The organism is Hyphomonas sp. (genome assembly GCF_041689225.1).
Lineage (GTDB): Bacteria > Pseudomonadota > Alphaproteobacteria > Caulobacterales > Hyphomonadaceae > Hyphomonas.
This window is the reverse complement of sequence record NZ_JBDNGN010000160.1, coordinates 1-48,652: the sequence shown is the minus strand read 5'-3', so window position 1 is coordinate 48,652 and position 48,652 is coordinate 1. Positions and strand designations below refer to the sequence as shown.

Below are 48,652 nucleotides of genomic sequence, written 5' to 3'. Positions count from 1 at the left end.
TGTGCCGCCCTATTCCGTCGTCGTACCGGGCACGCTGCCGGACAAGAATGGCGGGCCAAGCCTAGCTTGCGCGGTGATTGTGAAAACCGTCGATGCGCAGACGCGGTCGAAGACCGGCGTCAACGAACTGCTGCGGGACTAGGTCGGGGCAGTCAGGCTGGGCGGTGTCAGCAAAGCCTGCAGGGCCTTTTTCAGCTGCCGGGGCAGGGTCGGCTTGCGGCAGATCGGGGCTGAGGCATAGCGGGCCCGCAGCGCGTGTTCGGCCGAATGACCGGTATTGAAGAGGAACGGGATACCCCGGGCTTCCAGGATGTCGGCGACCGGGAAGACAAGCTGCCCGGCGACATCGACGTCAAGAATGGCTGCGTCCGCTTCGATGGATTCGGCCATCTTCATGGCCGTCTGGATATTGTGTGCAGACGCAATCGCTTTGCCGCCCATTTCGGCGACCATGTCTTCGAGATCCATTGCGATCAGGATTTCATCTTCGACAATCAGGATTTGAGGCGCTTGTTTCATATCTAGAAAATGGCCTGGCACGTACTTCGTTCCCATTTTCAAGCAGTCACACGGACGTTGCCGCCATGCGAGGCGGCGGCGACATCGGTGTGACTGCCCGTTGTCGGACGATCAGTCAAATACGACAACCTGCCGGGCGACCGATCCCTTGTTGTCCTTCAGGTTCTGTAGCGCGCCGGTGAGGCCGTCGAGACCGATACGGTCGGAGACGAGATCGTCCAAATGCAGGCGGCCCTGCTGATAGAGGGTGACGAGGCGCGGGAAATCGATCCGGAACCGGTTGGAGCCCATGATGGCGCCCTGAAGGCGTTTTTCGGTCACCAGAAGCTCGATGCCGGGGATCTCGATATTCACGCCGGGCGGGATCATGCCGATCACCGTCATCAGGCCGCGTGGGCGCATCATCATATAGCCCTGCTCGGCCGTCAGCTTGAGGCCGACGCAATCGAAGGCATAGTGCACGCCGCCATTTGTCAGGTCCTTGACCTGTGCGACCGGGTCGCCGTTCTTCGGATTGACGAAATCGGTGGCGCCGAATTTCTTCGCCATGGCCAATTTCTCGTCCGAGAGATCGACCGCGATGATGCGCGAGGCGCCAGCTATCGCCGCGCCATTGATGGCCGACAGGCCGACCCCGCCGCAGCCGAGTATGGCCACGGTCGAGCCCGGCTCGACCTTTGCGGCATGGAAGACCGATCCGACGCCGGTAATCACGCCGCAGCCGATCAGGCAGGCGCGGTCCATTGGCATCTCCTTGTCGATCACGCAGAGCGTGTTCTCGTGCACGAGTATCTGTTCGGCAAAGGAGGAGAGATTGAGGAATTGCGAAACCTTTTCCTTGCCGATCGACAGGCGCGGGGCCTCCGTCGGCGCGCGCTTGAACTGTTCGCCATTCACGGTGTGACAAACCGACATGTGGCCGGTCAGGCAGAACTCGCAGTTGCCGCAGAAGGGCGACAGGATCGACACGACATGGTCGCCGGGCTTCACGGCGCTGACCATGGAGCCAACCTGTTCGACGATCCCGGCGCTTTCATGCCCGAGGATGACCGGCATCTCGGTCGGGAAGGCCCCGTCCCAGAAGTGCACGTCGGAATGGCAGACACCCACCGCTTTCAGGCGCACGAGGACTTCACGCGGGCCGGGCTTAGATATCGTGACCTCTTCGATCGAGAGCGGCGCATTGGGCGCGCGCATGACAGCAGCTTTCATGGGTGTTCCTCCGGGTGGGCCGCGCGCTCGTTCGCTGGCGCTGCGGTCTCAAACGTCATCATTGCGCAGAGACAGGACCTTGAACAGCCCGGCCCCAACGTAAGCCCGGCGGATCGGATCAATAAGGCGTGCCGTCCTCGTGGAGGTAAATGTTGTCGGGCCCGACTTTCATATCGATGCCAGGACAGACGCAGCCATCCTGGGAATCGCGGCTGCTGGCGACGAGGAAGACGAGTGGCTCGGTGCCCTCATTGCGCAGGTGGTGCGCTTCACCGTCGGCCGGGAACGCCGCCATGTCGCCCGGACCCAGCGTGTAGTCGCCGCAATCGGTCACGACCCGCGCTGTGCCAGACAGCACGATGACGAACTCGTCTTCATGCGTGTGGACGTGCATCTGGCTCGACCAGACGCCCGGCGGAATCGTGCAGAGATTGACGCCGAGCGCGGTCAGGAAGCCGGCATCGCCGATGCCCTGCCACTGGCGGTCCCTGACGGCAGCGGCGTGGGGATCGGGATAGTTGGTGCCAGTCCGGACCGGCACCTTGGCGAGATCGATTTTCGGCACGCGCGTCTACTCCGTGGCGACCAGACCGCTGGCGCGGCCCATGACATGAAAGATCTCGTTCTGCTCCATCACGCCGGACACGAGTTCCGAGCCGGGGCCGGTGGCGAAGATGGCGACATCGTCGCCGCCATGGGTTTCAGAGCCCAAGAAGACGAGCGAGGGCTGCTGGAAATCCGGGTCCGTCGTGTCGACATCGGAGAGGTCTTCGCGGGTGCAGTCGGGCTCACCGTCCTTCATGTGGCAGGCGGTCTGGCCGCTGGCATAGGACAGTGTCGTGTAGGGCTTGCCGTCCAAGCCTTTCAGCTCGCCGCCTTCAAGTCCGGCATTGACCTTGCCGAGGATCGGATTGCCGCGCATCGGGTAGCCGGAAATCGTCATCGTATGGGAATGGTCGGCCGTGACGATAATCAGCGTGTCCTCGGCATCGGTCATGTCGAGCGCAGCAGCGACGGCCTGGTCGAACGTGTCCGTCTCGTCCACAGCGCGGGCGGCGTTGACGCCATGATGGGCGTGGTCGATCCGGCCGCCTTCAACCATCAGGACAAAGCCGTCCGGATCTTGCGACAGGCGGGTGATCGCCGCCCGGGTCAGATCGATCAGGGATGGCTCTCCGGCCGTATCTGCGGCCCGGTCCATTTCAAATTCCAGGTGCGAGCCTTCGAACAGGCCGAGCACCCTGGCATCGGACGCAAAGTCGACGGCGTCGAATCCGGCCTTGTCGGTAATGTATATGTGGTCAGGCCCCTTGGCAGTCCATTCGGCGGCGAGGTCACGGCCATCCTTGCGGTTGCCAGTCTTGCCTTCGTCCTCGGGGTCGGCTTCGTCCGAGGTCAGGAATTCGGTCCGTCCGCCGCCCATGGCGACCTCGAACCCGTCGCCCTCGGGCCATTCGATCAACTGGCGGGCGATGTCCTTGCAGTCACCGGCTTCGCCGCCCTTGAGGTCGGCATCGGATTCCCAGTCGCGGTTGGGTGTTTCTGAATAGGTCGCGGCGGGCGTGGCATGGGTGATGCGGGCGGTGGAGACGATGCCGGTAGCGAGGCCTTCGCGCTCAGCGAGGTCGAACAGGGAATCGGTGCGGTTGCCCTCGGTGCTGGCGCAGTTGCTGCGGTTCGCGCCCTTCAACACGCCCACGGTGCCCGAGTTGACCTTGGCGCCGGTGACCATCGCGGTGGCCGTCGAAGCGGAGTCGGCGACCTGGAAGTCATGGCTATAGGTTTTCGACAGCGCCATGTGGGGCAGCGTGTCCATTGTCAGCATGTAGGATTCTCCGTCCACGCCGCGTTTCTGGCCGGCATAGATGCGGGCGGCAGTGATGGTCGGGATACTCATGCCGTCGCCGATGAAGAGGATCACGTTTTTCGCCGGTTTCACGCCGCGTTGGTCGATCCGCGCCTGCACGGCAGCGGCAGCAGACTGATAGTAGCTGTCGCCGGACTGTTGCGGCAGGAGGCCGGGGCGCAGCGGCGCGGGCGGCGTCTCCACGGTCAGCGATTCTGGCACGACGGGCGTGACTGCTTCGGTCGTGGTGCAGGCTGTGGAAACGAGGGCAAGGCCCGTCAGAAGGGCGGCGATGGATGTGCGCATGTCGTGGATTCCCGAACGATTCATTTGCCAGGATGATAGACGAGTTTTGTGGCAGTTTCGATGCAGTCGGTGAGAATTCAGTCGATGGGCACCGGTTTTCCGCGTTGGGACAGCCAGACAGCTGCGAGAATGGCGCCGGCGCCAGCGGCCTGGAGCGCGGTGAGAGGCTCGTCGAACAGGCTCCAGGAAATGGCTGCGGCAACAACCGGCTGCACGATCACCACGACGCCGGCAATCGCGGCGGGCGTACGCCCGAGACCGGTAATGATCAGTCCCTGTCCCATTACTTGCACGATCAGTGCGAGAAAGAGCGGCGCCCGGAATCCGCCGAGGTTTTCGGGCAGGAAGCTTTCGCCGGACAGGGCGACGATGAGGCTTGCGATACATATTTCGACAAGTGTCAGCCAGAAAATGGTCTCGAGGCCGCCAAGCGTTCGCCGGGCGAGTTTTGAACAGAGCATGTAGCCCGACACGAGCAAGGCGGCCGCCAGCGCCAGCATGTCGCCGCGTATATCGCCCTTGCCGCCGACCTCACCGCCGAGCGATAGTACGGCGGCGCCGAGTACGGCCAGCACGACGGCCACGAACCATTTGTTTGTCGGACGCTCCTTCAGGAACAGCCAGGCCATGAAGCCGACCGAGATGTTGCCGAGATTTACGATGAACGTGGCGTTCGACACGGTGGTCAAGGTCAGGCTCCAGTGCCACAGGGCCATGTCGAGCGTGAAGAACGTGCCAGCCATCAGGACGAAACGGTTGGGCGGGCGCGGTGCCCGTCGTTCGATCAGGACAACCAGCGCGAGCAGGACGGGGGCCGCGAACAGGTAGCGCCAGAAGGCAATCGCCTGTGGCCCGAGATCGTCCAGGCCCAGCCGCAATCCGATCGGCGCAAAGCCGATACACACGCCGCCGCCAAATACCATGAGCGGACCGATCCAGTGGCGCACGACGGGCGCGGCCGGGGGGACGACAAGGGGGGCGGGGGATTCCAGGGAGGACGTCATGCGGCGGCCGTCATGGCGCGAATATCGCCCGGTGTCATCCCTTCTTCTTTGTAGGCGCGGAGCCCCTTGTCGCCAGTCCGTTTTGACAGCTTTTTCCCGTCCGGTCCGAGCAGGAGCGGATGGAACCGGTAGATCGGCGTCGGCCAGTCCATCAGGGCCTGAAGCATGACATGCACGCTGGTCATCTCGCGAATGTCCTCGCCGCGAATGACATGGGTCACCCCCTGTAGGGCATCGTCATGACAGCAGGCCAGGTGATAACTCGCCGGCGTGTCCTTGCGGGCGAGGACGACATCGCCGAAGGCACATGGGTTCGCAGGCGCCATGCGGGCGCCGTTTGACGTTTCCTCGGTGAAGGCCATGGCCGTGTAGCGGGCCCCAAGCGCGTCTCGGGCGGCGCACAGCGACAGGCGCCAGGCAAAGGCATGGCCGCGCGCGAGGCGTTCGGATTCCGCGGCGGGCGGGACGGGCTTGCCGACATAGGGCGCCTCATCCGGGTCGGCGCCCGCCGGCAGGGCAGCGGCAATCTCCCGCCGTGTTTTGAAACAGCGATAGATCAGGCCGCGCGCTTTCAGGTTTTCGAGGACGAGTGCATAGTCGTCGAAATGCTCCGACTGCCGGCGCACGGGGCCGGTCCAGTCAAGGCCGAGCCATTCGAGGTCTGCCAGGATCGAGGCTTCGTATTCCGGACGGCAGCGCGTCTGGTCGATATCCTCGATACGCAACAGGACCTTGCCGCCTGCCGCACGTGCCGTATCCCAGACGTGAAAGGCTGATGCGGCGTGTCCAAGATGCAGGTGGCCGGTCGGTGACGGCGCAAACCGGGTGACAAAACCTGCCATGTCGCCTGCCCTCCTATGCCGACCGAAGGGCCGAGGCTAGCGCGGGATCACCCGTAATAACAGTCATTCCCTGTTGCCAGAGAAGTCCAAGGCTCGTATCGCCAAGACTTAAGAGAGGTCAATTGCCATGCTGGAAACAGGCTGGTTCACGACGGCAGAAGACTGGATCGAGACGAACGTGTTCAGCGCCCATGAATTCGCGACTTTTGGGTTCGCGATTGCGGCGCTGCTTTGCTTTGGCCTCCTGTTGCTTATCCTGTCCGGCGTCCGCGCACTGATGACCCGCCTGCGTAATGCAGCCGGCACACGGGCTTTCCGGCGCGCCAAGGAGCCGGGTTACCGTATCCTCCTCGCCCGGCCGACCGGACCGGGCGCTGGCCGCACGGGAAAATGGTTGATGTCGGCGCTGGGCGACCATCTGGCTGAATTCAATTTCGGCGCGCCTTTCCGCATCGCGGCGACTGGCCAGATCGCGGGCAATACTGACCAGAAAATCCTGGCGCAGGCGCGTCGCCGGCTCGCGGCGGCCGACGCCGACATGCTGGTCTGGGCCAGCCGCGTCGACAAGGGCGACAATGGCCTGGTCGTGCAGGGCCTGTCGCGCGGCGGCGGCCTCAGGCCCGACGAAGCGCGCGCGTTCAGCATCGGCCTGCCCGGACGGTCGTCTGGGCTGGAGGGGCAGGTGGCCCAGGTCGCGGCCTATCTCCTTGCCAAGAAGCTGCAGCCGGCGCTGGCCAATCCGCAGGCCTTCCGGCCGGAAAAGATGAAACTGCTCGCCGAGGCGCTCGATCGGATGCTGGCCGACAGCGAGACCGTGTCCCAGGTCGTGCGCAGCGAACTCGAAGCTGATTTCTGCGCCTCGGGCGTACATGTCGCTGAATCGACCGGAGACCTTGGCACGCTTGACCGCGTGATCTCGCTGCGCCGGGCTCATCTCGACGCGGTGACCAATACGTCTGACCCGATGCTTGTCTCGCAGGCGCGCATGGACCTTGGCCGGGCCCTGTTGGCGCGCGCTGAAAAGCAATTCGACCAGAAGATCGTCCAGGAAGCCATCTCGCACCTGTCGCAGGTCGTCGAGGCCCTGCGCGGCGATCCGTCGATCCAGAAGGCGCAAACGGCGTCCGACGCCATGTTCAAGGCCCAGACCATGATCGAGACCCGCAAGCGGTTCTCGATGAATTTCGGCTCCTAGTCCCTCAGACCGACAATCCGACCGGGCAGGACACGCCTGTGCCGCCAATGCTGCAATAGCCTGCCGGGTTCTTGGCGAGGTATTGCTGGTGATAGTCCTCGGCATAATAGAACGGTCCGAGCGGCGCGATTTCGGTGGTGATTGCGGCGTTGTGGCCGGCTTTGGCCAGCGCGCCCTGATAGGCTGCCGCCATGTCGCGGGCGGTCTCGGCCTGCGCATCGGAGGTGGTGTAAATCGCCGAACGGTATTGCGAACCGATATCATTTCCCTGGCGCATGCCCTGTGTCGGGTCGTGGCTTTCGAGGAACAGTTTCACGAGGTCGCCATAGCTGATTTTCGCCGGATCGAACACGACGCGCACGACCTCCGTATGGCCGGTGCCGCCGCTACAGACTTCTTCATAAGTCGGGTTCGGGGTCGGGCCGCCGGCATAGCCTACCGCCGTGATCCAGACGCCGTCCTGCTGCCAGAACTTGCGTTCGGCACCCCAGAAACAGCCAAGACCGAAAATGGCGGCCGCGAAATCGTCCGGCACCGGGCCCTGAATCTCGCGGTGGAACACGAAATGGTCGCGCGCTGTCGGAATGGCGTTCGCGCGGCCCGGCAGGGCATTGGCAGCATCCGGGATCGTGGCGGGCTTTTTCGAGAACAACATCTGGCAGTCTCCTTTGTCTGGACCGAATATGGGGCGACCTCCCCTTAACGGCAATCACAGTCTTGCGAGCGGGGTAGCGATCCGCTAAGTGCCTCGCTTCGCGCGAGCGATGGTGAGGTGGCCGAGTGGTCGATGGCGCACGCCTGGAAAGTGTGTAGGCTAGCAATAGTCTCCAGGGTTCGAATCCCTGTCTCACCGCCAGCCCGGCCGAGCGAAAGCCCGGATGTCGCCTAGCGCAGCTGGCTGTCCTTGCTGCCGCGGCGATTCATACCGGAATGGACGGTGCGTTTGTCGCGCTGGGACTGGCATGTCACGCAAGTGCGCACGCCCGGCAGCGCTTCCCTGCGCCGCGCGGGAATGGCTTCCTCACATTCGTCGCAATGGGTTGCGCTCTCGCCCACAGGCATGCGCGCCCGCGCGTTTTGCACAGCATCATTGATGCTGTCGTCGATCTGATGCTGAATGGCGCCATCTCGCGCCCAGCCACTGGCCATGTCGCTCACCTTTTTGAAATTCCGGTCCGGCAGGAAACATGGGGGCTGAATTCGCCTTCTCCAATGGTCTGGTCCCAGCTCGCCAGCGGCGGGATGCGTACATGCTGTCACGAGAGAACGCGCACGCGGGGGTCGTGGAAGGCGAATCCGGGTGACAATCCCGCACGATATTTGCACTCTCCGGGGCTGAACGAAATTCGGGGGACGTCATCTTGTCATTTTGGGACTTTGCGCAGCCGCGCCTCGCGTGCGCTGAGGGGCCTGTGCGCCGGTTTGGGCCGACCCTCCTGTTTGTGCTGGTGACACTAGTCGCACTCTCGGTCTTCCGGGACCAGATGCCGCGATTCTATCCACATTGGGTGCCCAACAGCGCGAAAATCTACCTGCCCCTGCTGGGTATGCTGGCCATCGCGATCGCCTTCTACCGGACGAAATATACCGCGTTCGTGCCGCTCCTCAGCGCGATCCTGCGCGCCTCGGCGGTCGGGCTGACCGTGTTGCTGCTGATCGAGCGCCCAGACTATACGCTGGCCGACCCGGAGACGGCGACGCGCGCGGCCCAATATGTCGCGCTCGGTTTCTACCTGGCCGTAGGCCTCTCTGTGCTCAGCTGGTTCCGGCCGGCCTTTATCCTGCCCGTCGTGATCTACCTGATGTCGACGCGCCTGCTGGTGGCCCAGATTTCGGGCGTGTGGATGTCGTATCTCGACACCCGCTACATGATGGACATGGCGTTCTACCTGATTGCCTTCGGCCTTATCGTGGTCAAGGCGGGCCCGAGAATCCATCCCTGGCTGGCGGCGCCCGAACGCCAGACCGAGATTGTCGGCGTCGTCTTCGGCCTGCACCTGGCAAACTATTTCTGGTCAGGTGTCGCGAAGCTGACGCTTGGCCCGACGCCCTGGCACTGGATGGTCGAGAATCCCACCATCAACCAGATCCCCTACACGCTCGAGAGCGGGATCTTGCCGATCGGGCACCTGCCCTGGCTCACGGACCTGGCCTATCAGGGCTTCCATCTGTCCTATATCCCCATGAATGCGGCGATCGTCTTTGCCCAGCTCTTTGCCCTTGTCTGCGTGTTGCGGGTGGGCTGGCTGAAGATCGCGTCCCTGATGTACGAAGCGCTGCATATCGGCATCTTCATCCTTGGCGGCCTGTTCTTCTGGCCCTGGATCTGGAGCAATCTCACTGTGTGGTGGGCGGCGCGCGCCGCCAAGGATGGCCTCAGTTGGAATACCAAGCTGGCCTGTATCGCCACCATTCTGCTTGGCGCGCCGGCGCTGCACATCAATCCCGCGACGGCGCTGGCATGGTTCGACCTGGCCGACTCCCGGCAGGTCTATATCGAGGCGGTCACTAAGGACGGTCGGCATGTGAAAGTGCCGTCCGCGTTCTTCAGCAGCCACTCCTATTCCATGTCGCACGCCTATCTCGGATCCCAGGCGATCGAGGGCCAGTACGACCACACGACGCTGGCGTCGAGCAAGTCACTCGAGCGACAGCAAAAGGACGGTCAGTGCGTTGCGCCGTCGACCCTTGCGCACGCGGTGCCGGAAACCGCCGAAGCGCGCAAGATGCGTGAGGTGCAGCTCAGCCGGTTCGTGATCGCCCACCACAAGAAAATGCTGGCGCGTGACCCCACGCAGGTACGGCATAGTTATTATTTCCGCTTCCATCACCATCCGAGCAATCCCTTCCTATATAAAGAGTTCAATGCGTTATCGCTCGAAGACGTTGTCGCTTACCAGCAGGTGATCGAGTCGGTCTGTCATTCGATGAATGACGGGCATGTCGAGAAGAAAGTGATAGCGCGAGATACGGAGTATGTGAGTGTTCTCTGATCCTGGCACCTTCATCGTCTATGATGGCGACTGCCCGTTCTGTTCCGAGTACGTGAAACTCCTCCGGCTGCGCGATGCGATTGGTCCGGTCAGCTTGGTCAATGCGCGCGAGGACCACCCGGCAGTGCATTACGCGGTGTCCAAAGGCGTCGATTTCGACCAAGAAATGGCGCTGATCATGAATGGCGAAATCCATTCCGGCGCCGATTGCATGAACCGGTTGGCGCTGATGAGCACCGGGGCAGGCCCGTTCAATGCCGTGATGGCGCGCGTGTTCGCATCGCCGCGTGTCTCGCGCGCCCTCTATCCCTTCCTGCGCACAGGCCGCAACCTGACGCTGCGCCTGATGGGCCGCCGCCGCATCGCCGAGGCGGCCAAACCGCAATAAACGCGTCTGAATCGTAGTCCAAAGAAAACGCCGGCCTCCTTTCGGAGACCGGCGCGATCATTTGGACGTCGGGTTCAGCCTAGGACTTGTAGCCGACCGCGATGGAGGCGGCGCCCGTGTCGGTGTCTTCGAAGTTGTAATAGCTATAGTCGCCGCGAAGATCCCACTTGTCGCTCAGGTCATAGCTGAGACCTGCACCAATGGCCGGACCATCAGCCGAGTCCTCAATCACACCCAGCGTCGTGCCGCCCGGTGTGACAACCATGGCGTCAACGTCGATGAAGGCGTAGCCGGCGCGCGCTGAGATATCGAGGCGCTCGGTGAGCGGCACAGTAGCGCGGCCGTACAGGCCGACAAGGTAGTTCAGGCCGAGATCGCCGGAGCCAGCGATCACGTCGTTGAGGTCGGTATCGTCATTGTCGTCGAGGTTGAACTCGTCTTCGTCGACATTGTAGTCGAACTCGCCGTCATCGATGCCGGTCGTGATGTCGGCTTACATCGAGAAAATCGGTGTGAACTGGTAACCGAGGCGGCCCGTTGTGGCATTGGTGTCGACGCCGGAATCGGCACCTTCAGGTTCGATGTTGAGGTAGGTGTAGCCGCCCTCGGCATAGAGGCCGGTGTCTTCATTGCCATAGGTCTGGGCCGCGGCAGGCGCGGCCAGACTGAGTGCAATGGCGATGGCGGAGGAGGAAACGATCATAAGCTTTTTCATGGGAGGATCCTTGGTGTTGCTCATCCCGATGTATTTGGGACATGCGGCGATAACGGGTCCCTCATGGCCTTGTTCGGGCCTTCACGTGCGCTGAAACCTGTTGTGGCAAAAGCGGCAAACTTTGTTACCGCGCCTTAACTCTACTTGACGACGCGCCTGCCTTCGATCACCTGCCATCCATGGTGGATGTGAAGATTTGCGGCCTGACCGATCCGGACCTTGTTGGCTTTGCGGCCCGCGAAGGCGCCGACTGGATCGGATTCAACTTTGCCTCGGGCAGCCCCCGACGGGTGACGCCGGAAGCGGCGGCGAGCCTGCTGATGCAGGCCGGCAAGGCCGTGCCCGTGGCGCTGCTGGTCGATGCGAGCGATGCTGAGATCGACGCGGTGACGGCCGTCGGCTTTCCCATCCTGCAATTGCACGGCGTCGAGACGCCTGAACGGTTGGCTGCGATCAAGGCCCGCACGGGGCTGGAAGTCTGGAAGGCGCTCGGCGTATCGACCCGCGTTCACCTTGAGAATGCCCGTGCCTACACGGCCGCCGACCGTTTGCTGATCGACGCCAGGCCGCCGGAAGGCGCCACCCGCACCGGCGGGCATGGCCAGACGTTCGACTGGGCGATCCTCGATGGCTGGCAGGCGCCGAAGCCCTGGATGCTGGCCGGCGGCTTGACGCCGGACAATGTCAGCACAGCTATTGCAGCGACAGGTGCGCCTGCCGTCGATGTCGCCTCTGGCGTCGAGCGGGTGCCGGGGTTAAAGAACAGGGAGCTGGTGCGGGCCTTCATCCGCGCCGCCAAAGAGGCATGAGTACCGCAATGGACCTTCGCAATACCTGGGACAAATGGCCGGACGCAAACGGTCGCTTCGGTGAATTCGGCGGGCGTTATGTCGCCGAAACGCTGATGCCGCTGATCCTGGAACTCGAGAAGGAATACCGTGCCACCAAGCTTGACCCCGCCTTCAAGGCGCAAATGGACGATATGTGGGCCCATTATGTCGGTCGCCCGTCGCCGCTCTATTTCGCCGAGCGCCTGACCGAACATTTCGGCGGTGCGAAAATCTATTTCAAGCGAGACGAGCTCAACCATACCGGCGCACACAAGATCAATAACTGCCTCGGGCAGGTCCTGCTCGCCATGCGCATGGGTAAGACGCGCATCATCGCCGAGACCGGCGCTGGCCAGCACGGCGTGGCGACGGCGACGATCTGCGCCCGCTTCGGCCTGAAATGCGTCGTCTTCATGGGCGAGACTGATGTCGAGCGCCAGAAGCCGAACGTGTTCCGCATGAAACTGCTCGGAGCCGAGATCGTGCCGGTCTCGTCCGGCACGGGCACGCTGAAGGATGCGATGAACGAAGCCCTGCGCGACTGGGTGACCAATGTCGATGACACGTTCTACTGCATTGGCACGGCGGCGGGCCCGCACCCCTATCCGGAAATGGTCCGCGACTTCCAGAGCATTATCGGCATCGAGGCCCGCGAACAGATCCTGAAGCGCGAAGGCCGCCTGCCGGACGCCGTCATGGCCTGTATCGGCGGTGGCTCGAACGCGATCGGCCTGTTCCATCCCTTCATTGACGACGAAGGCGTGCGCCTGATCGGGGTCGAGGCCGCTGGCCATGGCATCGAGACCGGCGAGCATGCGGCGGCCCTGAATGGCGGGCGCCCCGGCATCCTGCACGGCAACCGCACCTACCTGCTTCAGACCGATGACGGCCAGATTCTTGATGCCCATTCGATCAGCGCCGGGCTCGACTATCCGGGCATCGGACCGGAACACGCTTTCCTGCGCGACACGGGCCGCGCTGAGTATCTCTCCTGTACGGATGACGAGGCGCTGGCTGCATTCCAGTTGTGCACCCAGCTTGAGGGCATTATTCCGGCGCTGGAGCCCGCCCACGCCATCGCCCGCCTCGGTGACATCATCGAGGGCATGGACAAGGACGGCCTCCTGATCATGAATCTCTGCGGCCGCGGCGACAAGGATGTGTTCAGCGTGGCCAAGGCGCTGGGCGTGGAGATTTGACTATGACCAAATTCCTCCTTCTCCGCATCACCTGCCCGTCCCAACGCGTGGCGCAGGCCATTGCCGATGCCGCCATTGAGGGCCGCCTCGCGGCCTGCGCCAATGTCGAAGGCCCCATGATGTCGACCTATCGCTGGAAAGGCGTGATCGAGCAGGCTTGGGAATTTGTCCTCTGGCTAAAGGGGCCTGAAGCCAATTTCGCGAAACTGGAAGCGATCGTGGCCGAGCATCATCCCTATGACGCGCCCGCCATCGTCGCGATGCCCTGCACGCATGTCTCTGCGTCCTATGAGGCATGGATCAACGAAAATACGGACTCATAATGCCCACTTCCCGAATTACGGCGCGCTTTGACAAGGTTAAGGCCGAACACCGCGCGGCGCTTGTCGCCTACCTGATGGGCGGCGACCCGGACATGGAAACGAGTTTCCAGTGCATGTGCGCCCTGCGCGACAATGGCGCCGACATTATCGAACTCGGCGCGCCGTTTACCGACCCCATGGCTGATGGCCCGGCGATCCAGCGGGCAGGTCTCCGCTCGCTCGCCAACCATACTAAGCTCATTGATGTCCTCGGCCTCGCGGCCCGTTTCCGCGAAACAGACCAGAATACGCCGCTGATCCTCATGGGCTATGCCAACCCGGTCCATTCCCTCGGCTATGCGGCCTTTGCCGAAGCCGCCCATGCGGCCGGAATCGACGGCACCATTCTCGTCGACCTGCCGCCGGAAGAAGACCAGGTGCTGCGCGACGAATATGCCAAGCATGATATTTCTGTAATCCGCCTCGCAACGCCGACCACGCATGAGGCGCGCATGGCCAAGGTCGCCGATGGCGCCTCGGGGTTCATCTATTTCGTGGCTGTAACAGGCGTTACAGGTGCCGGCTCGGCCGACCCGCAGGCGATTGCCGGGAATGTCGAAATGGTGCGGCGTGTATCCGGATTGCCTGTATGTGTTGGATTCGGGGTGAAAAATGGTGCACAGGCTGTAAAAATGGCTAAGATAGCCGATGGGGTTGTCGTTGGCTCTGCTTTCGTGGAGCATGCTCAGTCAGCCCACGAATCGGGCGATTATTCTGAAGCGCCGCGGGGTATGGGCGCACTTGCAGGGGAATTGAGTGCGGCGATGGCTGCAGTCGCCAAAGCGTAGGGACTGTTACAGTCTTAAGGAGTTGAGGCATGAACTGGATTACCAAGGTCACCCCGCCGGGCCTGAAAACCATGCTCGCCAAGAAAGACACGCCCGACGACCTCTGGGTTAAATGTCCTGCGTCCGGTGAGCTCGTCTACAGGGCCGACCTGGAAGAGAGCTGGTGGGTCACGCCCGCTGGCGCGCACATGCGCATCAGCCCGCGCACACGCTGCCGCCTCCTGTTCGATGATGAACGCTGGGAGCCATTGGCCCTGCCGCCTGTTCCGGCTGACCCGTTGAAATTCAAGGACGACAAGCCCTACCCGGCCCGCATCAAGGCCGCCAAGGCCAAGATCGCCGCACGCGAAAAACGCGAGACCGAGAATGGCGGCGCGCCCCTGATCCAGGACGATTGCATGGTCGCCGCCTATGGCAAGATTGGCGGCGTTCCGACCGTGCTGCTGGTCCAGGATTTTGACTTCATGGGCGGCTCGCTCGGCATGGCCGCCGGCGAAGGATTCGTCACTGCTGCCCAGATGGCGGTCGCCCGCAAGGCCGCTTTTGTCGTCTGCACCGCTTCCGGCGGCGCCCGCATGCAGGAAGGCACGCTCAGCCTGATGCAGATGCCGCGCACCACGCTGGCGGTAAATGAACTGGCCGATGCGAAGCTGCCCTATATCGTCGTGCTAACGGATCCGACCTCGGGCGGCGTCTCGGCCTCCTACGCCATGCTGGGTGATATCCATGTCGCCGAACCGGGCGCGATGATTGCCTTTTCCGGTCCGCGCGTGATCGAGCAGACCATCCGGGAAAGCCTGCCCAAGGGCTTCCAGCGCTCGGAATTCCTGCGCGAAAAGGGACAGGTCGACATCGTTGTCGACCGGCGCAAGCTGAAGGCGACGCTGGCGCGCATCCTGATGCATCTCATGCCTAATTCCCGCCGGCGGGAGGACTTCCCCATCACACCGCTCAGCCAGCCAAAAACCCACGCACCCAAACCGCCGGTGTCCAAGGGAAAATCTGCTTGATCGGAGACAGTGCGGCCCTTGCCGCAGCGCTGAAGCGTTTCGAAGGGCTCTATCCAGAAACCATCGAGCTTTCGCTCGGGCGGGTCGAGGCCGCGCTCGCGGCGCTTGGCCGTCCGCAGGATCGCCTACCGCCGGTCATCCATGTCGCAGGCACCAACGGCAAGGGCTCGACCTCGGCTTTCATGCGCGCCATGGCCGAAGCGGCTGGCCTCAAGGTCCATGTCTTCACCTCGCCCCATCTCGTGCGCTTCAATGAGCGCATCCGGCTGGCCGGCGAGATCGTCGATGACGCCCGCCTGATCTCCTGGCTCGACCGGACGTTCGAGGCCCTGACCGGCCTGCAGATCACGCATTTCGAGGCTACCACCGCTGCCGCGCTGCTCGCCTTCAGCGAAGTCCCGGCAGACCTGCTCATCCTCGAAGTCGGCCTCGGCGGGCGCTTTGATGCGACCAATGTCATCGGGGCGCCAGCGCTCTGTGTGATCACGCCGATCGACTTCGATCACAAAGCCTTTCTCGGCTCGGATATCCGCAAGATTGCCGGGGAGAAGGCGGGCATCATCCGCCCGCACCGCCCGGTCCTCACCGCCATCCAGCGCAAGGTCTGCGATGAAGTGATCGCCCGCGAAGCCGCCCGCCTCGATGCCCCGCTCTACCGTCTGAAGGCGCATTTCATTGATGCGATGCCGCAGGACATCTCCCTGATCGGCGAGCACCAGCGCGGCAATGCCGCCCTCGCGGCCATGGCGATGCAATTGTTCGGCGAGTCTACCCGGATATCCCAGGCCGCGATCTTGGAAGGCGCCCGCACAGCAACATGGCCCGCGCGCATGCAGCGGCTCGGGCCGGGCCCGGTCACCGCGCTCGCGCCGGACGCCGAAGTCTGGCTCGATGGCGGCCACAATCCGCACGCCGCCCGTGCGATCGCCTACCACCTCAAGCGCCTGCCCGGCAAAACCGTCCTCGTCACGGCCATGCTGGCGTCGAAGGACGCGACGGGCTTCTTCCTGCCCTTCCGCCACCTCAAACCCGATGTCTTCACCCTGCCCAATGCGCCCGGTCATCGCGGCGCCGAACCGCACGACCTGGCCGAAGCGGCCCGCACCGCCGGACTGGACGTCACCGTTTGCGACAGCCTTGATGCGGCGGTCACGGCGGCGGCGGCCACCGGCGCCGACCGCATTTTGATCTGCGGCTCGCTCTATCTCTCGGGCGAAGTCCTCGCGCGTAATCTCGAACCGCCGGAATAGCAGCCTCCCGGAATCGCAGGAAGTCGGGTGGCTTGCGCCTCGGCGTCCGTGTGAACAAAATGGTTCGCAAAGGGAGGGACACCAATGACGCCGCAAAAAGACAAGGCTTTCGCTTTCAAGGCGCTGCATGACCGGCCCGGCATGTTCGTGCTGCCCAATCCGTGGAATGTCGGCTCGGCCCGCATCCTCGCCGGGCTCGGCTTCCAGGCGTTGGCCTCGACCAGCGCCGGTTTTTGCCGCCAGCGCAGGCGTTGCCGACTATAACATCACCCGCAATCTCAAGCTGGCCCATGTCTGTGCGCTTGCGGCCGCGACGCCGCTGCCGCTGACCGCCGATCTCGAAAATGGTTTCGGCGACAGTCCGGAGACCTGCGCCGAGACGATCCGTCTCGGCGCAGAGGCCGGCCTTGTCGGCGGCTCGATCGAGGACTTCACAGGCGATGCCGGCAATCCGCAATACGCGATCGCCGAGGCGGCCGAGCATGTGCGCGCCGCCGTGGAGGCCGCCAACGCGCTGCCCTTTCCCTTCCTCGTCACCGCGCGGGTCGAGAATTTCTTCACCGGCGTGCCAGACCTGTCAGATGTGATCGCGCGGCTGCAGGCCTACCAAGAAGCGGGGGCCCATGTGCTCTATGCGCCGGGCCTGAAGACGATGGAGGATATCAAGACCATGCTCGCATCCGTCGATCGCCCAGTCAATGTGCTGATGGGACCGCGCAGCGGCTTCGTGCCGATGGCGGAGCTCGCAGACCTCGGCGTGAAGCGTGTCAGCATGGGCTCGGCCCTCGCCAACACCGCCTATGGCGCGCTGGTGCATGCGGGCGAGGAACTCATGGCCACAGGCACGCTCGGCTTTCTCAAGGGCGCCGTCACCGGCAAGGCCCTTGCGGACCTGATGGCAAAGGGGGGCCGACAGCTAGCCGTCATCCGCCGCCACATCCTTGAGCAGGTGCGGCGGCAGTTTCGTGTGCAGGCTCGCATGGGCGCGCCGTCTGTCGGACTGGGTTTATGAATGGACCTTTGACTTAAGGGCAAAGGGCCAAAACCGCCCGGCGCAGCGCGCCAGTACGTTGGAAATGTTCATGTGAACCTGAAAGCTCGAAGTGGAAACGGCGGCTGAACATGGCTTGGTCTCCTTTCCGGCTTTGAGGTTGGCACGCGAAAAAGGCGCGCCGACGAACACACGCGGTTCATATACCAGTCTGGCCCGTCGCCAAAAGGAAAACCGCGCCAAATTGACCCTCACGTCAACGTAAACCTTGCGTCTTTTGCGGCGGACGTTTAGTCACGCGGGAAATACGTCAAACCACCGAAACCATAAGGGAGCACCGCATGAAGGTCCTCGTGCCCGTCAAACGCGTGATCGATTACAACGTGAAGGTCCGCGTCAAGCCGGACAAAAGCGGTGTCGACCTCGCCAATGTCAAGATGTCCATGAACCCGTTCGACGAGATTTCGGTCGAAGAGGCGGTCCGGATGAAAGAAGCCGGCACGGTCACCGAAATCGTGGTCGTCTCGGTCGGGCCACAGCAGGCGCAGGAAACGCTGCGCACCTCGCTCGCCATGGGCGCTGATCGCGGCATCCTGATCAAGACCGACGCCATGGTCGAACCGCTGGCTGTCGCCAAGCTGCTCGCCAAGGTCGTCGCGGAAGAGAAGCCTGACCTGGTCATCCTCGGCAAGCAGGCCATTGATGACGATAGCAACCAGACCGGCCAAATGCTGGCCGCTTTGCTCGACTGGCCGCAAGGCACGTTCGCCTACAAGCTCGAAAAAGACGGCGACAAGCTGAAAGTCACCCGCGAAGTCGATGGCGGTCTCCAGACCGTGGCGCTGACGCTGCCAGCCGTCGTCACCGTCGACCTTCGCCTTAACGAGCCGCGCTATGCGTCGCTGCCGAACATCATGAAGGCGAAGAAAAAAGAGATCGTCGAGAAGTCGCCCGAAGACTATGGCGTCGACATCTCGCCGCGCCTCACCGTCGTTTCCGTCACCGAACCGGCCGTGCGCCAGGCCGGTGAGAAGGTTGAAGACGTCGCCGCGCTTGTTGCCAAACTCAAAACTGCAGGAGCTGTGTAATGGCCGTTCTCGTAATTGCTGAACATCACCATGGCGGCCTGTCGGACGCGACCTACAAGGTCGTCACGGCGGCGTCGAAATTTGGCGGCGACGTCGATATCCTCGTCGCCGGTGAAAACTCTGGTGCCGTTGCCCCGCAAGCCGCCAAGGTTTCTGGCGTGCGCAAGGTGCTGAAAGCCGAAGGCGAGACCCTGCGCAAGCAGACCGCCGAAGCCATGGAAGCCCTCGTCGTGCCGCTGATGGCCAACTATGACGCCGTCTTCATCGCCGCTTCGACAACCGGCAAGAACATCGCGCCGCGCATCGCGGCCAAGCTCGACGTGATGCAGCTGTCGGAAATCATCGAAGTCGTCGATCAGGACACGTTCGTGCGTCCGATCTATGCCGGCAACGCGATCATGACGGTCAAATCTTCCGACGCCAAGAAAGTCATCACCGTGCGCGGCACGGCTTTCCCGGCTGCCGGCAATGACGGCTCGGCGACGATTGAAGACGCCGCTGCGCCATCCGGCCCGTTCAAGTCGGAATTCGTCTCGGAAGAAATGGTGAAGTCGGATCGTCCCGAACTCACCGGCGCCAAGCGCGTCGTCTCCGGTGGCCGGGCCCTCGGCTCGTCCGAAGAGTTCAACCGCCTGATCGTGCCGCTGGCTGACAAGCTCGGCGCCGCCGTCGGTGCCTCGCGCGCCGCCGTCGATGCCGGTTACGCGCCCAATGATTACCAGGTCGGCCAGACCGGCAAGATCGTTGCGCCGCAACTCTACATTGCCATCGGCATTTCGGGTGCCATCCAACACCTCGCCGGCATGAAGGATTCCAAGATTATTGTTGCCATCAACAAGGATGAGGAAGCTCCGATCTTCCAGGTGTCCGATTACGGACTTGTCGCGGACCTCTTCGTCGCCGTCCCGGAACTGACAGACGCCCTCTAGGCGCCTGATCCATCCTGCATTTTGAAAAGCCCGGCCGCTGTGCCGGGCTTTTTGCATCTTTGCCCCGCGCGCCACACGCGGCGTTCATAGGCACCCGGCCTGCACAATAAAGCTTGCGCTTTGACGCACTGCACAAAAAGGATATGAGCGTGGTGTAACAAAACTTGCACGTTCAGGACGAAACACAGATGGCAGAGCTGAAAACGGTAGGCATCATTGGCGCAGGCCAGATGGGCAATGGCATCGCGCATGTCGCGGCGCTTGCCGGCTATGACGTGATCATGACCGACATTTCCGACGAGGCGCTTGCCAAGGGCATGACCACGATCGAAGGCAACATGCGCCGTCAGGTGCAGCGTGACCTGATCACCGAGGCGGCCATGAAGACCGGCCTCAAGCTGATCAAGACCTCGGCCTCGATCAAGGCGCACGAAGCCGCCGACATCGTCATCGAGGCGGCGACTGAAAAGCGCGAGATCAAGGAACAGATCTTCCGCTCGATCTGCGAGATCGTCCCGGCCCACACCTATCTCGCCACCAACACGTCCTCCATCTCGGTCACGCGGCTCGCCTCGGTCACCGACCGGCCCGACAAGTTCATCGGCATGCACTTCATGAACCCGGTGCCGCTGATGAAGCTGATGGAAGTGATCCGCGGCCTTGCCACCAGCCAGGACACTTACGAAACCGCCATCACCTTTGCAGGCCGTCTCGACAAGACCACGACCAATGCCGAGGATTATCCGGCCTTCATCGTCAACCGCATTCTCGTCCCGATGATCAACGAGGCCGTCTACACGCTGTACGAAGGCGTCGGCACGGTGGAATCCATCGACACGGCCATGCGTCTCGGCGCCAACCACCCGATGGGACCGCTGACGCTGGCCGACTTTATCGGGCTCGATACCTGCCTTTCGATCATGCAGGTCCTGCATGACGGCCTCGCCGATACCAAGTACCGGCCGTGCCCGCTGCTGGTGAAATATGTTGAGGCCGGCTGGGTCGGCAAGAAGGTCGGCAAGGGCTTCTACGACTATTCCGGCGAATTCCCCGTCCCGACCCGCTAGCCCGGGCCGACCGGGGCTTTTTCTGTAAGCCCGTTCACCTCAACGCGACTGCGCCATCCGGCTTTTGGCGGATGGCGCAGCGCGTATTGCAGGATCGGCAGAGTTCCCGGCCATTAACCCCGTATAAAATACACTAAGGTAAATTTGAAATAGGCCGGTGGCTGGGACTTGGGGACGATATATACGATGCAAACCACACCTTTGAGTCAGGGGGACACACGAGTAACTTACGGCGTGATTCCCAATTCGTCAGGCGTCTACCAGACGGCTGGCAAGGTTTTCGACCTGATCGACCGGCACGGCACACCGCCTAGCCCACAAACGTATGCGCTCTGGTATGCCTATGTGTCCGGGAACGACCCGCTGCTCGTGGCGCGCGTCGATGAGTTGATTGCCGCCAAGGGCGAACTGAGCCCTTACGATATCGAGTCGATCCATTGGGAACTGGTGGCAACCGGTGCAGGCGATGCCGCCACGATGGATATCGGCGATGCCATCGAACGCGAGATTGAGAGCGTTCTCGGGATCATACGTCAGGGCGCCGCGAGCAATGACGTCTTTCACGCATCCCTCAGCGCTGTCGGCAGCCGTATACCCGACTCACCATCAGTCGAAAACTTGACGGGCCTGATCTCCAGACTCGTCGATGACAATCGCCGCATGGCGGAAACCACGCAGGAGCTGAGCCAGGGCCTGAGCGAATCCCAGAAGCAGCTCGAGGCGCTGAACAAGGAGTTGAACGAGGCCCAGAGCCAGAGCCTGAAGGATCCGCTGACGGCGATTCCGAATCGCCGGGCCTTCGCCAAACGCCTCGACGAGAACATCTTCAACGCGGCAAGATCGGGAAAGACATTGTGTGTCGCCATGGCCGATATCGACCACTTCAAGAAGGTGAACGATGATTACGGGCACCCGGCCGGCGACGCGTTTCTGAAGATGTTCTCGACCCTCATCACGCGCAACATCAAGGGTCAGGACATGGTCGCGCGGATCGGCGGAGAGGAGTTTGCTATCATTCTCCCGCAGACCGAAATCATCGCGGCATACAATCTCTTCGTCAGGATCAAGTCAGTCCTGAAGGCGTCCCAACTGTTGCTTGATGACGGAACATGCATTTCGGGCGTCACGGCATCGTTCGGTGTGGCGTGTCTTGAGCCGGGAATGAACGCAAATGACCTGATCAGTCAGGCCGACAAATTCCTCTATGAGGCCAAGAATGCCGGCCGGGACAAGGTCAAGGCGGCGGGCTTCTAGCTCTGCGCTGCGCCGGGGCCGTTGCCGCGGATGGCTTTAACCTTCGCTTAGCCCGCTCGGCCCAGGTTGGCCCCCTCATCCGAGGAGGCTCTCATGGCGTTCAAGTTTACGACTCCGCCCTGGCTCGCAGCGGCGCTCATCCTGGCGTCGGGCGGCGGCATCGTGGCCCTTGCCGCGCAGGCCGCGCAGGCCGCGACCGACGCACCGGCGGCCGTCTACTGGTCTGACGGCGACAGCGGTCGCCTGCCGGACGGCACCAAGTTCCGCCTCCACGATGTCGATTCCCCGGAAACCGGCAGCATGAGGCAGCGCGGCGGCGCCAAGTGTGAATCTGAACGGATACAGGGCTATGAAGCCAAGGAAGCCGCTGTCGAACTGACGCGCGGCAAGGCGGTCAAAGTCGCGCATGCCTACGGGCCGGACCGGTATGGTCGTCAGGTCGTCGACCTCGAAATTGACGGAATGGACGTCGCACTCACCCTCATCACCGAGGGCACGCACAAGGCCTGGGACTATGATGGCGGCGATCGCGAGCCCGACTGGTGCGCCCGGCAGGCCAGGGTGCCCGTCGCGTTCTGAACTTCAGCCGGCAGACCAGCGCCGCAGGAGATTCGAGATCACCTTGTCCAGTACGAGGTGTTCCGGGGCGTCCGCCGCCAGCTTCGCGGCCAGCGATGCGCGCAGGTTTTCCAGTTCGAACAGCGCCTCGCGCGCCTGCGGATCACACACGGCGCTTTCGATCCAGCCGATGCAGGCCAGTCGTTCGCCGCGCGTCACCGGCCTCACTTCGTGAATGTCACCTGACGGGTAGAGCACCAGGTCGCCCGCCGCAGGCTTGGCTGCATGCAGGCCACCCTGCGTCTCGACAACCAGCTCGCCGCCATCATAGCTGTCCGGATCGCTGAGGAAGAGGGTGAAGGACATGTCCGTGCGCACCCGGTCCTCGCCTGAACCGACCCGTGCATTGTCGACGTGGCGCCCATAGAACCCGCCATCTGCGGTCCGGCTCAGCATCAGGCGCGAGAACAGGCGCGGCTGGGCGGCGCCGGACAGCACCGGATGGGACGTGACCGCTTGCATCAGGAACGCTTGCAGTGCCTCGCCTTGCGCGGATCTCAGGTCGGCCTGCAGGTTGCGTTTCACCGCTTTGGCCCGGCCTCCGGCCGTCCGTGTCCCGTCGACCCAGTTCAGGGTCTCGGCCTTTTTCTGCACGCGGGCCAGGTCGCGCGAATTTAGGACATTGGCGATCGTGAGGAACATGAACTGTAAAAACCCCGAAATCTTATTGAGAATGACTTGCAGATGCTAGCGTATCGGGCGTAGGTTCAGGGCGCAATCGAAACTCCGGAGCTGCGACGATGACATACACCCCGAAACGCTGGATCGGCCTCGGCCTTGGCGCCGTCCTGCTCGGCTCGACAGCCTTGGTCGGCTGCGGAGGCCTGAACGATGCGCCGGTCAAGGCTGACCCGCCTGCGCCCAAGCTCGCTGACGCGCCTGCTTCCATGGCGGGCGAGGGGGGAGAAGGCGGCGGAGAGGGCGGCGCCATGGCGGGCCATGCCGACATGCAGACCCTCCCCGTCGACAAGCGTATCGCCTTCATGTCCGGTCACGTTGCTGCCGGCCTCGCCCTTTTCAGGGCCGGGGCACCCGAACAAGCGGCGCGCCACCTGCTGCACCCCGTCTCGGAAACGCACGCTGCCGAACGCGCGGGCATCGATGCTCTCGGTTTCGACGCCGCCATTTTTGAAAAGGTTTCAGCCGAACTCGCCGCCGGCAAGTCGGCTGAAGAGATCGCGCCGCAGCTCGACGCGGCTGAAGCTAATATCAATCTGCTGCAGGAAAACGCCAATGCCGATCCGGTCGGCCAGATCCATTTCCTGATGGATACCTGTATCGACGAGTACAAGAACGGCGTCGTGAATGGCGTCATCGACAATGCCGGGGAATACCAGGACGCCTATGGCTTCTCTGTTGTCGCCCGCGACATTGCCAAACGCCTCGGCACAGCGGAATCAGAACCTCTGGTCATGGAACTCGAACTGCTGGTGCGTATGTGGCCCGCCAATGGCCCGCTGGCCGACAGTACACCCGCGCCGGTCAGCGAAATCGCCGCCCAGGTCTCCCGCGTGAAACTGGAACTATCCGACCTTCGCTAGGATCGCATCGATAAAGCCCACGGCTTCAAGAGACGACCAGTCGGCGTCACCCGCCAGCCGTGCGATTTCCTTGCCGTCGGGCCCGTACAGGATGCTGGTGGGAAAGCCTGTGACGCCCGCACCATAGATGATCTCGTAGTTTTCAGGCGGTGCGATATGGAAGGAAATATTGGCCGCGCCAAGCTCGCCGAGCCGTTTGGCGGCATAGTCCTTGTCCTCGCTGCCATCGACGCTGATCGCCACCACTTCGAACCGGTCGCCGCCGCGCGCTTTCTGCAAGGCGCCCAGTGACGGCATTTCGCGTTCGCACGGCGCACACCATGTCGCCCAGAAATTCACCAGCACGGTCTTGCCTTTCCAGGCCGCCAGGGTCACAGGCGTGCCGTCGGCGGCGAACAGGTTGCCGGTCGGTTGCGGCTCGCCAGCGGTCACGAAACTCAGCTTCGCCATCTCGCCCGTGGCATAGCGCTCGAGCGGATTGGACGGCACCTTTCCGCCCGCTGCGCTGATCAGCACGTAGACAATTGCGACAAGGGCGACCAAGAAGAGGCCGATAAAAGCTAAGCGGGTCATCGGATACGGTCTCCTGCGTCGGATAAAGGATATGGCAATGAACCAGGGCAAAGGCCAGACGATGTGGGGAGGACGCTTTGCCGCGACCCCGTCCGAGATCATGGACGAGATCAATTGCTCGCTGGATATCGACCGGCGCATGGCCGAGGAAGATATCGCCGGAAGCCGCGCCCATGCTGACATGTTGGCCGAAATGGGCATCATTTCACACGACGATAACGAGGCGATCCAGTCCGGACTCGACGGCGTGCTGGGCGAACTGCGCGATGGCAGTTTTCCGTACCGCCGCGAACTGGAAGACATTCACATGAATGTCGAGGCGCGCCTGAAGGAACTGATAGGAGCCCCCGCAGGCCGCCTGCACACGGCCCGGTCGCGCAATGACCAGGTCGTGACCGACTTCCGGCTCTGGACCCGCAGCGCGCTCGACGGGGCATGGGCGCTGATCGCCGGCCTGCAGGCCGCGCTCGTCGCGCGCGCCGACGAACATGCCGGCACCATCATGCCGGGCTTCACCCACCTCCAGACGGCCCAGCCCGTCACCCTCGGCCACCATCTGCTTGCCTATGTCGAAATGACGTCGCGCGACCGCTCGCGCCTCGCCGATTGCGCCGTACGCCTGAATGAAAGCCCGCTCGGTGCCGCTGCGCTGGCGGGTACCGGTTTCCCCATCGACCGCGACATGACCGCCGAAGCCCTCGGTTTCGCCCGGCCCATGGCCAACTCGCTCGACGCCGTTGCTTCGCGCGACTTTGCCCTTGAGGCGCTCGCCGATCTCTCGATTGCCGCGACGCATCTCTCGCGCCTCGCCGAGGAAATCGTGCTGTGGACCAGTCCGCAATTCGGGTTTGCCAGCCTGACCGACGCCTGGTCGACCGGCAGCTCGATCATGCCGCAGAAGCGCAATCCGGATGCCGCCGAGCTCGTGCGCGCCAAGGCGGCGCTGATCACGGCGAATTTCAGCGCCCTGCAAGGCGCCATCAAGGCGCTGCCGCTCGCCTATGCCAAGGACCTGCAGGACGATAAGCGCCTCACTTTCGAGGCCTTTGACACGTTCAATCTCTGTGTCCGCGCCATGACCGGCATGATCGAGACGATCCGGTTCAAGCCGGACGCCATGCGGGCGGCTGCCGCGAAGGGCTTTTCCACGGCCACGGACCTCGCCGACTGGCTCGTGCGCGAACTCGGCCTGCCCTTCCGCGAAGCGCACCATATTACCGGCACACTCGTCGCCAAGGCCGAAGAAAAGGCCTGTGATCTTGCCGAATTGTCACTGGCCGACATGCAGGGTGTCCACAAGGATATCACTCAGGCGGTGTTTGATGTGCTCACGGTCGAGGCGTCTGCCTCATCCCGGACATCTTATGGGGCCACAAGCCCTGTTCGCGTCGCCGAACAAGTGGCACAGTGGAAACAGAGACTGCGACTGGAGTAACACGATGAAACGTCCCCTTTTGCTCGCTGCGGCGCTGCTTGCCGCGGGCACCCTTTCAGCCTGTGGTCTGACCGGTGACCTGAAGCGTCCGGCGCCCCTGTGGGGCGACCCGAGCGAGGCAATGGATCCGGCTGACTTGCCGGGCGAAGCCGAATCCGACCTGCCTCCGCTGCCCGAACGCGAATCGACTGGAACCCAGGATGCCGACGACGAATTGCTCGGCGGCGCCGACGGAAACTGATCATGCCGAGGCCGTTCATGCGTTCTTGCCAGGTCGCGGCAGGCTGCCTTGCAGGCGCCGTCCTGCTTGCCGCCTGTCAGTCGGCTCCGTACAGAGTCACCGCGCCCGCCTCGCCGGTCATGCCGCTTGCGGTGCCGGTCGTACCGGAGAACCAGGACGGCGAGCGTATCAATCAATGGGGTGGCATCGTGCCGGATACCCTGCCTACCGTTCCCGTCGATGACGGCGGACTCGGCGAAGTGGAATAGTACGAACCCTCATGCATCATTTTACCTATCAGGGCGGAAGCCTCCATTGTGAAGGCGTTGACCTCGCGGCGATCGCCGATGCCGTCGGCACGCCCTGCTATGTCTATTCCTCGGCCACTTTCAGACACCATGCCCAGGTCATCGCCACGGCATTCGAGGGCCAGGACAGCCTGATCGCCTATTCGGTCAAGGCCAATGGCAACCTCGCTGTCCTGTCGACGCTGGCGCAGGAAGGCTGCGGCGCGGACGTCGTCAGCGGTGGTGAAATGCAACGCGCCCTGAAGGCGGGCATTCCCGCCAGCCGGATCGTGTTTTCCGGTGTCGGCAAGACGGCGCCCGAAATGGACCTCGCGCTGACCCACGGCATCCACCAGTTCAATGTCGAAAGCGCTGGCGAGCTTCGCCTTCTCTCCGCTGTTGCCAGCGCGCTGGGCAAGACCGCCCCGATTGCGCTGCGCGTGAACCCGGACGTTGCCGCCGGCGGTCACCCCAACATCTCCACCGGCAAGAAGGGCGACAAGTTCGGCATTCCGTGGAGCGAAGCGGAAGCCCTATATGCCGAGGCTGCGGCCCTGCCGGGCATCGCCGTGGTCGGGGTCGATGTGCACATTGGCAGCCAGATCGGTGATCTCGTGCCGATGCGCGCCGCCTTCGAGAAGATTGTCGGCCTCGCCCAGCGCCTGCGCGCGTCCGGCCACACGATCAGCCGCATCGATGTCGGCGGCGGTCTCGGCATCCCCTACAAGGAGGGGGACGCGCCTGCGCCGCCGTCTGCGTATGCCCGCATGATCGCCGAAGTCATGGATGGCCTCGGCGTTCAGGTCATCCTCGAACCCGGCCGCGTGATCGCCGGCAATGCCGGGGTCATGCTGACCACCGCGCTTTACGAAAAACCGGCACCTGACCGGACCTTCCTGATCCTTGATGCCGGCATGAACGACCTGATGCGCCCCGCGCTCTATGACGCCTACCATGACATCCTGCCGCTGACGGAGCCGGCTCCGGATTCCGCTCAAGCCACCTATGATGTGGTCGGTCCGATCTGCGAGTCGACCGACAAGTTCGCTGTCGGTCGGCAATTGCCGACCGTCGCGCCGGGTGACCGGCTCGCCTTCATGTCAGCCGGGGCCTATGGCGCCGTCCTGTCTTCGGCTTACAATGCAAGGCCGCTTGTGCCGGAGGTGCTGGTGCACGACGACAAGTTCGACATCGTGCGGAGGCGTCCGACCTTCGATGAAATGGTAGAGTTGGAGCAGGTGCCCGATTGGCTGACCCGGACGGCATGAAGGCGATCCACGCCAAGGTTTCCGCGACATGGCGGAAACTGACGCTGTTTGCGCTTGGCCGCGCGTTCTGGCCGCTATTCGTCTTTGTCAGCCTGTTTTTCGCCATGGCGCTCGCTGGCGTGTTCGACCGGTTGCAGCCCGCGATCGGCGCTGTCATGACGCTGGTCTTCTTCCTCGGCGGCGCAATCCTGCTCATCCGGGGGCTCCGACGCTACCAGCCGGTCTCCCGGACCATCGCGCGCGACGCGCTCGACCGCCAGTCGGACCTGCGCCCGCTGACCGCTCTCACAGACCGCCCGGCCGACCCGTCGCGCGGCGCCCAAAGCCTGTGGCGCCACCATCGCACTCGTCTGCTGGCCGAGCTTTCCAACCTTCGACCGCCCTCGCTGCGGGCAGCCTGGAAGGCGCTCGACCCCTATCTCCTCCGCGTCATCCTCCCCGCCGCGCTGGCCGCCATCGCGATCATTGCCTGGAGCGATGCGCCGGGCCGCGTTCTGCGGGCCTTCTCGCCGGACTATGGCGCGCTGATGGGCGCCGACGACATGGTGGTCGAAGCCTGGATCACGCCGCCCGAACATACTGGCCGCGCGCCAATCTTCCTGAAGCCCGGCCTCGACGGCGTGCGCGTGCCCAAGGGCTCCGAAGTCACCCTGCGCACGCAGGCCCATTCTGCGCCGCGCCTCGTCATGAAGGGGAACAAGACCCGCCATCAGGCCTTCCTCGCCACGCCGGACGGCGCCTATGAGGCCAAGGCGAAGGTGATGGAAGACACGCGCCTCTCTGTGCGCTGGTGGGGCGAACGCGCCGCGTGGCGCCTGCTGGCCTCGCCGGATGATCCGCCGACCGTCAAATTCGTCGCGATCCCGTCGATCGGGACACAGGAGCGGATCGAATTCACCTGGAGCGCCACCGACGATTATGGCGTCACGAAACTCGAACTCGCCATGTCCCGGCGCGAGCCCAACCCCGCCGCGCCGGACGCCGAGGATCGCGTCCCCGTGCCGCTGCCCGGCGTGTCGCCGACGCAAGGCGCTGATACGGTCCAGCTCGACCTCACCCGACACCGCTGGGCGGGCCTGCCGGTCAATGTCCGCCTGATCGCCACCGATGGCGCCGGGCAGGAGGGTACAAGCGAAACCGTTCCCTTCATCCTGCCGGAAAAGCTCTTCCTTGAACCCATCGCCCGCGTGGCGCAGGAAGTGCGCGTCACCGTCCTGCGCGAGCCCGGTGCCTATGCCGCGCTGCCCAGGAACGACCACGCGCTGCAGCAGGATGCCCTCAATACCGAAGCGGTCAACCGCCTCGCCGCCGCCCCGCCGGGCGTCCAGAAGGCGGCCCTGATGCTGGATGCGGTCACCCTGCATGGCGAACGCTACCTGCCCAATATCGCCGCCTTCCTGACCTTCCGCACGGCGCAGGGAGTCCTGTCGGCCGCCAGCACCAAGGAAGAGGCCGACGCCATTGATCCGTTGCTCTGGGCGCTCGCGCTGAAATCGGAATATGGCAGTTCCGCCGATGCTCTGCGCCGTCTCGAAGCGGCGCGCCGGGCGCTCGAACAGGCCCTGCGCGACGGCGCCTCGGAAGACGAAATCAAGCGCCGCATGCAGGCCTTCCGCGACGCGGCCAACAATTACCTCGCCGCCAAGATGGCCGAAGCCATGGCCAATGGCGGAGAGGCGCCGCCATCGAACGAAGACGGGCAGGCCGCCGCCGGCGGGCCGAATGTCGGCGGTCAGGATTTCGAGGACATGCTGCAGGCCCTGCAGGACCTGACCGAGACCGGTGCCAGCGACCAGGCCCGCCAGCTGCTCTCCGATATCACTAACATGCTGCAGAACCTCGAATTCCAGAAAGGCGGCGGCGCCGGCAAGGGCATGCCCGGCGTGCCGGGAGAGAACGCCGAGAATGAGGACGACGTGCCGCCGGAAGAACAGGAACTGACCGATGCGATGAAGCGCCTGTCGGATATCCTGCGCGAACAGCGTCAGCTCAATGATGACACGCTGGCCCAGGAACGCGGCGAACGCCCCGGCGAGCAACCGGGTGACGGCACCGAGCCGGGCCAGGAGCCCGGCGGAGAAGACCCGACCGGCAACCAGCAGGCCGGAAACGGTTCGCAGGCAGGCGAGACATCGGGCTCAGGCTCAGGTGAGACCGACTCGGCCGAGAATTCCGAAACAGGCTCCGGGCCCGGACAGCGCCCCGCAGAAAAGACGCTCGCCGAACGCCAGGCCCGCCTTGGCGAACTGGTCGAGAAACTGGCCCGCGAGAAAGGTCTCGGCCAGGGCGGTGAGTCTGGCGAGAATGCGCTTGAAGGCCGGATCGATCCGGATGCGCTCGAAGACATTCGCCGCGCCCAGCGCCGCGCCGAGGACGCGCTGGCACAGGGCAATGAACGCCGCGCCGCCCGCAACCAGGAACTGGCCACCCAGCTCCTGTCGGAACAGTCCAGCAGCCTGGCCAAGGCGCTCGATGACGCCCGCGCCGCCCGCACCGGCGAAGGCGACCCCGGAAACGCGACCGATCCGTTGGGCCGCAATGCCTCGGGCGGCGGCAGCAATGGCGAGAACGTCAACATCCCCGACGCCGGTGAACGCCAGCGCGCCAAGGACATTCTCGACGAGCTCCGCCGCCGCTACAATGACGCCGAAGACGAGGACGAGCGCGAATACCTGCGCCGCCTGCTCGAACGCTTCTAGCTTGAATTACGGTCCGTTCCCTGCCTTGATAAGGAACAAGGGAGCCGCAGATGCACAGGATCACCCCCGCACCCGAGGAGGCCTTGGCATCGGTAGCGCCGATATTGTCGATGGCGGAAGCCGCTATGGGCTTCGTTCCGAATTCGATGAAAGTGATGGCCCGCCAGCCAGCCTTGCTGCAGGGCTTCGGCGCGCTGGCCGGTGCCATAATGGGCCCGGCCAGTGCCATTCCGCGCGACCTTGTCCAGATGATTGCGAACGTGACGAGCCAGGCCTCCGGGTGCCGCTATTGCCAGGCCCACACGGCGCATGGCGCCGAACGCCAGATGGTGCCCGAGGAAAAGATTGCGGCGCTCTGGGAGTATGAGACCAGCGACCTGTTCACGCCCGCCGAACGGGCGGCGCTATCCCTCGCACAGGCCGCCGGAAGTGTGCCGAACGAAACCACGGATGCGCATTTCGATGCGCTCAAACAGCATTTCAATGAGGACGAAATTGTCGGCATCGTCGGCGTGATCGCGCTGTTCGGCTTCCTCAACCGCTGGAACGACACTTTGGCCACCACGCTGGAAGACAGCCCGCTCGATTTTGCGCTGTCACACCTCACCGCGAAGGGATGGGACATTGGCAATCACGGATAAGCGCTGGAACTATTCACACGGCCTGAAAGACATCGGCAACGGCGTCTATGCCTGGCTGCAGCCGGATGGAGGCTGGGGCTGGTCGAATGCTGGCCTGATCGTGGACGGCGACCAGTCGCTGCTGGTCGACACATTGTTCGACATGAAGCTGACCGCCGACATGCTGAAAGCCATGGGCGACGCCACCGGCCTTGCGCCGGATGATATCGGTGTGATCGTCAACACGCATGCAAATGGCGACCACACGCACGGCAATGGTTGCTGCCAGCACGCCGAGATCATCGCCTCCGAAGCCAGCGCGCGCGAGATGGAAGATGTCAATCCAGCCCTGCTCGCGCAATTGCTGAAAATGGCGCCGGAGATGGGCGCGGCTGGCGCCTATTTTTCCGAGATTTTCGGCATGTTCGACTTTGCCGGCGTCGAGGAGCGCGCCCCGACACGTACCTTCTCCGGCCAGCTCGATCTCAAGGTCGGCGACAAGGCCGTGGAACTGATCGAGGTCGGCCCGGCGCATACGGCCGGCGACGTGCTCGTGCACGTCCCGTCAGACCGCGCCGTGTTCACCGGCGACATCCTGTTCATCGATGGAACGCCGCTGATGTGGGCCGGCCCCGTCGCCAACTGGATCCGCGCCTGTGACAAGATTTGCGGCATGGATGTCGATGTCATCGTCCCGGGTCATGGTCCGATCACGGACAAGGCGGGCGTCCGCCGCGTCGCGGATTATCTGAACTATATCGATGCCGAGGCCCGCAAGCGGTTCGATGTCGGGATGCAAGTGCGCGAAGCCGCGCTCGATATCGCGCTCGGTGACTTCGCCAATTGGGGCGACGCCGAACGTATCGCCGTCAATGTCGATAGTCTCTACCGGGAATATCGCGGCGACGGCGTGGTCACCCCCGTCCTCGGCCTCTTCGCCCTGATGGCCGATACGCGCGCGGCGATGCGGAAGTAGGGTTATCACTACTGATGATTAAAGGTGGACACCACTTCGGGCAATCATTGCGCAAGAGGAATGCCCGATAAAACGTTGATCGTTTTGGCCCCCCTTTAATGTTCTTTTTGAGGAATAAATGTCAGCGAATTGAAGGGGTGTTCGCTGTGATTTCTTACGCACGCAATTGTTTGGTGGCCCTGTCTTTCTCAGCGGCTGTGCTTTTTGCTTTTTCCAAGTCATTCTTTGGCCCAGTCTAATTTGAACTTGGTGACAACGAGCGATCCAGACGGCTATGTGTCTGATCTGCTTCGCGACATCGAGACCGATGGAATGTCGAGTCTGCGTGATGCTTTTGAAGGGATGGGCCTGAACAATCCTCAGAACGAAGCAGCAATACGCGTCTATGAATCACGTGAAAGCCGTTCCCAGAAACGTTGGACAGAAACTATCGGGGTCGTTGCGTCTGGAAACTCATTGAAGCAATATTACGCTTACGCGTTCATTGGCGGAAACGCTTGGATTTATAACCGGATCGATTGTTGTAGATCGGGCGAAGCGGAATGGTTGCTTTCGAACTTCGTGTTCAATTCCGAGTACGCTAGCATAAACGCACCGAGATTTAGCTTTCTGGAATAAACGCGTTGCTTCGCGCTCGTGAAGTGGGACTTAACTGCCTTCGTGTTGTTCTACCGGCAGAGACCGTGGCGGGGATCGAAATTTGATGTCCTCCAATGATGCCATTTTTAACGCCGAAAGCAGCGTAGCCATCTAAAAGGGTTGCTCCCCTACCTGTTCGCTCCCGGCACCCATTTGATGTCATCCTTGCCATTATTGTTCGCCACGCGGCCGATCACGAACAGCCAGTCCGACAAGCGGTTGGCATAGGCCAGCGCCTCGGGGCTCACCATTTCGTCGTCCATGCCGGACAGCTCGGCGATCTGGCGCTCGGCGCGGCGGCACAGGGTGCGGGCAACATGCAGCTGCGCGGCGAGCGGGCTGCCCCCCGGCAGGATGAAACTGTCCAAGGGGGCGATATTGACGTTCATCGCGTCGATCTCGGTCTCGAGGCGTTTGACCTGCGACTCGACAATGCGCAGCGGCGTCCATTCCAGCTTGTCGCCCCGGTCCGGCGTCGCGAGGTCGGCGCCAAGATCGAACAGGTCATTCTGCACCCGGCGCAGCGCCGCCAGCATGTCGCCCTCGGCATGTAGCGCGGCCACGCCCAGCGCCGCGTTCACCTCGTCCACCGTGCCATAGGCCGCGACGCGCGGATGCCACTTGTCCAGCGGCTCGCCGGTCGACAGGCGGGTTTTGCCCTTGTCGCCGGTCTTGGTGTAAATCTTGTCGAGCTTGACCATCAGCGGCCTCCTAGAATCCGATCTTGAACGCCCCGGCCAGCGCGCCGAGCGCCACCAGGATCGCGATCACGACGGCCTGCACGAAGACGCGCAGGCGCATCAGCTTGTTGGAACGGCTCGCCTGATTCTCGTCCGTCCGGGCGAGGTTGGCGATGCCAAGGCCCAGAACGATCACGAGGACGGCAATACCGACATAGAAGGCGATAGACAGGAAGAGTTGCATATGTGGCGCCTTTCCGGCTGTGTCAGCGATCTATATGGACCCGGCAGCCCCAAACGGCCATGCGCAAAGGGTCGCGCCGCGCCGCCTGTATCAGTGTCCGTCCTCGATCCGCGCGGCGAGGGCTTCGATGCGGTCGGCGGCTTTCGACAGCACGTCGGCCACTTTTTTCTCCGTCTCGGCGACGCCGGGAATGGCCTTTCGCGAGGCGTCCAGCTCGTCCAGCAGGGCCAGCGCCGCAATCAGCAGCAGGCGTTCCTCGCCAATATCGCCGACCGCGCCGGCAATCTGGTCGACCCGTGCGTTCAGCTGCTCCGACAGCTTTTGGATACGGGTCTCCTGCCCGGGTGCGCAAGCGACGGAATAGGCCCGGCCGCGCAGGGAAATGTCCGCTTTTGCCATCTATACCGGCTCTTCCTGTACGTGTCCGCCATCCTTGCCGAGGGCCGCGCGGACCTCTTCGATGGCGGCGCCAAGGGCCTCGCTCGCCTCGTCGGCCAGGGCCTGCAATTCCTCCTCGCGGGCGAGTGATCCGTCCAGCTCTTCGGCCATTCGGGCGCGGTCTTCAGCCAGTGCGGCCAGTTCCGCGCGCATCACCGCAGGGTCGCCGGTTCTCGACATGAGCGAGTCGAGCGCGCCCTCGAGGCGCGTCAGGGCCGCATCGAGACGGCGGGCAGATGGGTCAAGGTCGGTCATATCATCAATAAACTAACGGTATTGCAGCCATCCGCCAAGCGGCTTGACGTTGTCGCGGGAGTCTGGCCTACGACGTTTGAAGACTTTTGGAGATAGCAGAATGGCTGTGACGAACCGGGATATGGCGAATGCCATACGCGCCCTGTCTATGGATGCGGTAGAGGCGGCCAAGTCTGGCCATGTCGGATTGCCGCTTGGCATGGCTGATGCGGCCACGGTCCTGTTCCGAAAATTCCTCAAATACGACCCCACCGATCCGACATGGGCCGACCGCGACCGGTTCGTGCTGTCCGCCGGACACGGCTCGATGCTGGTCTATTCGCTGCTCCACCTCACGGGTTACAAAGCCGTCAGCCGCGACGATATCCGCAATTTCCGCCAGTTGGGCGCGTCAACGCCCGGGCACCCTGAGAATTTCCACACAGTTGGCGTCGAAACCACGACCGGCCCGCTCGGCCAGGGCATCGCCACCGCCGTCGGCATGGCCATCGCTGAACGCCACCTCAACGCCCGCTTCGGCGATGACCTTGTCGACCACAAGACCTATGTGATCGCAGGCGACGGTTGCCTTATGGAGGGCGTCAGCCAGGAAGCGATCACGCTCGCCGGCCATCTGAAGCTTAACCGCCTGATCGTCCTCTTCGACGACAACCACGTCACCATCGACGGCGATATCGGCCTGTCGGACAATACAGACCAGTGCGCCCGCTTCGAGGCCTCAGGCTGGGTCACCCGCAAGGTTGATGGCCATGACGAGAAAGACGTCACCGCCGCGCTGAAATGGGCCCAGACCCAGAAAAAGCCTGTCTTCCTCGCCGTCAAAACCATTATCGGCTTCGGCGCGCCCAAGCTCGCCGGCACCGGCAAGGCGCATGGCGGCCCCTATGGTCCCGACGAGATTGCCGGCATCCGCAAGAATATCGACTGGCCCCACGCCCCCTTTGAGGTGCCCGCCGCGATCGAAACCGCCTGGGCGAAAGCCGGCGCGCGCGGCAAGCCCGAGCGCGACGCCTGGAAGAAACGCCTCACCGCCTCCCCGAAAAAGGCTGAGTTCAACGTCGCCATCGCCGGCCGCCTGCCGAAAAATCTCGGCAAGGCGCTGATCAAGCACAAGAAAGCCGTTGCCGAAGGCGGCGAGACCAAGGCCACCCGCCAGTGGAGCGGTGCCGCGCTGGAAGTCATCACCGGCCTCGTGCCCGAAATGATCGGCGGCTCGGCTGATCTTACCGGCTCGAACAATACCCAGACCTCGCACACCACGGCCCTCACCCCCGACACATGGGGCGGCCGTTACATCCATTACGGCGTGCGCGAACATGCCATGGCCGCCGCGATGAACGGCATGTCGCTGCATGGCGGCATCATTCCCTATTCCGGCACCTTCCTCGTCTTCGCCGATTACAGCCGCGCCGCGATCCGCCTCGGCGCCCTGATGGGCACGCGCGTCATCCACGTAATGACCCATGATTCCATCGGCCTCGGCGAGGACGGCCCGACCCACCAGCCGGTCGAACAGGTCGCCAGCCTGCGCGCCATGCCGAACATGCATGTCTTCCGCCCGGCTGACGGTGTCGAAACCGCTGAATGCTGGGAACTCGCGCTCGAGAATGCGACAGGCCCCGCCACGATGGCCCTCACCCGCCAGGGCCTGAAACCCGCCCGCACCACGCACACGGACGAAAACCTCTCGGCCAAGGGCGGCTATGTCCTGTCAGACTGCAAGGGCAAGGCGCAAGCGGTCATCATCGCCACCGGTTCGGAAGTCGAGATCGCCCTCGCGGCGCAGGACCAGCTCGCGAAAGACGGCGTGAAGGTCCGCGTCGTCTCGATGCCGTGCATGGAACTGTTCGAAGCGCAGGACGCGAAATACCAGCAGGCCACCCTCGGCGGCGACGTGCCGCGCGTGGCGGTCGAAGCCGGCGTCCGCTTCGGCTGGGACCGCTGGATCGGCCATGATGGCGGCTTTGTCGGCATGCACGGCTTCGGCGCCAGCGCGCCGTACAAGGAACTCTACAAGCATTTCGGCATCACCGCCGAAGCGGTTGCAGAGGCCGTCAAGACGCGGGTTTAGACACCCCCGTTCACAGCGGTTGCCGGAAACGGTCCACGGCAATCGCCTCGCCGGGCCGTCTGTGTCCGGCCAGCAGGCGTTCGGTCAGCCGCTGGTAGTGCAGGATGAAACCGGCGACCCAGTCGCGTCGGGCCGCGCCCAGCGTGCCGGGCGCAAGGCCCCGCGTCGTTTCTTCCTGTTCGATCCGCCAGTCGTGCACCGCCGCAAAGCCGGGCGCGTCGAGATAGATAAACGCATCGGCCATGTCCCAGAGGCGGGCATACGGCCCGGCCAGTTGCGCCTCCTGGTAGGCCCGCCACGTGCCGTCGGCATCGCTGGCCTCGACCGCATTGAGCGGCGGGGCCTCAGCCGCTGCCGGGTCTGCCTCCACGCCCAATAGCCAGCCCTCCACGAAGATCACGCGCGGCGCGCCCTGCACAATGGTCCAGTCGACCGGCGCCCGCCGCTCATCAGCCGCCTTGTCAAAGACCGGGACACGAATGTTCTCATCCGGTCCGGCCGCCATCAGGCGCGTCAGTGTCTCGATCAGCAGGGCAATGCCATGCGTGCCCGGCGGCCCGCGCGTTGCGAACAGGGGATGGACGTCGCGGGCAAGCGCCTCCCGCTCGGCCCTGGTCAGGTAGAAGTCATCCAGCGCCAGCGCGACCGACCCCGGAATCGCCGCCGTCAACGCCGCCATGGCGGTCGACTTGCCGACGCCCTGCGGCCCGGCAATGAAGATGATCCGCGCGCCCGCGTCGACCGTCTGGGTGGCAAGCGCCAGCAAGCGGCCCGCCAGCGGCGTCACGCCCTTGCGCCCTTCTTCGTTCCCCGCACGCTCAGGAAGCTCAGCGTCCACAGGCAGACGGACATGCACAGCGCCAGGATCGCGTTGCCATGCCACCCGGCGAGGTCATAGGCCGTCGTCCCGGCCCAGCTCGCCGCGCCGCCGCCAATGAACATCATCACGATGTAAACGGTCATCAGGCGCGTGCGGATCTCGGGTGCCTTGTTGAGGAAAGTCATGCGGTTGCAGATATCGATCAGCGGCCCGCCGACATTCATGATCACGATCGGGATCATCAACAGCCACAGGCTGCCCCCGAAAAAGAACAACATCGCCACGCCGAACAATTGCGTCGAGGCAACCGTCAGCCGTGCCCTGCGCGGGCCCACCCTGTCGGCCCATGCGCCTAGGCGCGGCGTGGTGAACAGGTTGAAGACCGCGAACAGGGCAAGGTAGCCGACCACGTCCACGCCATAGCCCATCTCCGGGCTGGTCAGGTGCAGGCCGAGGCCCATCCAGATCGACAGGAATATGCCGAAGCCGAGCGCCTGGATCGTACCCGACAGCAGGATTTCGGGATTCTGGCGAATGATCGGCCCGATCGATAGGAGCAGCCCGGCATAGCTCTGGCCCGGTGCAGCGACGGTGCGCGAATCGCGCTTCTCCATGATCAGGGGCAGCGCCACGCTCACCGCCAGCATCAGCGCCGCGGCCACGAAATACACGCTGCGCCAGCCGAAATACTGCCCCATCACGCCGGCGCCCGCGCGCGCCAGCAATATGCCGGCAATGATGCCCGTTGTGATGATCGCCGTCGCCTTGCCAAGCTCGCCCGGCGCCACGCGTTTCGACACATAGGTCGGCAACAAATAGGGCGCGATGGTGAAGAAGCCGAGCACGGTCGAGCCGGTCACGAACAGCCAGTAATCCTGCGCCAGCGCCATCACGGCGATGGACATGAACTGCGCCGCCACAAAGATCGATGTCAGCCGCCGGTTGCTCATCCAGTCGCCCAGCGGCAGCAGCAACAGGATGCCCAGCGCCAGCGCGATCTGGTTGAAGGCCGGCACCATGCCGATCATCGCATGGCTGACGCCGAAATCATCGGCCACCACCGCGATGATCGGGTGAATGTAATAGGCGTTCGCCGTCACCACGGCGGTCGCCGCCGACAGCGTGTAAAGCTCGCGTTTCGACAAGTGTTTCGGCGGTGTGGGCTTAGGTATCGGGGCAGGTTCGGGAGGCGTGTCCATCCCTTACTCCAGCCCGATTGCCCGCCCGGCGCAAGACATCACCATGAGGCAAGTGCCGCGGCCCCGCAAGATCATTCAACTGATCGGTTGACTATTGCGCGCCGCCATCATATTAAACCACATGGTTGAACAACAGACACTCCAGCTCGACACTGTCTTTCACGCCCTCGGCGACGCGACCCGCAGGCATATGCTGCGCCAGCTGGCCAATGGCGAACAGACGGTCAGCCAGCTCGCCGAACCGTTCGCGATGTCGCTCGCGGCCGCCTCGAAACACATCAAGTCACTCGAAAAAGCCGGGCTGATCCGCCGCCAGGTGCGCGGTCGCACGCACATCTGCCGGCTCGAACCCGGCCCTTTGGCCAGCGCCAGTGAATGGCTCGGCTTCTACCAGCGCTTCTGGACCGGCCGCCTTGACGATCTCGAACGCCTGATGCGCGAAACGCCTCCCGCCACCCAAACGTCCAGGCCGAAAGGAAAGTAGAATGGCTCCCCTGACGAAACTCGACCCCTATGGCGCGCTGATCGAACCTGCCACGCTGAAACTCCAGCGCCTGCTGCCCGGCCCGATCGAACGTTGCTGGGACTGGCTCACCGACAGCGATCTGCGCAAGCAATGGCTGGCCTCCGGCGAGATGGACCTCACCCCGGGCGCCCCCTTCGAATTCACATGGCGCAACGACACGCTCACCCAACCGCCCGGCGCACGGCCGGAGGGCTTCAAGGCCGAGCACAGCATGAAATGCCGTATCGTGACGGTCGACGCGCCGCGCCAGCTCGTCATCACATGGGGCGAGCAGAGCGAGGTGTCCTTCACGCTCGAACCCCAGGGGGAAGACGTCCTGCTCACGCTCATCCACCGCCGCGTTCCGAATCGCGAGACGCTGCTCAATGTCAGTGCCGGCTGGCACACCCATCTCGATATCCTCTTCGCCCGCGCCCGCGGCACAGAGCCGACACCCTTCTGGGATGACTGGCGGGCCCGCAAGGCCGAGTACGCACAGCGCCTGCCGTCTGCCTGATCCAACTCGCCCCTTCGCCCGCCTGCCGGGCGGAGGGGCCTCTCTCCGACTATTAGTCCGACCCGCCCGGCGACGTCGCGCTCGGCTGCGCCGATATGCAGGACGCCTACGAATCCCTGCCCACGGCCATGGCGTGAGGGACATGTATCTCACCGGTCCGTTTCAAAACCGGTTTCTAGAAATATTCGCTCAGTCTACGGATTACAAAAACACAATTCGAACAAGATCTGGAACGACATGAACGCCGTCCAAATGAGGTTGATCATGGGTTTCGAACTATTTCTGATTGCGGCTGGCTTGTGTGGTCTTTTCTTCGGTGGAGAGCTTCTGTTGCGGGGCGCCGTGACGATCTCACGAAATGTCTGCATCTCCGAACTGTTGATTGGCTTGACCATTGTCGGGTTCGGCACATCCTTGCCAGAGCTGCTGGTCTCCGTGAAGGCGGCCTTGGGCGGCCAGCCGGGAATCGCCATTGGCAACGTCGTCGGGTCGAACATCGCCAATGTCATTCTGATTGTGGCATTGGCTGCCTTTGTGCGCCCTCCGGCAGGTTGGAGCCGGTCGGTGAAGCGCGATGCGCTTGTGATGATAGCGGCTTCTCTGGTGCTGCTTATGCTTGCCGCATTTGGCCTTGTGTCCCGTCTGGCTGGTGGTGCCCTCGTCGTCGCCTTGATCGCGTATCTATTGTTCGCCTACTTTCAGGAGCGTGCCGCGCCAAACACCGTCGCGGAGCCTGAAATTGGCGCCCCGGCGGGAAAAATCCCGATCGCCATTTTGAGCTTGCTCGGCGGATTTGTCGTTCTTTTCTTCGGAGCCGGTTGGCTGGTTGACGGCGCTAGCGCCATTGCCCGGCAGTCCGGGATATCCGAGGCTGTCATCGGCCTGACCATTGTCGCCGTCGGCACCAGCCTGCCGGAACTCGCAACATCCGTCCTCGCGGCGTATCGCGGCAAGACCGATGTCGCGCTCGGAAACATCGTCGGGTCCAATATCTTCAACATTCTCGGTATTTTTGGGATCGCCAGCCTGATAACGCCGATTCCGATCTCTGATCAGTTTTTGCGGTTTGACATTCCGGTGATGCTGACGATCGCAGTCGTGTTTGGTGTCGCGCTCATGTTTGCTCGGAACATCGGTCGGATACCGGCAGCCGCAATGCTCCTGGCCTATGGTGCGTAAGTGTTTGTCCAGTTCGCACCGGGATTGATATAGTCCCGGTTGCGTATCCGCGTCTTGGTGGTCTGTATTCTGCCGCCACCGCACGCCCGGCGGCAAACTTATCCCACACCTCCGGTCCCGGAGTATAATGGGCGGCATGAACCCGCTCTACGCTCATCTCTATGCCCATGTCATGGTCCTGTTCTGGCCATGGTGCTGGTGGCAGTTGCGCGCGATCGAGCGCTGGCGGCAGGTCACGGGCCGGGGCCTGCTGAACGCGGCAGACCAATATGGCAATGTCCATGTCCGCTGGGTCGAGGATGCGCCGGATGCAGCAAATGTCCGTGCGCCGGTATCGGTTCGGTTGGCCCGCGCCCTCAGCGGCGATGACGCAACATTTCCGTATTCCCAGCGGACGCCGGGATCTCTCTCCGTTCAGTCCGGGCTTGCCGCACGAGATCCCTGCATGTGCCGGGACCGCGCACGCGTGGAATGCCTCCCCCTGCCGCACACCTGACCCATCCCCCAGCCCTGAAAATCCGTACGCCCCCGAAAGCGCCCGCCAGAGGCGCCGCACGTGCAGGCGGGAATGCCTTGCGCCCGCGTCCCCGCCGCGTCAGGATGGCGCAAAAGGGAGGGGACAAGCATGAACTACGAAACCCTGTATTCGATCATCAATCTCAGCGTCATGCCGGCCTGGCTCCTGCTGGCCGTGCTGCCACGCGCGAGCATCACGCAGACGCTCGTCCATTCCGGCCTCTATCCGCTTGGCCTCGGCGTGTTCTACATCGTGGTGATGGTCATGACGCTGGGCTTCGGCATGGGCGCCGAAGGCGGTAGCTTCAACAGCGCTGCGGGCGTGTCACAGCTCTTCTCCCATCCGCTCGGCATCCTGGTCGGCTGGTCGCACTATCTCGTGTTCGATCTCTTTGTCGGTGCGTGGCAGGCGCGCGATGCCCGGCGTCGCGGCGTGCCGCACCTGGCGCTCGTGCCATGCCTCTTCTTCACGTTGATGCTGGGCCCGGTCGGCCTGCTGCTCTACCTGATCGTCCGCAAGCTCACCGGCAAGGGCGGTTGGAGCCTCGTCGAGGCCTAGGCCTCTTCCGCCTCGATAAACAGGTCCATCTGGCGCGGGTCGACCCAGCGCTTGCGCCGCGACGGCTTGGTCCGGCCGGAGCGGAAATAGAGATCGTCGGTATGGTCGGCGTCTGTCGGTTCCGGCGCCGGTTCGGGCTTGGGCGCTTTCGCAGCCTTTTTCGCGTTCGCCGCGTCGACCAGCCGCCAATAGGTCACCGCCACCACAGGCGCGCCCTTGTCGTCCTCATAGCGTTGCAGGAACCCGTGCGCGATGCCGCCCGCATTGGCCACCATCTGCACGTCGGCGTCGGCCTCGCTCAGGTTCAGCCATTCGGTATGCAGCGAGTCCACTTTCAGGCCGCCCGCGATGGCCTCGGCATCGGCGCGCGTGCGCGCAGCCTTGGCGCCGAGGTCCAGCGCTTCGGTGATATTGCGGGCAAGGGGATAGGCGTGGCTCATATCAGGCGTCAGGTATGCGAGACTTGTGCCGCCGTCCAGCCCGCATCCTGCCCGGCCTGCAGGCGGCCTGCGGCCAGCCGGGCGAAGCGCAGGATCACGGCCTTGCGCCGCGCCCCCGCCAGCTTGTCGGGTATGGCCTCCCGTATCACGGCCCCGCCAAAGGCATCGGCCACGATCAGGCCCGCCGCCTCCGGGAGCAAGTCCTGCGGGAAGTCCGCCATCACGGCGAAATAGAACCGGTCGCAAAACGGCATGTAGTCCGGCCATTTCGAATCAGCCCGGAAATCGGCCACCGAGGATTTGATCTCCACCATGGCAATCTCGCCGGCCGGGCCGACGGCGGCAATATCCGCCCGGCGATTGTTCGCCAGGGTCATTTCGGTCACGCCGAAATAGCCATGCCCCGCCAGCAGGCGCAGCGTGCCGCGCGCAATCTCGCCCGCCCGCGTCTGCGGCATGCTGGCATCTGTCAGCTCGGTCAGGGCGCTGTCAGGCATGGGTCAGGGGCTTTCCGTTCTGGAATTGTTCCAGAAAAATCTTAAGCCCGCGTCGCTATCCGGGTCAAGGTCTGCGGCGGGGTGATCGGGCCTGCCGGGTGAAAAACCGTCGCCGCGCCTGATCCATCCGGCGCCGCGCCGCGTAGACAGGTTATCCAGCAGGAGAGTGAGATATGGCCAGCGCCTATGATTCGAACGGCCCCGCCGACCGTCGCTTCGTCAAGATGGCGATGAAAGCCCCCATGCTTGAACAGGCGCATGAGCTCGACCTTGCGCGCCGCTGGCGCGAACAGGAAGACGAAGCCGCCCTGCACGAACTGACCACCGCCTATATGCGTCTCGTCGTGTCGATTGCGACGCGCTTCCGCAATTACGGCCTGCCAATGGCCGACCTCATTTCTGAAGGCAATGTCGGCCTGATGCAGGCAGCGGCCCGGTTCGAGCCGAAGCGTGAAGTCCGTTTCTCCACCTATGCCACCTGGTGGATCCGCGCCGCCATCCAGGACTATGTTCTGCGAAACTGGTCGATTGTCCGCACCGGCACGACAGCGGCCCAGAAATCCCTGTTCTTCAATCTCCGCCGCCTGCGCGCCCAGATCGACGATACGGATGATGGCGTGATGACCCGGACAAACATGGCCTGGGTGTCAGAGCATCTCGGCGTGCCCATGCGCGATGTCGAATCCATGGCCTCACGCCTGTCCGCGTCCGACCGCTCGCTCAACGCGCCGCTGGCGACGGATGGCGAGGGCCAGTGGCAGGATCTTATCGTCGACGAGTCCGCGATCCCGGAAGAGCAGGTCATGGCCCGGCGCGATGGTGATCGCCGCAAGGAATGGATCGCCGATGCGCTGAAGGCCCTGAACGAACGCGAGACGCATATCATCCGGCAGCGGCGCTTGTGCGAGGAGTCCGTCACGCTGGAATCGATAGGCCTGGAACTTGGCATCTCGAAGGAACGTGTCCGCCAGATCGAGTTCCAGGCGCTCGGCAAGCTGCGCCGTGCGCTCGAGAAGATCACCGGCGATCCCGTCGCCTCCGGCCTCATCCCGAACGCTTGAGGCTACCAGCCGCCGCCGCCACCGCCGCCGCCGCCGCCGCCCGAGGATCCACCGCCACCCGAACCCGACGAACTGGAGCTTTGCGGCAACGAGGTCGCGACACCCGAACTCATCCTGCTGACAATGCCGTTGGTCATCTCGCCGATATTACGGAAACCGCCCGACGACATGTTGGTCCAGCCGGGATTGTAGGCGGCGGCCTCTTCCGGGATCAGCCGTTCGAAATGCTTCGTCCACGGCTTTTCCACGCCCAGCGCCACGGCATAAGGCAGGAAGGTTTCATACCGTTCGGTCGTCATGGGCGGCGGCGCTTCGCTGCCGACTTCGACGGTGTTCAGCTGCAGCTTCTCGGCGGCCTCCATATACAGTTTGAAACCTTCTATCTCGGTGCGAACGGCCTGGCCCTTCCGCGTCGGCGCCGGCATCAGGTACATGAACCAGCCATTCAGTGCCGCCAGCGATATAACCACGGCCGTATGCCACCACGACCACTGCGTCGCCTGCGTGATCGCCAGCGCCACAGCACCGCCCGATAGCAGCAGCGCGAGAATGGAGTAACCGATATTCCATTTGAAATACTTGGCGCCATAGGCGCGCCACAGCGACTTCCGGAATTTCGTGTAAGCCGCCGTGAACGTCGCATCGTATTTCTTGCCCAGCGTCAGCGCGTTGTCGTGGCTGAAAAGTCCGGCTTCCAGTTTCTGGTCTTCGGGCTTCAGCGTGGCAGGTTTTTCCGTCTCCGGCGTTCGCGTCAGCGTGGTTTGTTCTTTCTTGCCCGCCTCGATTTTCAAATGCCCCTTCACGGCCAGGTTCATCAGGGTGGCAATCAGCGCCTTGTGACCTGCCAGCGAGCGGTAATAGATATAGTGGACGCCCGCAGGCGAATAGCCTTCCGGCGGTGCGTAGCGCGGGAACACCGGCCCCTTCACCGGGTCGCGCCCGACCCTGTTGAAATTGCGCCACGAGAAACCGAACACCCCCAGCAGTGACGCGAGCAGGATCGCCAACGAGCCATTGCGCTGCCACCAGCGGCGCGTCTCGTCTGCGCTCGACGGCGGATCGATCAGGCCTTTCTCGACGCCCATGGCGACGGTCAGGCCCTCACCCGATTGCAGCACCCGGGTTGTCGTGAACACATGGCTGTCACCGCTCGACTGGTGCGCGAAATCGTTTCCGGCTGTGCCCAGCCCGCCCGTATAGGCGTCAAACGCCGTCACCCGCGCGCCTTGCGGCAGGGTGATCGTGGCGGTCGCGGAATCAATCGGGAAGTCCCAGTAATTGCCCGTCGCGTTCCAGTAGACCTCGTCATGATCGGCAAAATAGCGCACCTGGTTTTTCACCCGGTACGTGATTTCGTAAGTATGCTGGCCGTTCTCGAGGAACACATCGGCAGACCCGATCCGGACGATCAGCGCATTGCCATCGGTTTCGGTGGAATAGGGCTCGCGAGCCCCGTCCCGCGTCACCTGCATGGTCTTGTAATCATAAGGCAGCTTGGCGCCGTCATCGTCATAATAGCGGGGCAGGTCACGCAGGATCCCGCGCCGTATCTGATAGCCTTCCGATGTGACAGCCAGCGTTTCGCTGACCACGATATCGCCATTGGTCTGGACAGTGATGTCCACGTCGAACCGGTTGATCCGCTCCTCGGCGATGGCGCCCATCGCCAGGTTGAGCGCGACGAACAGCGCGAGCAGGGGGCGCATCAGCACAGCCTATTCCTCCTTGAAGTCGACCGAGGGCAGGGCGCGGTCGGCTGTCTCGATCTCGAAGAAGGCGCTCGTCCGGAAGCCGAACAGGCCGGCCATCAGATTGGCCGGGAAACTCTCAACGGCCGTGTTCAGTTCGCGCACCGCCCCATTGAAGAAGCGCCGCGCCATCTCGATCTTGCTCTCGGTGTCGGACAGCTCCTTCTGCAGGTCGAGAAAGTTCTGGTTCGCCTTGAGGTCCGGATAGGCCTCGGCCACCGCCACCAGCCGGGCCACAGGCCGTGACAGGGCCGATTCGGCAGCCCCGCGCGCCTGCGGGTCGTCGCCCGCCGCCAGCGCTTCGCCGCGCTTGGCCACGACATCCTCGAACAATGTGTTCTCGTGCGCCGCATAGCCCTTCACGGTGTCGACAAGGCGCGGGATCAGGTCGGTCCGGCGTTTCAGCTGCACATCGATATCCGCCCAGCCATTCTTGACCATCTGGCGCTTCGCGACGAGGCGGTTGTAGATCAGAACCGCCGCGCCGAGGATCAGGACCCCAAGGCCGATCAGGATATAAGTGCCCAACATTGCGTGTCTCCAGACTGGATGCGTTTCCCCTGTATCGGGCAAACCACGTCGCTTGTGAATGCCCGCCGCCTAATCGCCTGCCAACGTCTCCAGGTTCAGCGTGTGGCCGATTTCCAGCAGACATAGCCGCCGCCCGCACCGGCGTGCCCGCCTGCACCTGGTACAGCGCCGCGGCACTCCGCTTGATTTCCGGTGTCAGCGCCGATCCGGCGAAGCCCAGTTCGCAGGACGCGCCCTGCTCCTCGGTGCTCAGCCGCGCGCCCACCATCCCCTCGACCAGCTGGAACCGCTCGAACGGCTCCGGCAGGTCCGTTGCCGCCGAAATCCGGTACGCTACCGTTCCCCAGAGGCCTCGTCCCGCTGCCCGCGCCTCGGCCTCCGGCGCCAGCAGCAGGTCATTGGCTCCCGCCATATCCGGATACACCCGCGCCCCGCCGCGTTCCACCATCTCCCGGTTCAGCCACAGGTCCGGCCCTAGCGCGTCCGTCGTCATCACATGCGCCAGCGCCCGGTCATAGCGGTCGCGCGTCAGCCCGGCATAGAACAGCTGCATCTCGCGCCCCAGCGCCATGTCCTCCAGCATCCGCCGCGACTCCTTTAAGAAAGGCGCCCCCTCACGGTCCTTGTAGGGCCCGGCCGGTGCCTCGATCCCGACCAGGCGCACGCCCTGCCCGGTGTCCAGCACCATCTCGTCGCCATCAATCACGCGCACCACGCGGCCATGTTCGCCAAGCTGGGTATCGGCCAGCGGGTCTGGCGCGCTGCAGGCGGCCAGCGCCGCGAGTGCCATCAGCAGGCCTTGCCACCCCCACGCCACGCCCCGGCCCTCCCGCGCTGGCACGGGCCCCGCGCCGCTGCCCCGCCCCGTCATAGCACGCCGCCACGCCCCGAAAACCACCACAAAGGCTTCAATCCCGCCCCGTCATGCCGTATAGCCTGCCCCAGTGATCCCGTAGCTCAGCAGGATAGAGCAACAGATTCCTAATCTGTAGGTCGCGCGTTCGAATCGCGCCGGGGTCACCAAAAAATCAATTAAAACAATGTATTATAAATGGACAAAAGTTAGACTTTGCTCACAAATGGCTCCGTGGTAACCATACGGTAACCGGAGACCAAAAACTCATGGCAAAACTGCGCCTTACGGACACTTGGCTTTCGGCTGTGACCGACGCCGGAGACTATTCCGACACGATCGAATCCTGCCTGAAAGTGCGTGTGGCCAAGACCGGCGCAAAGACATTTTCGGCTGTGCGAAAGCTGAGCGGCAAGACGGTGCGGGTCCGCATTGGCGCCTATCCAGAGATCGGCCTCCGAGAAGCGAGGATGCGCGCCGGAGAATTCAGGGAGATGCGTTCGTTGGCGCCGACCTCGGCCGCACGAGCGGAGGAGGTGGCCGATGCCGTGTCGGCGTCTGCCGCCAACTTTTTTGCCGACTACGTTGCCGATATGAAAGCCCGGGGTGTGAAATCCTATGGGCGCATCAAGGGCACGCTGATAGACGGCAAGTATGCCTTGCTGCCATTCTTGGTGGAGCGTCATGGCGCCATGCCGCGCGCCGGGGACGTGACGATCCATGACCTGCAGGCCTGGATGGCAGAAAGCTACGCCCGAAGTCCGAACTATGCGCCGCATCTTCGTTCCTACATCGTGACGGCCTGGAAATGGGCGGTGAAGAACCGCTACGGTTATCGCGGTGGCGCGCGGGACTATGGGATTACCTACAACATCGCCGAGCAGCTGCCGACGGTTCCCAAGGGCAAACCGGGCGACCGGTATCTCTCTAACGACGAACTGAAGACGCTTTGGCACGCGCTGGACGAGAACCATCCCACGCACCGCGTTTTGAAACTGATGATCGCCATGGGCGGACTGCGCGTGACGGAAGTGAGCATGAGCCTCGCCGCCAACTGGCGGGATGGGTGGCTGGTCTTGCCGGAGACCAAGAACGGCAAGTCGCATCAGCTACCGATTACCAGGACCGCTGCCCCGCTCGTCGCGCGGTGTCTTGAGCTGGCGCACCCGCGCTCACCATACCTCCTGTCCAATCCTCGCGATCCAGCGGAGCCGCTGACTATCCCCGCCATTTCACGCGGCGCGAAGCGGTTGAACAAACAGCTCAAATTCCCGGACTGGAATCCGCGTGACCTGCGTCGCACGATGAAGACGCACCTTATTGATGCCGGGGTCGACGAACGCTGGCTGGACATCTGGCATAACCATGGCCAGACGGCGAGCGTGGCGCGCAAGCATTATATCCGGGCGGAGTATGCGGATCTGAAGCGGGATGTGGCGGAGGCGATTGATGGGTGGTTGGGGCCAGTGTTGTGCAATCAGAGTGTCTAGAGCGTGGAGCGTATAGAGGCTTAAATTTTGATCATTTGTGAGCAAGATTTCCACCTGTAGAGTAGGTTGATGAATACCCATTCCAGTGTCGGCTGGTCATAACAATCAATCGCTCGGTCGATGTCAGGCATGTCTGTATTGGGCGCAAAACGAGACGTAAGGGTTTTGCCTGGCTCCGTCACTTGATGGACGAAAACTCAGCCATGGCGTTAGCCGTTTTGAGAACCATCTCGTGCTTCCCATGGGTAATCATCCCCGAAATTAAGTGACTTGAAAACTGGACTTCTTCGGCTTTGATAAAGCACGGAGACAACGATGAAGAAATCGAGATTTACGGACGGGCAGATCCTCGCAATCCTGAAACAGGGTGAGGGCGGTGTGCCTG

General features: G+C 63.3%; 52 protein-coding genes, 2 tRNA genes and 3 pseudogenes. 34 read left to right on the top strand and 23 right to left on the bottom strand.

Annotated elements, in window-relative coordinates; translation table 11 throughout:
- Positions 1 to 142: pseudogene (locus ACESNB_RS15950) on the top strand (2,3,4,5-tetrahydropyridine-2,6-dicarboxylate N-succinyltransferase); the annotation flags it as partial.
- Here the strand turns inward: ACESNB_RS15950 and ACESNB_RS15945 are convergent.
- The 6 genes from ACESNB_RS15945 to gluQRS all read right to left on the bottom strand — a co-directional run bounded on the left by ACESNB_RS15945 (position 139) and on the right by gluQRS (position 5,729).
- Positions 139 to 519, bottom strand: a complete 381-nt coding sequence (locus ACESNB_RS15945; RefSeq protein ID WP_373009086.1) for a response regulator — start codon at positions 517 to 519, stop codon at positions 139 to 141. The pseudogene ACESNB_RS15950 and the gene ACESNB_RS15945 overlap by 4 nt on opposite strands.
- 111 nt (positions 520 to 630) lie before the next feature.
- Positions 631 to 1,731 (bottom strand): Zn-dependent alcohol dehydrogenase, encoded by a 1,101-nt coding sequence (locus ACESNB_RS15940; protein WP_373009084.1) that lies wholly within the window; start codon positions 1,729 to 1,731, stop codon positions 631 to 633.
- Positions 1,732 to 1,849: 118 nt separating this feature from the next.
- Entirely contained in the window at positions 1,850 to 2,296 is a 447-nt protein-coding gene (locus ACESNB_RS15935) for a cupin domain-containing protein (RefSeq protein ID WP_373009082.1), read from the bottom strand.
- A gap of 6 nt (positions 2,297 to 2,302) precedes the next feature.
- A complete protein-coding gene (locus ACESNB_RS15930; RefSeq protein WP_373009080.1) occupies positions 2,303 to 3,883 on the bottom strand; it encodes an alkaline phosphatase in 1,581 nt (526 codons plus the stop codon).
- 77 nt (positions 3,884 to 3,960) lie between these two features.
- Positions 3,961 to 4,887 carry a DMT family transporter gene (locus tag ACESNB_RS15925; protein ID WP_373009078.1) on the bottom strand — a complete coding sequence of 309 codons (927 nt, stop codon included), beginning with the start codon at positions 4,885 to 4,887 and terminating at the stop codon, positions 3,961 to 3,963.
- On the bottom strand, positions 4,884 to 5,729 hold the full coding sequence (gene gluQRS / locus ACESNB_RS15920) for a tRNA glutamyl-Q(34) synthetase GluQRS (protein ID WP_373009076.1): 846 nt from the start codon (positions 5,727 to 5,729) through the stop codon (positions 4,884 to 4,886). Before gluQRS ends, ACESNB_RS15925 begins: the two co-directional genes overlap by 4 nt.
- A gap of 127 nt (positions 5,730 to 5,856) precedes the next feature.
- Between gluQRS and ACESNB_RS15915 the strand changes: the two genes are divergently transcribed.
- A complete protein-coding gene (locus tag ACESNB_RS15915; protein ID WP_373009074.1) occupies positions 5,857 to 6,924 on the top strand; it encodes a hypothetical protein in 1,068 nt (355 codons plus the stop codon).
- Positions 6,925 to 6,928: 4 nt separating this feature from the next.
- On the opposite strand, the gene msrA is transcribed toward ACESNB_RS15915, so the two are convergent.
- Positions 6,929 to 7,579 (bottom strand): peptide-methionine (S)-S-oxide reductase MsrA, encoded by a 651-nt coding sequence (msrA, locus tag ACESNB_RS15910; protein WP_373009072.1) that lies wholly within the window; start codon positions 7,577 to 7,579, stop codon positions 6,929 to 6,931.
- A 111-nt stretch (positions 7,580 to 7,690) separates the two neighbouring features.
- Here msrA and ACESNB_RS15905 point away from each other — a divergent pair.
- Positions 7,691 to 7,780: transfer RNA gene (locus ACESNB_RS15905), tRNA-Ser, on the top strand.
- A gap of 29 nt (positions 7,781 to 7,809) precedes the next feature.
- Here the strand turns inward: ACESNB_RS15905 and ACESNB_RS15900 are convergent.
- On the bottom strand, positions 7,810 to 8,073 hold the full coding sequence (locus ACESNB_RS15900) for a DksA/TraR family C4-type zinc finger protein (protein ID WP_373009070.1): 264 nt from the start codon (positions 8,071 to 8,073) through the stop codon (positions 7,810 to 7,812).
- A 212-nt stretch (positions 8,074 to 8,285) separates the two neighbouring features.
- On the opposite strand from ACESNB_RS15900, the gene ACESNB_RS15895 reads away from it, so the two are divergent.
- Together ACESNB_RS15895 and ACESNB_RS15890 are read left to right on the top strand one after the other, a co-directional pair.
- The gene (locus tag ACESNB_RS15895) at positions 8,286 to 9,917 is read left to right on the top strand and encodes a hypothetical protein (protein ID WP_373009068.1); all 1,632 of its coding nucleotides are present in this window, start codon (positions 8,286 to 8,288) and stop codon (positions 9,915 to 9,917) included.
- A complete protein-coding gene (locus ACESNB_RS15890) occupies positions 9,907 to 10,305 on the top strand; it encodes a DUF393 domain-containing protein (RefSeq protein ID WP_373009066.1) in 399 nt (132 codons plus the stop codon). Before ACESNB_RS15895 ends, ACESNB_RS15890 begins: the two co-directional genes overlap by 11 nt.
- Before the next feature lie 79 nt (positions 10,306 to 10,384).
- Here the strand turns inward: ACESNB_RS15890 and ACESNB_RS15885 are convergent, their stop codons facing one another.
- Together ACESNB_RS15885 and ACESNB_RS15880 are read right to left on the bottom strand one after the other, a co-directional pair.
- Positions 10,385 to 10,780, bottom strand: coding sequence for an outer membrane protein (locus ACESNB_RS15885; RefSeq protein WP_373009094.1), 396 nt, complete (start codon positions 10,778 to 10,780; stop codon positions 10,385 to 10,387).
- Positions 10,781 to 10,798: 18 nt separating this feature from the next.
- Positions 10,799 to 11,020 (bottom strand): outer membrane beta-barrel protein, encoded by a 222-nt coding sequence (locus ACESNB_RS15880; protein ID WP_373009064.1) that lies wholly within the window; start codon positions 11,018 to 11,020, stop codon positions 10,799 to 10,801.
- 179 nt (positions 11,021 to 11,199) lie between these two features.
- Here ACESNB_RS15880 and ACESNB_RS15875 point away from each other — a divergent pair, with 179 nt between their 5' ends.
- The 12 genes and pseudogenes from ACESNB_RS15875 to ACESNB_RS15820 all read left to right on the top strand — a co-directional run bounded on the left by ACESNB_RS15875 (position 11,200) and on the right by ACESNB_RS15820 (position 22,367).
- Positions 11,200 to 11,829, top strand: coding sequence for a phosphoribosylanthranilate isomerase (locus ACESNB_RS15875; protein WP_373009062.1), 630 nt, complete (start codon positions 11,200 to 11,202; stop codon positions 11,827 to 11,829).
- Between the two features lie 8 nt (positions 11,830 to 11,837).
- Positions 11,838 to 13,049 (top strand): tryptophan synthase subunit beta, encoded by a 1,212-nt coding sequence (gene trpB, locus ACESNB_RS15870; protein ID WP_373009092.1) that lies wholly within the window; start codon positions 11,838 to 11,840, stop codon positions 13,047 to 13,049.
- Between the two features lie 2 nt (positions 13,050 to 13,051).
- The gene (gene cutA / locus ACESNB_RS15865) at positions 13,052 to 13,372 is read left to right on the top strand and encodes a divalent-cation tolerance protein CutA (RefSeq protein ID WP_373009060.1); all 321 of its coding nucleotides are present in this window, start codon (positions 13,052 to 13,054) and stop codon (positions 13,370 to 13,372) included.
- The gene (trpA, locus tag ACESNB_RS15860) at positions 13,372 to 14,199 is read left to right on the top strand and encodes a tryptophan synthase subunit alpha (protein WP_373009058.1); all 828 of its coding nucleotides are present in this window, start codon (positions 13,372 to 13,374) and stop codon (positions 14,197 to 14,199) included. Before cutA ends, trpA begins: the two co-directional genes overlap by 1 nt.
- Positions 14,200 to 14,228: 29 nt before the next feature.
- Complete coding sequence (locus ACESNB_RS15855; RefSeq protein WP_373009056.1) at positions 14,229 to 15,209, top strand: acetyl-CoA carboxylase carboxyltransferase subunit beta; 981 nt, start codon at positions 14,229 to 14,231, stop codon at positions 15,207 to 15,209.
- Positions 15,206 to 16,459 (top strand): folylpolyglutamate synthase/dihydrofolate synthase family protein, encoded by a 1,254-nt coding sequence (locus ACESNB_RS15850; protein WP_373009054.1) that lies wholly within the window; start codon positions 15,206 to 15,208, stop codon positions 16,457 to 16,459. Before ACESNB_RS15855 ends, ACESNB_RS15850 begins: the two co-directional genes overlap by 4 nt.
- 84 nt (positions 16,460 to 16,543) lie before the next feature.
- Positions 16,544 to 17,360: pseudogene (locus tag ACESNB_RS15845) on the top strand (isocitrate lyase/phosphoenolpyruvate mutase family protein); the annotation flags it as partial.
- 431 nt (positions 17,361 to 17,791) lie between these two features.
- The gene (locus tag ACESNB_RS15840) at positions 17,792 to 18,538 is read left to right on the top strand and encodes an electron transfer flavoprotein subunit beta/FixA family protein (RefSeq protein ID WP_373009052.1); all 747 of its coding nucleotides are present in this window, start codon (positions 17,792 to 17,794) and stop codon (positions 18,536 to 18,538) included.
- Positions 18,538 to 19,467, top strand: a complete 930-nt coding sequence (locus ACESNB_RS15835; protein ID WP_373009050.1) for an electron transfer flavoprotein subunit alpha/FixB family protein — start codon at positions 18,538 to 18,540, stop codon at positions 19,465 to 19,467. The genes ACESNB_RS15840 and ACESNB_RS15835 overlap by 1 nt, the downstream gene beginning before the upstream one ends.
- Before the next feature lie 188 nt (positions 19,468 to 19,655).
- Entirely contained in the window at positions 19,656 to 20,534 is an 879-nt protein-coding gene (locus ACESNB_RS15830) for a 3-hydroxybutyryl-CoA dehydrogenase (RefSeq protein WP_373009048.1), read from the top strand.
- A 234-nt stretch (positions 20,535 to 20,768) separates the two neighbouring features.
- Positions 20,769 to 21,788, top strand: coding sequence for a GGDEF domain-containing protein (locus ACESNB_RS15825; RefSeq protein WP_373009046.1), 1,020 nt, complete (start codon positions 20,769 to 20,771; stop codon positions 21,786 to 21,788).
- Positions 21,789 to 21,881: 93 nt separating this feature from the next.
- Positions 21,882 to 22,367 carry a thermonuclease family protein gene (locus tag ACESNB_RS15820; RefSeq protein WP_373009044.1) on the top strand — a complete coding sequence of 162 codons (486 nt, stop codon included), beginning with the start codon at positions 21,882 to 21,884 and terminating at the stop codon, positions 22,365 to 22,367.
- Positions 22,368 to 22,370: 3 nt separating this feature from the next.
- On the opposite strand, the gene ACESNB_RS15815 is transcribed toward ACESNB_RS15820, so the two are convergent.
- Positions 22,371 to 23,048, bottom strand: coding sequence for a Fe2+-dependent dioxygenase (locus ACESNB_RS15815; protein WP_373009042.1), 678 nt, complete (start codon positions 23,046 to 23,048; stop codon positions 22,371 to 22,373).
- 98 nt (positions 23,049 to 23,146) lie between these two features.
- On the opposite strand from ACESNB_RS15815, the gene ACESNB_RS15810 reads away from it, so the two are divergent.
- Complete coding sequence (locus ACESNB_RS15810; protein WP_373009040.1) at positions 23,147 to 23,947, top strand: hypothetical protein; 801 nt, start codon at positions 23,147 to 23,149, stop codon at positions 23,945 to 23,947.
- Here ACESNB_RS15810 and ACESNB_RS15805 read toward each other — a convergent pair.
- Positions 23,930 to 24,520 carry a TlpA family protein disulfide reductase gene (locus ACESNB_RS15805; protein WP_373009038.1) on the bottom strand — a complete coding sequence of 197 codons (591 nt, stop codon included), beginning with the start codon at positions 24,518 to 24,520 and terminating at the stop codon, positions 23,930 to 23,932. The genes ACESNB_RS15810 and ACESNB_RS15805 overlap by 18 nt on opposite strands.
- A 37-nt stretch (positions 24,521 to 24,557) precedes the next feature.
- Between ACESNB_RS15805 and argH the strand changes: the two genes are divergently transcribed.
- From argH to ACESNB_RS15770, 7 genes are read left to right on the top strand one after another with little or no spacing between them, the layout of a single operon-like run.
- A complete protein-coding gene (gene argH / locus ACESNB_RS15800; protein WP_373009036.1) occupies positions 24,558 to 25,955 on the top strand; it encodes an argininosuccinate lyase in 1,398 nt (465 codons plus the stop codon).
- Positions 25,956 to 25,959: 4 nt separating this feature from the next.
- Positions 25,960 to 26,196: a hypothetical protein gene (locus ACESNB_RS15795; protein WP_373009034.1), complete on the top strand. Its 237-nt coding sequence runs from the start codon at positions 25,960 to 25,962 to the stop codon at positions 26,194 to 26,196.
- A gap of 2 nt (positions 26,197 to 26,198) precedes the next feature.
- Positions 26,199 to 26,444, top strand: a complete 246-nt coding sequence (locus ACESNB_RS15790) for a hypothetical protein (RefSeq protein WP_373009032.1) — start codon at positions 26,199 to 26,201, stop codon at positions 26,442 to 26,444.
- Positions 26,445 to 26,455: 11 nt separating this feature from the next.
- Positions 26,456 to 27,730 carry a diaminopimelate decarboxylase gene (gene lysA, locus ACESNB_RS15785; RefSeq protein ID WP_373009030.1) on the top strand — a complete coding sequence of 425 codons (1,275 nt, stop codon included), beginning with the start codon at positions 26,456 to 26,458 and terminating at the stop codon, positions 27,728 to 27,730.
- Complete coding sequence (locus ACESNB_RS15780) at positions 27,709 to 30,429, top strand: DUF4175 domain-containing protein (RefSeq protein WP_373009028.1); 2,721 nt, start codon at positions 27,709 to 27,711, stop codon at positions 30,427 to 30,429. Before lysA ends, ACESNB_RS15780 begins: the two co-directional genes overlap by 22 nt.
- Positions 30,430 to 30,479: 50 nt before the next feature.
- Positions 30,480 to 31,070: a carboxymuconolactone decarboxylase family protein gene (locus tag ACESNB_RS15775; protein ID WP_373009026.1), complete on the top strand. Its 591-nt coding sequence runs from the start codon at positions 30,480 to 30,482 to the stop codon at positions 31,068 to 31,070.
- A gap of 31 nt (positions 31,071 to 31,101) precedes the next feature.
- The gene (locus ACESNB_RS15770; protein ID WP_373009090.1) at positions 31,102 to 32,025 is read left to right on the top strand and encodes an MBL fold metallo-hydrolase; all 924 of its coding nucleotides are present in this window, start codon (positions 31,102 to 31,104) and stop codon (positions 32,023 to 32,025) included.
- Positions 32,026 to 32,792: 767 nt separating this feature from the next.
- Here ACESNB_RS15770 and ACESNB_RS15765 read toward each other — a convergent pair.
- The 4 genes from ACESNB_RS15765 to ACESNB_RS15750 all read right to left on the bottom strand — a co-directional run bounded on the left by ACESNB_RS15765 (position 32,793) and on the right by ACESNB_RS15750 (position 34,281).
- Positions 32,793 to 33,365, bottom strand: a complete 573-nt coding sequence (locus ACESNB_RS15765) for a cob(I)yrinic acid a,c-diamide adenosyltransferase (RefSeq protein WP_373009024.1) — start codon at positions 33,363 to 33,365, stop codon at positions 32,793 to 32,795.
- Between the two features lie 10 nt (positions 33,366 to 33,375).
- Complete coding sequence (locus ACESNB_RS15760; protein ID WP_373009022.1) at positions 33,376 to 33,588, bottom strand: HIG1 domain-containing protein; 213 nt, start codon at positions 33,586 to 33,588, stop codon at positions 33,376 to 33,378.
- A gap of 90 nt (positions 33,589 to 33,678) precedes the next feature.
- Positions 33,679 to 33,987: a cell division protein ZapA gene (locus tag ACESNB_RS15755; RefSeq protein WP_373009020.1), complete on the bottom strand. Its 309-nt coding sequence runs from the start codon at positions 33,985 to 33,987 to the stop codon at positions 33,679 to 33,681.
- Positions 33,988 to 34,281: a DUF4164 family protein gene (locus ACESNB_RS15750; RefSeq protein ID WP_373009018.1), complete on the bottom strand. Its 294-nt coding sequence runs from the start codon at positions 34,279 to 34,281 to the stop codon at positions 33,988 to 33,990.
- 100 nt (positions 34,282 to 34,381) lie between these two features.
- On the opposite strand from ACESNB_RS15750, the gene tkt reads away from it, so the two are divergent.
- Entirely contained in the window at positions 34,382 to 36,352 is a 1,971-nt protein-coding gene (tkt, locus tag ACESNB_RS15745) for a transketolase (RefSeq protein ID WP_373009016.1), read from the top strand.
- 10 nt (positions 36,353 to 36,362) lie between these two features.
- On the opposite strand, the gene ACESNB_RS15740 is transcribed toward tkt, so the two are convergent.
- Positions 36,363 to 37,139, bottom strand: coding sequence for a hypothetical protein (locus tag ACESNB_RS15740; protein WP_373009014.1), 777 nt, complete (start codon positions 37,137 to 37,139; stop codon positions 36,363 to 36,365).
- On the bottom strand, positions 37,136 to 38,371 hold the full coding sequence (locus tag ACESNB_RS15735) for an MFS transporter (RefSeq protein WP_373009012.1): 1,236 nt from the start codon (positions 38,369 to 38,371) through the stop codon (positions 37,136 to 37,138). Before ACESNB_RS15735 ends, ACESNB_RS15740 begins: the two co-directional genes overlap by 4 nt.
- Positions 38,372 to 38,492: 121 nt before the next feature.
- On the opposite strand from ACESNB_RS15735, the gene ACESNB_RS15730 reads away from it, so the two are divergent.
- From ACESNB_RS15730 to ACESNB_RS15710, 5 genes are all read left to right on the top strand, one after another.
- Positions 38,493 to 38,855 carry an ArsR/SmtB family transcription factor gene (locus ACESNB_RS15730; RefSeq protein ID WP_373009010.1) on the top strand — a complete coding sequence of 121 codons (363 nt, stop codon included), beginning with the start codon at positions 38,493 to 38,495 and terminating at the stop codon, positions 38,853 to 38,855.
- A gap of 1 nt (position 38,856) precedes the next feature.
- A complete protein-coding gene (locus tag ACESNB_RS15725; RefSeq protein ID WP_373009008.1) occupies positions 38,857 to 39,393 on the top strand; it encodes an SRPBCC family protein in 537 nt (178 codons plus the stop codon).
- Positions 39,394 to 39,630: 237 nt separating this feature from the next.
- A complete protein-coding gene (locus ACESNB_RS15720; RefSeq protein ID WP_373009006.1) occupies positions 39,631 to 40,572 on the top strand; it encodes a calcium/sodium antiporter in 942 nt (313 codons plus the stop codon).
- Positions 40,573 to 40,708: 136 nt separating this feature from the next.
- Positions 40,709 to 41,068 (top strand): hypothetical protein, encoded by a 360-nt coding sequence (locus ACESNB_RS15715; protein WP_373009004.1) that lies wholly within the window; start codon positions 40,709 to 40,711, stop codon positions 41,066 to 41,068.
- 129 nt (positions 41,069 to 41,197) lie between these two features.
- Positions 41,198 to 41,647: an ABA4-like family protein gene (locus ACESNB_RS15710; RefSeq protein ID WP_373009002.1), complete on the top strand. Its 450-nt coding sequence runs from the start codon at positions 41,198 to 41,200 to the stop codon at positions 41,645 to 41,647.
- On the opposite strand, the gene ACESNB_RS15705 is transcribed toward ACESNB_RS15710, so the two are convergent.
- Positions 41,644 to 42,087 carry a hypothetical protein gene (locus ACESNB_RS15705; protein WP_373009000.1) on the bottom strand — a complete coding sequence of 148 codons (444 nt, stop codon included), beginning with the start codon at positions 42,085 to 42,087 and terminating at the stop codon, positions 41,644 to 41,646. The two genes, ACESNB_RS15710 and ACESNB_RS15705, sit on opposite strands and share 4 nt — an antisense overlap.
- An 8-nt stretch (positions 42,088 to 42,095) precedes the next feature.
- Positions 42,096 to 42,584: an MmcB family DNA repair protein gene (locus ACESNB_RS15700; RefSeq protein WP_373008998.1), complete on the bottom strand. Its 489-nt coding sequence runs from the start codon at positions 42,582 to 42,584 to the stop codon at positions 42,096 to 42,098.
- Positions 42,585 to 42,757: 173 nt separating this feature from the next.
- On the opposite strand from ACESNB_RS15700, the gene ACESNB_RS15695 reads away from it, so the two are divergent.
- Entirely contained in the window at positions 42,758 to 43,645 is an 888-nt protein-coding gene (locus ACESNB_RS15695; protein ID WP_373008996.1) for an RNA polymerase factor sigma-32, read from the top strand.
- Positions 43,646 to 43,647: 2 nt separating this feature from the next.
- Here the strand turns inward: ACESNB_RS15695 and ACESNB_RS15690 are convergent, their stop codons facing one another.
- The 3 genes and pseudogenes from ACESNB_RS15690 to ACESNB_RS15680 form a co-directional block, all read right to left on the bottom strand.
- Positions 43,648 to 45,351, bottom strand: a complete 1,704-nt coding sequence (locus tag ACESNB_RS15690; RefSeq protein ID WP_373009088.1) for a DUF2207 domain-containing protein — start codon at positions 45,349 to 45,351, stop codon at positions 43,648 to 43,650.
- 9 nt (positions 45,352 to 45,360) lie between these two features.
- Positions 45,361 to 45,924, bottom strand: a complete 564-nt coding sequence (locus ACESNB_RS15685; protein ID WP_373008994.1) for a LemA family protein — start codon at positions 45,922 to 45,924, stop codon at positions 45,361 to 45,363.
- A 355-nt stretch (positions 45,925 to 46,279) separates the two neighbouring features.
- Positions 46,280 to 46,612 (bottom strand): annotated as a pseudogene (locus tag ACESNB_RS15680) (thermonuclease family protein); the annotation flags it as partial.
- A 258-nt stretch (positions 46,613 to 46,870) separates the two neighbouring features.
- Here ACESNB_RS15680 and ACESNB_RS15675 point away from each other — a divergent pair.
- Together ACESNB_RS15675 and ACESNB_RS15670 are read left to right on the top strand one after the other, a co-directional pair.
- A tRNA-Arg gene (locus ACESNB_RS15675) sits at positions 46,871 to 46,947 on the top strand.
- Positions 46,948 to 47,046: 99 nt separating this feature from the next.
- The gene (locus ACESNB_RS15670) at positions 47,047 to 48,267 is read left to right on the top strand and encodes a tyrosine-type recombinase/integrase (protein WP_373008992.1); all 1,221 of its coding nucleotides are present in this window, start codon (positions 47,047 to 47,049) and stop codon (positions 48,265 to 48,267) included.
- The last annotated feature ends 385 nt before the right edge of the window (positions 48,268 to 48,652 follow it).

Excerpts from the sequence above, each read along its gene's own strand:
- ACESNB_RS15945 (WP_373009086.1), bottom strand. The coding sequence starts at position 519 with ATGAAACAAGCGCCTCAAATCCTGATTGTCGAAGATGAAATCCTGATC.
- ACESNB_RS15940 (WP_373009084.1), bottom strand. The coding sequence starts at position 1,731 with ATGAAAGCTGCTGTCATGCGCGCGCCCAATGCGCCGCTCTCGATCGAA.
- ACESNB_RS15930 (WP_373009080.1), bottom strand. The coding sequence starts at position 3,883 with ATGCGCACATCCATCGCCGCCCTTCTGACGGGCCTTGCCCTCGTTTCC.
- ACESNB_RS15925 (WP_373009078.1), bottom strand. The coding sequence starts at position 4,887 with ATGACGTCCTCCCTGGAATCCCCCGCCCCCCTTGTCGTCCCCCCGGCC.
- gluQRS (WP_373009076.1), bottom strand. The coding sequence starts at position 5,729 with ATGGCAGGTTTTGTCACCCGGTTTGCGCCGTCACCGACCGGCCACCTG.
- ACESNB_RS15915 (WP_373009074.1), top strand. The coding sequence starts at position 5,857 with ATGCTGGAAACAGGCTGGTTCACGACGGCAGAAGACTGGATCGAGACG.
- msrA (WP_373009072.1), bottom strand. The coding sequence starts at position 7,579 with ATGTTGTTCTCGAAAAAGCCCGCCACGATCCCGGATGCTGCCAATGCC.
- ACESNB_RS15900 (WP_373009070.1), bottom strand. The coding sequence starts at position 8,073 with ATGGCCAGTGGCTGGGCGCGAGATGGCGCCATTCAGCATCAGATCGAC.
- ACESNB_RS15880 (WP_373009064.1), bottom strand. The coding sequence starts at position 11,020 with ATGAAAAAGCTTATGATCGTTTCCTCCTCCGCCATCGCCATTGCACTC.
- ACESNB_RS15875 (WP_373009062.1), top strand. The coding sequence starts at position 11,200 with ATGGTGGATGTGAAGATTTGCGGCCTGACCGATCCGGACCTTGTTGGC.
- trpB (WP_373009092.1), top strand. The coding sequence starts at position 11,838 with ATGGACCTTCGCAATACCTGGGACAAATGGCCGGACGCAAACGGTCGC.
- cutA (WP_373009060.1), top strand. The coding sequence starts at position 13,052 with ATGACCAAATTCCTCCTTCTCCGCATCACCTGCCCGTCCCAACGCGTG.
- trpA (WP_373009058.1), top strand. The coding sequence starts at position 13,372 with ATGCCCACTTCCCGAATTACGGCGCGCTTTGACAAGGTTAAGGCCGAA.
- ACESNB_RS15855 (WP_373009056.1), top strand. The coding sequence starts at position 14,229 with ATGAACTGGATTACCAAGGTCACCCCGCCGGGCCTGAAAACCATGCTC.
- ACESNB_RS15840 (WP_373009052.1), top strand. The coding sequence starts at position 17,792 with ATGAAGGTCCTCGTGCCCGTCAAACGCGTGATCGATTACAACGTGAAG.
- ACESNB_RS15835 (WP_373009050.1), top strand. The coding sequence starts at position 18,538 with ATGGCCGTTCTCGTAATTGCTGAACATCACCATGGCGGCCTGTCGGAC.
- ACESNB_RS15830 (WP_373009048.1), top strand. The coding sequence starts at position 19,656 with ATGGCAGAGCTGAAAACGGTAGGCATCATTGGCGCAGGCCAGATGGGC.
- ACESNB_RS15820 (WP_373009044.1), top strand. The coding sequence starts at position 21,882 with ATGGCGTTCAAGTTTACGACTCCGCCCTGGCTCGCAGCGGCGCTCATC.
- ACESNB_RS15815 (WP_373009042.1), bottom strand. The coding sequence starts at position 23,048 with ATGTTCCTCACGATCGCCAATGTCCTAAATTCGCGCGACCTGGCCCGC.
- ACESNB_RS15810 (WP_373009040.1), top strand. The coding sequence starts at position 23,147 with ATGACATACACCCCGAAACGCTGGATCGGCCTCGGCCTTGGCGCCGTC.
- ACESNB_RS15805 (WP_373009038.1), bottom strand. The coding sequence starts at position 24,520 with ATGACCCGCTTAGCTTTTATCGGCCTCTTCTTGGTCGCCCTTGTCGCA.
- argH (WP_373009036.1), top strand. The coding sequence starts at position 24,558 with ATGAACCAGGGCAAAGGCCAGACGATGTGGGGAGGACGCTTTGCCGCG.
- ACESNB_RS15795 (WP_373009034.1), top strand. The coding sequence starts at position 25,960 with ATGAAACGTCCCCTTTTGCTCGCTGCGGCGCTGCTTGCCGCGGGCACC.
- ACESNB_RS15790 (WP_373009032.1), top strand. The coding sequence starts at position 26,199 with ATGCCGAGGCCGTTCATGCGTTCTTGCCAGGTCGCGGCAGGCTGCCTT.
- lysA (WP_373009030.1), top strand. The coding sequence starts at position 26,456 with ATGCATCATTTTACCTATCAGGGCGGAAGCCTCCATTGTGAAGGCGTT.
- ACESNB_RS15775 (WP_373009026.1), top strand. The coding sequence starts at position 30,480 with ATGCACAGGATCACCCCCGCACCCGAGGAGGCCTTGGCATCGGTAGCG.
- ACESNB_RS15765 (WP_373009024.1), bottom strand. The coding sequence starts at position 33,365 with ATGGTCAAGCTCGACAAGATTTACACCAAGACCGGCGACAAGGGCAAA.
- ACESNB_RS15760 (WP_373009022.1), bottom strand. The coding sequence starts at position 33,588 with ATGCAACTCTTCCTGTCTATCGCCTTCTATGTCGGTATTGCCGTCCTC.
- ACESNB_RS15755 (WP_373009020.1), bottom strand. The coding sequence starts at position 33,987 with ATGGCAAAAGCGGACATTTCCCTGCGCGGCCGGGCCTATTCCGTCGCT.
- ACESNB_RS15750 (WP_373009018.1), bottom strand. The coding sequence starts at position 34,281 with ATGACCGACCTTGACCCATCTGCCCGCCGTCTCGATGCGGCCCTGACG.
- tkt (WP_373009016.1), top strand. The coding sequence starts at position 34,382 with ATGGCTGTGACGAACCGGGATATGGCGAATGCCATACGCGCCCTGTCT.
- ACESNB_RS15735 (WP_373009012.1), bottom strand. The coding sequence starts at position 38,371 with ATGGACACGCCTCCCGAACCTGCCCCGATACCTAAGCCCACACCGCCG.
- ACESNB_RS15730 (WP_373009010.1), top strand. The coding sequence starts at position 38,493 with ATGGTTGAACAACAGACACTCCAGCTCGACACTGTCTTTCACGCCCTC.
- ACESNB_RS15725 (WP_373009008.1), top strand. The coding sequence starts at position 38,857 with ATGGCTCCCCTGACGAAACTCGACCCCTATGGCGCGCTGATCGAACCT.
- ACESNB_RS15720 (WP_373009006.1), top strand. The coding sequence starts at position 39,631 with ATGAACGCCGTCCAAATGAGGTTGATCATGGGTTTCGAACTATTTCTG.
- ACESNB_RS15715 (WP_373009004.1), top strand. The coding sequence starts at position 40,709 with ATGAACCCGCTCTACGCTCATCTCTATGCCCATGTCATGGTCCTGTTC.
- ACESNB_RS15710 (WP_373009002.1), top strand. The coding sequence starts at position 41,198 with ATGAACTACGAAACCCTGTATTCGATCATCAATCTCAGCGTCATGCCG.
- ACESNB_RS15705 (WP_373009000.1), bottom strand. The coding sequence starts at position 42,087 with ATGAGCCACGCCTATCCCCTTGCCCGCAATATCACCGAAGCGCTGGAC.
- ACESNB_RS15700 (WP_373008998.1), bottom strand. The coding sequence starts at position 42,584 with ATGCCTGACAGCGCCCTGACCGAGCTGACAGATGCCAGCATGCCGCAG.
- ACESNB_RS15695 (WP_373008996.1), top strand. The coding sequence starts at position 42,758 with ATGGCCAGCGCCTATGATTCGAACGGCCCCGCCGACCGTCGCTTCGTC.
- ACESNB_RS15690 (WP_373009088.1), bottom strand. The coding sequence starts at position 45,351 with ATGCGCCCCCTGCTCGCGCTGTTCGTCGCGCTCAACCTGGCGATGGGC.
- ACESNB_RS15685 (WP_373008994.1), bottom strand. The coding sequence starts at position 45,924 with ATGTTGGGCACTTATATCCTGATCGGCCTTGGGGTCCTGATCCTCGGC.
- ACESNB_RS15670 (WP_373008992.1), top strand. The coding sequence starts at position 47,047 with ATGGCAAAACTGCGCCTTACGGACACTTGGCTTTCGGCTGTGACCGAC.